Raw genomic sequence first — 56,678 nt, 5'->3', positions numbered from 1 at the left:
GTGAACGAGGCCTTGGGCTCCACGCCCAGGAACATGGGCGTGGCGGACTTGTGGCTGCCATTGAAAGCCAGGTTGTAGGTCAGGTGGTGGCCCGTCACCTGGAGCATCCAAAAGGCACTGGTGGAAGGCGCGCCCAGGAAGGTGATGTAGTACTGGCCCTCGCCATAGCTGCTGCCGCCGCCGATGCTGTTGAGGTAGTTGTCCGCCATCTGCATGCCGGTGAACAGGGTGTCACCTTTCGAGCCCAAGGCTGCCGTGATCAAGGCATGGGCGGCCGTCTTTTGAGCGGTGCTCAGCGTGCTCCAGGCAATGCCGTTGCGTGCCACCAAGGCGGCGGGCAGGTTCGACCAGGTCCGGGCCGTGTCCAGGCTCCAGGTCTTCTGAACGGTGGCCTGCTGGGAACTGCTGAGCCCGTTGTAGAAGGTCTGGGCGGCGGCCACCACGTCGGCTGTCATGGTGCCAGTCGAGGTTTGGGCCACTGAGAGCGTGGCTGCCGAACTGGTCGCGCTGCCCTTGCTGTTGGTGACCACGACGTCGTAGCTGCCGGCATTGCCCGCGGCCACCGAGGCGATGTTGAACGTGGACGCGTTGGCGCCGCTGATGTCGGCCCCATCCTTGCGCCACTGGAAATTCAAAGTGGCGGCGCCGTAGGCTGTGACACTGAAACTGACGCTGGCACCTGCCGATACCGACTGCGAAACCGGCTGCGACGCGATGGTGGGCGCGCTGGTGTAACTGCCCCGCGCGACCGTGGCCGCCACAGCGGTGGGGATGGCGCGCAATTGGAAGCCGCCAAGGGCCAACAGCACCGCGCCCGCGACTGGCATGAAGAACTTGCGTGTTTTCATCAAATGCTCTGTGATGTGTTCGTTGGGAGGGATGGACAGGCGCAGTTTTGCCGGCGCAGTTGTCGGCGGCATATGCACTTTGTGTCCACACCGACACACGGAACGAGCCTTGAGCACGTGAAGTGCTCTTCGGTGCTCATCACATCTGCCGCCGCCTTGGGACTTGGCGGCCGCGCAGCGTTTCAAACCCGGTCAGCCAGGGCGCCTGCGTGCCGACAAAGCGATGACGCACAAGGCCAGCCACATCAGGCCTTCGGCCACGCCAGCCAGCACGTCGGTGAAATAGTGAACACCCAGGTAAACGCGGCTCCAGCCCACAAGGGCGATCAGCAGCAAAGCCAGCATTCCCACGACGGCACGCGATGAGGCCTTGCCCAGGTGGGTCAGCGCCACCAAGGCCCCGAAGCCGTACATGAGGGTGGTGGACGAAGCATGCCCGCTTGGGAAGCTGAAGGTGGACAAGGTCAGCAGGGCATCGTCCATCACCGGCCGCGGACGCTCGAAAGCCCGCTTCATCAGCAAATTCAACAAGGCACCGCCCGGCACGATCATCCACAAGGGCAGCAGCCAATGGCGGTGGTTGCGCATCATCGCCAGGAGCACCGACAGGCCGGCGGTGTAGGCCGTGATGGCCATGACCGAATGCAGGTGGGTGATGGCCAGGAAGAAGCTGGTCCACGCCGGTGAGCGCATGCGCTGCGCCCATTCGCCGGCCTGGGCATCCAGCACGTTGAGATGGCCTTCGCTGGCAACCAGCATGGCCAGTGCCACGAAGCAGGGCGTGGCCAGCACCAGCAGCACGATCGCCGACGCTTGAAGCTTGCAAAACACCAGGCGGCTGGGCGGGCTCAGGCTTGCATCGAGGACCATGGTTTGCCGGACAGCGTTTTTGGTGTGGCACCAGTATAAGGACGCCCAACCACCAAAAGGGCTATGCTGAGCCCATGGCCATCTCGGTTTTTGATCTCTTCAAAGTGGGCATCGGGCCCTCCAGTTCGCACACCGTGGGCCCGATGCGGGCCGCGCGCCTGTTCGTGTCCAGGTTAGGCAGCGATGGGCGGCTGGCGCGCGCTACTCGCCTGACAGCTGAGCTGTTCGGCTCGCTGGGCGCGACGGGCAAAGGTCATGGCTCGGACAAGGCCGTGCTGCTGGGCCTGATGGGCCAGGAGCCGGACAAGGTGGACGTCGACGCCATCCCCGGGCTGTTGAGCCAGCAGCAACAAGAAGGCGCCCTGCTTTTGCTGGGCCGGCACCGGGTGGATTTCGATGCCCAGCAGGACCTGGTCTTTCACAAGCGGCAGAGCCTGCCTTTCCACCCCAACGGCCTGCGCTTTTCAGCCTTAGATGCGCAGGGCACGGTGATCTGGGCGCACGAGTACTACTCGGTGGGCGGCGGTTTCGTGGTGAGTGAAGAGGTCGCGGGCGATGGCCGCCAACACAAGCGCATCGCGCCGGATGCCACGGTGCTGCCTCACCCTTTTCACAGCGGCGCTGATTTATTGCGCCTGACCCGCGAGTTGGACTGCAGCATGGCCGAGGTGATGCGGCGCAACGAACACCACTGGCGCCCTGACGGCGAAACTCAGGAGGGTCTGATGCACTTGTGGTCGGTGATGCAGGCCTGCGTGGACCGAGGTTGCCACCGGCCTGGCGTGCTGCCCGGCGGCTTCAAAGTGGCCCGGCGCGCACCCGACTTGTTCACCAAGCTGTCGACATCGGCATCGCCCTCGGAGGACCCGCTGGCCGTGATGGACTGGGTGAACCTCTACGCCCTGGCCGTGAACGAGGAAAACGCCGCCGGGGGGCGGGTGGTGACCGCGCCCACCAACGGCGCGGCGGGCATCATCCCGGCCGTGCTGCATTACTACGTGCGCTTCGTTCCGGGCGCGAACGACGATGGCGTGAAGGATTTTTTGCTCACGGCCGCCGCCATCGGCATGCTCTACAAAGAGAACGCGTCCATCTCGGGCGCCGAGGTGGGTTGCCAGGGCGAGGTGGGCGTGGCGTGCTCCATGGCCGCCGCAGGCCTGTGCGCGGTGATGGGTGGCACACCCGAGCAAGTCGAGAACGCCGCCGAAATTGGCATGGAACACCACCTTGGCCTGACCTGCGACCCGGTCGGCGGCCTGGTTCAGATCCCCTGCATCGAGCGCAACGCCATCGCAGCGGTCAAGGCCATCAACGCAGCGCGGCTGGCCCTGCACGGCAATGGCTCGCACCGGGTCAGCCTGGACAAGGTGATCAAGACGATGCGCGACACCGGTGCCGACATGATGACGAAGTACAAAGAGACCGCGCGCGGCGGCCTGGCGGTCAACATCGTGGAATGCTGAGCGGCCGCGGGGATCAGCCTTTGACGATGGCCACGAGGGTGCGCGCGATCAAGCGGATGTCGGTCCACACCGAGGCCTGGTCCACATAGCGCAAGGCCAGCTCCAGCTTGTGGGGCAGGATCTCGTGGATGTAGGCATGCTCGGGATCGCTGGCGCGGGCCAGCACATTGCTCTCGTCGCGGTATTCGATCGAGGCGATGTCGGTGATGCCGGGGCGCACCGACAGCACCTTGTCGCGCACCGAGGCGGGGTAGTGCGCCACATAGCGCGGCACTTCGGGGCGCGGCCCGACCAGACTCATGCGGCCCAGCCACACGTCGATCAGTTGCGGCAGCTCATCGAGCTTGCTGGCACGCAGCGCGTGCCCGATGCGCGTGATGCGGCGGTCAAGGCCCACGGTGATCTGGGGGCCGGCCCCCTGCGGATCGTGCCGCATGGTGCGGAACTTGTGGATGCGGAACGGCTGGCCAAAGCGCCCCACCCTTTCCTGCCGGAAGAACACGGGGCCGGGTGAATCCAGCTTGATCGCCAACGCCACCAGCAGCAGGGCCGGGCTCAGCAGGAGCAGGCCCAGCGAGGCCAAGCCCCAATCGAACAACCTTTTGCTCACAGTGCCCCGAAGGCCTTGCGCACCGAGGTGACCACGCGCTCGACGTCGGCGTCCGTCATCTTGGTGTACAGCGGCAGGCTGACCATGCGCTCGTAAGCGCGCTGACTGTGCGGGAACTGCTCGGGCTGCAGCTTATAGCGATCTTTCCAGTAAGGGTGCAGGTGAAGGGGGATGTAGTGCACGCTCACGCCAATGCCATCGGCGAAGAGGCTGTCGATCAGTTGATCACGGTTGATCTGCGCGGCATCCGACAGGCGCACCACGTACAGGTGCCAGGCGTGCAGGTCGCCCGCGTTTTCAGGGCGCGGCGGCGCGATGATCGGCAAGTCAGCAAAGGCCTCGTCGTAGCGCTGGGCGATCTGCTCGCGGCGCACCTGGAAGCCCCGCACGCGCCTCAACTGGTGCAGGCCCAAGGCCGCCGCGATGTCGGTCAGGTTGTATTTGAAGCCCGGCGCCACGATCTCGTAATACCAACTGGGCACCTTGGCGGTGAAGCGGTCAAATGCATCGCGGCTGATGCCATGCAGGCGCATGACCTTGCAGCGGGCTGCAATGGCCTCGTCGCGCGTGACCAGCATGCCGCCTTCACCCGTGGTGATGGTCTTGTTGGCGTAGAAGCTGAACACCGTCACGTCGCTTTGCAAGGTGCCGATGGTCTGCTGCTTGAAGGTGGTGGGCAGCGCGTGGGCGGCGTCCTCGACCACCTTCAAGCCATGCTTGCGCGCGATCGCCATCACCCCGTCCATGTCCACCGACAGACCGGCGTAGTGCACCGGCATGATGGCCTTGGTCTTGGGCGTGATGGCCGCTTCAATCGCCTTGGGGTCGATGTTGAGCGTGGCTGGGTCGATGTCGACCAGCACCACGTCGGCACCCATGTAGCGCACCACCTCGGCGGTGGCGGTGAAGGTGTGGGTGGTGGTGATGACCTCGTCGCCGGGGCCGATGCCGATGGCCTCGAGTGCCAGGTGCAGGCCGGCCGTGGCCGAGTTGACTGCGATGGCTTGCAGCGAATCGTCGCCCAGGAACTGGACGAAGTCCTGCTCGAAACGGCGGGCCTTGGGGCCGGTGGTGACCCAGCCGGAGCGCAGGGTGTCGACCACTTCGGCGATCTCTTCTTCACCGATCTCGGGCAGGGCAAAAGGCAAAAAATCAGCTTGGCTCATGGGGTGTCCAATCGTCTTCCATCGGTTCGGTTTGTTCAGCGCGTGAGGCGGCCAAAAGCGGGGTCGGGGCGGCCGCGCACCAGGGCGTCGAACCAGCCCCGGATGGAGCCCAGGCCGTAGCCAACGTGGTAGGCCACGATGATGCGCGGCAGGTAACGCCCCAGCTCCTTGCCCTGGAGGCGGGCGATGGCCAGGCTGATCAAGAGCACGCCGACAGCGTAGGTGATGAACTGCAGGTTCAGCAAGGCCATCACGCCCAGTTTGACCCAACTCAATGCGAGCCATTCGGGCGATTCATGCGCCACCAGGCCCAAGTGGAGGACCAGCTCCAAGGCGATCGCCAAAACCAACAGCACCGCGAAGCTGGCCACGAACACGCCGGGGATCAAGTGGCGCAGCGCCGCAGCCCGCCCATGCTTCTTCATCACGAAAGGCTTCCAGTAGCCATATTGGCGGTACTGGCGAAACACGTCGGCCACGCTGGCGCGCGGAAAGTAAGTCGAGCGGATGCGGGCCGATTGCCAGATGCGCCCGCCGCCCTTGTGGATGCGCAGGTTGTGCTCATCGTCCTGGTTGCGCACCAGGGTTTCGTCAAAAGCACCGAAGCGCTCGAAAGTCTGGCGCGGCCAGGACCCCAGGTACACGGTGTCGACCTCGCCTTCGTAGGCCAGATCGCGCGAGAGGGCGCCGCCCGCCACCCAGCGTGACTGGAAAGCCGCCGCGATGGCGCGCTGCACGGTGCCTTGCGGGCCGGCGGCACCTTCGGCACGCCAGGGTCCGCCCACGTTGTCGGCGCCGGTGGCCTGCCAGGTGGCCAGGCATTGGGCGATGTAGTCGGGCGCGTAGACGGTGTGCACGTCCAGGCGCACGATGAACTCGCCACGCGCACGCTCGATGCAGCGGTTCAAGCCGCAAGACACGATGCGGCCTGGGTTGTCGAGCATGACGAAACGCGGGTCGCCCAGGCACCAGGCCGCCAGGCGCTCGCGTGTGCCATCTTCGCTCTGGCCATCGGCGATCAGCACTTCAAGCGCCCACCCTTCAGGCAAGACTTGCGCGGCCACGCTGCGGCAAAAGGCTTCGATGTGGTCGCGCTCATGGCGACAGGGCACGATCACCGAGACGATGCGCATGGCCATGCCTTTGCCTTCAACGCGACTGGTCCGCCGCGGTGCGTCTGGCGCCTTTGACCGCGGGCAGGAGCAGCTTCTCGTACAGGCGCCACATGGCGTCCATCTGGCCACGCCGTGAGGCTTCGCGCTCGATCAACTCGCGGTTGTGCGCGCCCATCTGGGCCAGGCGCTCGGGGTGGTCGTAAGCCGCCAGCAGTGCCTGCGCGACGGCATCGACATCGCGCACGGGCACGATCCAGCCGCCCCGCTCGGTGACCCACTGCCGGTTGGCGGGCAGGTCGGTGGCAATGATGGGCAGGCCGCACGCCATGGATTCGAGCACCGACACCGAGGTGGCATCGCTGGTAGGCACCGACACCGACACGCGGCTGCGTTGGATGGCTTCCACCATGGCCTGGTCACCCACCCGACCATGAAAGCGCACCTGCTGCAACAGCCGCAAGGCGGCCACGCGTTCTTGCAAGCCCGCTTCCATCGGCCCACCGCCCAGCAAATGCAGCAGGGCATGCGAGTGGGGTCGCAAGGTCAGGAATCGGGCGAAGGCCTCGATGACCAGGTCGATGTTGTAGTTGCGCTCCCACGACCGCAGACTGACCACCTCGAAGTCAGACGCAGGCGCGGCCGGTGTGAACTTGTCGGTGTCGGCGCCCCACAAGATCTGGTGCACGGGCGCGGTCGGGTCGTAGCCGGCGATCTCTTCGACCATGTCCATGGAATCGGCCGTGATGAGGTCGGCGCGGCGGAGTGACCAGCCGACCACCCAACGCATCAAACGGCTTTGCTTGGGCGTGACCAGGATGTCCGACCCCCAGGCGGTGAGCACCTTGGGGCAGCTCAACCCACAGGCGGCTGCCCACAGGCCATAGGACGTGACGTAGTGGCCATGGACCAGATCGGGCTTGAAGTCCTTGGCAAGCTGGCGCACCACGCGCCGCATCTCGGGCAAAGCGCGGAACCACGAGGCCTTGTCCGACCCAGGCCGGATCACGATGACCTGGCGCGCCCCTGGCACTTCACCCGGCTGGCGCGTGATGACGACGGCTTCGGCGCCCCGCTCGACCACGGCCGCGACCCAACGGCGGGTGTGCACGCTCGATGCATCGGCAAAAAACAGGATGCGCAAAGGCGGCTGGTGGGTCGCGCTCATGGGCGGTCTCCGCCCAAGGCGCGGCGCAGGTTGTCCTGTCCTGCCCACTGGGCGTAGATCGATTGCAATTCCGGGTGCCTTTGCAGCAAGGCGCCGTCAAGCTTGCGGCTGTCGCCGATCACCTCGGCCGGGCGGCCGGGCGCGCCCGCGCCCACAATGGCGAAATCGGGCACCTCACCTGACACGAAGCAGTAAGCCTGCACGATCACGCCCTTGCCAATGCGCGCGCCCGGCGCAATCACGCTGTGCGGGCCGATGAAGCTGTAGGCCCCGATGCGCGTGGGCCGGCGCACATACCCGGCCGGATTGGGGTTGTTCACATAGCGCCGTCCCATGATGCGCACCGATTTGTGGCTGGAGTGGCTGAGGATGGACACGTAATTGGTGACCTGGCAGCCTTCTTCGATCACCAGGCCATTGGAGCCGTCGATGCGGTTGAAATGGCCGATGAAGACGTGGTCACCCAGCACCAGGCCCTTGGCTTCTTCCACGGCGGCGTGGGTGCTGACGCGGGTGTGGGGGCAATAGACGCCATTGGCGTTGCGCCAGCCGTAGACGATGCGCGGGCCGGTGAAGGCCGAAAGCCACCGCGCCGCAAAGCGCTTGAGGTGCTGGAACAAAGGCATCATGGGAGGGCTGGTTGGCGCTGAGGGCGCGGGGAAAACCATATATTCTCGCTGGTTTCTCCCACCATTGGCCCGCGCGGCGCCCGCGCCCCCTCAGTTCAGTGGCTTGAACGCCTGGCTGGCGCTCACACCCAGTTCGCCGCGATCGCTCCGTTCAGCGCCGATTGGTAGTCGGCGGGCAAGGTGGTCTGGCCGGAAGCCGGCGGCGCAAAGGCGGCCATGGCATCGACCAGGCTCTGCACACGGCCGGCGGTCAAGGTCTTGCCATCGGCCAGGCGGATGCTTTCCACCTGGTTGGCGCCCGAGCCATACCAATTGTTGATGGTGAAGCTGTCCGCCGTCCCGATCACCGAGACCTCCAGGTTGCTGTTGACCTTGCGCAGCCAGACCTGGCTGGCGGCGGTGCCCGACAACACGTCCAGCCGGTCCACGCCGCCCGAATCGCTCAGCGTGTCGGCCCCCATGCTGCGGCCCCAGGTGTAGACGTCGTTGGAGGTGGTGGATGCGTCGATCAAGGTGTCGTTGCCGCCTGCGCCCGCCAGGGTGTCGTTGAAGGCCGAGCCGGTCAGGACATTGGCCAGGCCGTTGCCGGTCAGCGCCGCGCCACTGGTGGACAGCACCGACAAAGTGCCTTTCTCGACGTTGGCGCCCAGGGTGTAGCTGCCCAAGTTGCTGATGACCACGGTGTCGGTGCCTTCCCCGGCCAATTCGTTGACCTGATCGCCGCTGGTCTCGACGATGTAGGTGTCGTCGTCCTTGCCCCCGAACATGGCATCGACGCCCTCGCCGCCATTGAGGTAATCGTTGCCCTCATTGCCATACAGGGTGTCATTGCCCGAGCCGCCATACAGGGTGTCGAAGCCCACGCCGCCTTCCAGCGTGTCGGTGCCCCCGAAGTCCTGCAACCAGTCGTCGCCCTGGCCACCCACCAGGCGGTTGTTGCCCTTGTTGCCATACAAGGACATGCCTTCGTTGTGGGCGAAGGCGTTGGTGTTGGCCGAGCCGATCAGGTACAAGGCTTCGATCTGGCTGGAGGCTGTGTACGACACCCAGGAACGGACCTGGTCGTCGTCTCCGCCATTGGGCTGCTCGACGACGGTGTCCGCGCTGTTGTCGACCATGTAGGTGTCGTCGCCCTGCCCGCCGTCCATGAGGTCGACGCCCTCGTCGCCGACGAGGTAGTCGCTGCCCTCGCCACCATAAAGGCTGTCATTGCCCACGCCACCAGACAGGTAATCCAGGCCGGCACCACCCTCCAAGGAGTCGTCACCCTTGAACCCTTGCAGCCAGTCGTCGCCCTTGCCGCCGATCAGGCGGTTGTTGGCGTTGTTGCCATACAAGGACATGCCCAAGTCGTGGGCGAAGCCATCGATGGCGGCCCCACCGACCAGACTGAGGGCTTCGATGTGTTCGGGCGCAACATAAGTGACGAAGGAGCGCACCTCGTCCCCATCGCCATCTTCAGCGCGCTCGATCACGACATCCATTGCGTTGTCCACCAGGTACATGTCATTGCCCGCGCCGCCAGCGAGCGTGTCCGCACCGAGGCCGCCGTCCAGCAAGTCCTCGCCGAGGTCGCCGTACAGGTAGTCGTTGCCGTCAAAGCCCACCAACTGGTCGTTGCCCAGGCCGCCGTCGAGCATGTCGGCGCCAGGGGTGCCTTGCAAGAGGTCATCGCTGAGGCTGAGCTTGCGCTCAATGGCCAGCGCATCCCAGCTGTAGCCCTCGGCAAACCGGATCAGGGGGCGGCTGTCGGGCACCATGTTGAAGTAGTTGACCAGGCGCACGCTGTCGCTGCTGTCCTTGATGCGCAGGACCAGGTCTGTGCCCTCGGGGCTCGCGTCCACATCAGCCAGGCCGATGCCCGCGCCCAGTTGCAACTGGTCTCGCTGACCAGGCATCGGGCTCCACTCGGGCATGATCCGGTCTTGTCCGTCGCCACGGCCGAACACATAGGTGTCGGCGCCCGGGCCACCGTCCAGCACGTCGTTGCCAGCATCGCCGTACAACAGGTCGTCGCCTTCGTTGCCCTGGATAAAGTCATCACCCAGGCCGCCGTCCAGCACCTCGCCATTGGGGGTGCCCCACAGTTGGTCATGGCTGACATTGAGCTTGCGGTCAATCGCCTGCGCATCCCAGATGGCGCCATTGGCAAAGCGGATCACCACGCGGTTCTCCGGCATCTGCGCGAAGTAGCCGTCGATGCGAACAGCATCGCTGCTGCCCGTCAAGCTGAGGACCAGGTCGCTGTTTTGCGCACTCACGTCCACGTCGGCCAGACTGATGCCGGATCCCAGTTGCAACTGGTCTCGCTGACCTGGCAGATTGCCCCAGTCGGCCATCACCCGGTCCTGTCCGTCGCCACGGCCGAACACATAAGTGTCCGTGCCCGGGCCGCCATCCAGCACGTCGTTGCCGGCATCGCCATACAACAGGTCGTCGCCCTCATTGCCGTGGATGAAATCATCGCCCAGGCCGCCGTCCAGCACCTCGCCATCGGGGGTGCCCCACAGTTGGTCGTGGCTGAAGTTGATCTTGCGGTCAATGGCCTGCGCGTCCCAGCTGGCGCCGTCAGCAAAGCGGATCACCACGCGGTTCTGAGGTGCCTGCCCAAGGTAGTTGGCAATGCGCACACTGTCGGCGCTGCCTCGCAAGCTGAGGATGAGGTCGCTGCCGTCAACACTGACATCGACATCGGCGAGGCTGATGCCCGTACCCAGTTGCAACTGATCGTGCTGACCGGGGATGGTGCCCCAGTCGGGCATGATTCGGTCTTGGCCATCGCCACGGCCAAACACATAGGTGTCGGCACCCCAACCGCCATCCAGCGTGTCGTCGCCAGCGTCGCCGTACAACAGGTCGTCGCCCTCGTTGCCCATCAACAGGTCGTTGCCCAAGCCACCATCGAGAAAATCAGCATTGGCTGAGCCCTGCAAGACGTCATCATTGGGACTGAGCTTGCGGTCAAGGGCCATGACATCCCAGACGGCGCCGGAAGCAAATCGGACCAGCGGACGGCTTTCCGGGGCGGTGCCAAAGTAATTGACCAGGCGCACGCTGTCATTGCTGTCCTTGACCTGCAAGAGCAGATCGGCGTTGTCGGCCATGGCATCCACATCGGCCAAGCCAATGCCCGCGCCCAACACCAGTTGGTCGCGCTGGCCAGGCGCCCCGCCCCACTCGGGCATGATCCGGTCCTGACCGTCACCACGGCCGAACACAAAGGTGTCGGCGCCAAGGCCGCCGTCGAGAATGTCGTTACCGGCATCGCCGTACAGCAGGTCATCACCTTCCTTGCCCAGGATGAAGTCATCGCCCAGCCCACCGTCCAGCACGTCGCCATTGGGCGTGCCAAACAGCTGGTCATGGCTGACATTGAGCTTGCGGTCGATGGTTTGCGCATCCCAGCTGGCGCCATCCGCAAAGCGGATCAACACACGGTTTTCAGGTGGCTGTGCAAAGTAGTTGCTGATGCGCACGCTGTCGGTGCTGCCTTTCAAACTGAGCACCAGGTCGCCGTTCCACATGCCGACATCGACATCGGACAGGCCAATGTCGGCGCCCAAAACCAACTGATCGCGCTGGCCTGGCATGTAACTTTGATTGGGCATCACCCAGTCCTGGCCGTCACCCCGGCCGAACAGGTAGACGTCAGAACCTGGGCCGCCATCCAGCAGGTCATTGCCGGCATCGCCATACAGCAGGTCGTCACCCTCGTTGCCCTGGATGAAGTCATCGCCCAGGCCGCCGTCCAGCACGTCGCCATTGGGCGTGCCCCACAGCTGGTCATGGGTGAAATTGATCTTGCGGTCGATGGCCTGCGCATCCCAAATGGCGCCATCGGCAAAGCGGATCACCAGGCGGCTGTCCGGCGGCAGCCCGAAGTAGTCGGCAATGCGCACGCTGTCGGTGCTGCCCTTCAAGCTGAGCAACAGGTCAGGGCCCAAGGCGCTGACATCCACATCCGCCAAGCTGATGCCCGCACCCAGCAGCAGTTGGTCGCGGTGGCCTGGCGTGGACCCCCAGTCGGAAACCACTCGGTCCTGGCCATCACCCCGTCCAAACACCAAGGTGTCTTCGCCCGGCCCGCCGTCGAGGGTGTCGATGCCGGCGTCGCCGTACAGGGTGTCGTTGCCTTCCTGGCCGACCAGCAGGTCGTTGCCCAGGCCACCGTCCAGCAAATCGGCACCAGTCGTGCCGAACAATTGGTCCATGTTGGCGTTGATCTTTCGATCGATGGTGAGCACATCCCAGATGGCGCCGTCCGCGAAGCGGATGAGGGGGCGGTTGTCGGTGGGCTGACCAAAATAATTGACCAGCGTCACGCTGTCGCTGCTGCCTCTCAGGCTGAGCAGCAGGTCGTTGCCCTGAGCCGTGACATCCACATCGGCCAGGCCAATGCGTGCGCCCAGTTGCAACACATCGCGCTGAATTGAGCCTGAGCTCCACTCGGGCACCACGCGGTCTTGGCCATCGCCACGGTTGAAAACATAAGTGTCTGCCCCTGGGCCTCCGTCCAGCAGATCGTTGCCCGCTTCGCCCAGCAACACATCATCGCCTTCCTGGCCGATCACCAGATCGTTGCCGGCACCAGCGTGGATTTCATCCCCTGCGGACGTGCCAATGAGTTGCTCGTCCTGAGGCGTTCCGACAATGACTCCCATGCCCATGCTCCCTGCACAGCGGCCCGGCACCGGGCCTGTTTTTGAATGAATGATTTGAAGGCGCCTTTGCAAGCGCACCCCAAAAGCATACAAGCAAGCTGTTGCTTTTTCAGCGCTCGACGGCGCCCAGGTCCGGGCCAGCGCCCGACACAGGGCGAGCCACCGGCTGGAACTGCGCATTCAACTGGTAGGCCACCGGGAAGGCATTCAAGGTCGCGGCCACTGCCGTGCTGAACACGGTCTGGCCTGCGTCAATCACGGCGCTGCCCGCCACCGGCGACAAGGTCGTCAAAGCGACCGGAATACTGGCACCACTGAGCACATTGGCCTGTCCCAACAATTGCCCGCTCACAGGATGCCAAGGATCCGAATCGGCCCAACCGGCACTGATCCAGTTTTTGCCCAGGTTGACAATGCCGCCGCCCGTCCAGTAGGTGGTGTTCACATCCTGATTGGCCCGCAAGGCCTTGTAGGCGATGCCCGCGTCAAAGATGAACACGTTGTTCCAGACCTCGGCACGCTCCAGCGTGGTCGACAGCTGGAAGAGTTGCACAGTACCGCCGGTGCCCGTCAGGCGAACCGTGTTGCTGTAAAAGTAAAGCGTGCCGCGCCTGAAGTTGGGCTCGCCCCAATTTTTCTCGGGATCAGAGCCGAAATGGTCCCCACCGTAGTGGATGGCGCTGCCCGTGCCACCGCTCTTGACGATCTGGTTGCCATAGACCAAGGTGGCCCGGTAAGCGTCTTGCGTCAGAGCGAAAGTGGGGAAATCCTCGGCCTCCACCAAGTCGATGGCATGGGCGCCTTCCTCAATGCGGTTGTAGCGCACCACGGTGCCCACCGAGCGGTCTTTGATGGCATTGCCCAGCGCGCCCGCGCGCAAGGGGCCGTAGCGGTTGAACTCGTAAACGATGCCTGCGCTGGCCATGTAGGTGTTGTGCATGTGGACGTCGCCCACGATGCCATTGCCATAGATATAGTTGCCGGCCAGGCGGATGTCCTTGGTGATCGCGAAGTCGCCGTCCTCGGTGGACTTGCTGTACACGCCCTGGCTGCAATCGTGGATCACGTTGTCGGCAATCGTGATGTGGTGTCCCCGGTCGATCCAGATGCAGGCACCGAACTCGTCATAGGGCCGAACCACACCCTCCGCATCGGTGAAGGTGTTGCCGGGCGCAGCGCCCCGCACCTCCAGCCCATCGACCTGGATGTGGCTGGGATAATCGGTCCAGTCGTCCGTGCCCAGCCGTTTCACCACAATGACCGAACGGGTCTGGTGCACATACTTGGTCGAGGCGCTGTCGCCATAGTTCAGGCGTGATCGCGTCAGGGCGTTCTTGCCATCGATGATGGGGCGCTGGCCGGTTGAGCTTTTCACGCCGCACACACGCACGGGCGCTGAGGCCGTGCCGGATGCCGCGATGAGGAACTTGCCCAGGTAAGGCGTGCTGCGGTAGAAGATCCGCACCGTGTCACCCGGGCCCAGCGTTTCCCAGGGCACCTGTTCCAGCGTGGCGAACTGACCGGCGCCAGGCCCCACCTGGTAGTCACGCGCGCCGGGGACACCACTGGGCACACAGTCGGCCGTGGCCAGCATGGGCGAGGTGGACGGCAAGGCGCGGACGGCCAAAGCTTCGGCCGAATCCGGGGCAGGGCGCCCGGAAGGGGCCACCGGTGCCGGGTCTTGTGCCGCAGGGCTGGGGCTGGGATTGGAACTGCCGCCGCCGCAAGCTGCCATGAGCCCTGCCAAGCCGCCCGCCACCGCGCAAGCGCATAGGAAACGGTTCAAATTAAATTGCAGCAAGGCGGCCTCCCACGTGAATCCGAAAATCAGACCCTTTGATGCGACGGGAGTGTATAGGGACAACCAGTAGACGCCAACCGCCGAGACAGGGGGCTCACAGCCGCGTCAAAGCCGGGGCCCAAAGTGCCCTGACCGGCAAGCCGGCCTGCCGCAGAAACACCGCATAAGCCACCACGATGGCCACGATGTAGCCCGTGCTGGAGGACACGGCCGCGCCCAGTGCACCCATGCCAGGCACCAGGAACCAACCCAAGCCAAAGCTCACCGCCAAGGACAGCCCCGCGATGCCGCCCGACAAATGGGGGCGCCCCAGGTGGTTGGTGTAGAAGGCCGACAGGCTGGACGCCGCCGCGTAAGCCGCCACCCCGGGCAGCAATGCGGCCAATGGGGCGACCGATGCCGCGTACGCCGGCCCCATCACCTCGGGCAAGGCCCAAGTGGCCAGCACCAGCAAGATCGGTGCGGCCAACAACGTGGCCAGCACATTGATGCGCACCGCCTGCACCGTCATGCTGGAGGCCACGCGCACGTCCGGGTTGCCAATGCGCGAATACGCGGACACCGTGACCGATTGCGACAGCAGCCACAGCAGCTCGGCCACCGTGACGGCCACTGAATAGGTGCCCACAGCGCCGAGGCCATGAAAGCGCTCGACCAGGAACAAGGAGGCGCGGTAATTCAACAGGCTGATCACATTGGTGATGCCGATGGTGGCCACGAAGCGCCAGTCGTCCCACCAGACGGCGGGCGGTTCGTGGGTGGTGATGGACTCATCGCGCCGGTCGGCGTCGTTCAAGGCATAGATGGCCGTCAACACCGCCACCAATGACTTGCCACTGACCCAGGCCATCAATACCACCAACACGGTGGATGTGTGCCGTTCGGCGCCCTGGCTGAACCACCAGGCCACAGCCAGGCCACTGAGCACCGAGGCGGGGGCTGCCACTTGCGCGGCGTTCAAAGGCCACATGCGGCCCTGCCCCAACCACAAGCCCGTGGCCGTGGGCACCAGCAGCAGGAATGGCGCGGCCAGGGCCAGCAGCCACAACTGGGCATAAGGCATTTTGTCGGCCCACCACGACACCGCCAGCAGCACGCCAGAGGCCAGCAAACCCAGACCCAGCGCCGCCCGTAAAACGCTGCGCAACATGGACCGCGCGCGAACCGCCTGCCCGGCTTGCTGGCGCGACATCTGCCGGGCCAGCCACAAGCCCAGTCCCGAGAACAAGGTCAACAAGGCCGACTCGACCGCCACAAACAAGGCGAACGCGCCTTGCACCCGAGGGCCCTGGCGGGCCACCAACACGGTGATGCCCAGCCCCAGGCCCACGATCAGCAGCTTGGCCACCAGGTTGCCCAGCGCCGCCCGAGGCACACTGGCCCAGGCATTTTTCAAAGCCCTCAAAACTTGAATCGACATGGCTGGCATTGTCGCCCAGCCCACCGGCGGCCAGGGTTTCATACAATCGCCTATTCACCCAAGCCCTGACCCTATGACCACGCCCAACGCCCCCGCCGCCCCAGAAGCCAACCACGCCCAAGCTGCCGAGGCCCCCGTGGACACCAACAAACTGGTGGCCGAGCGCCGTGAAAAGCTGGCCGCCATCCGGGCTCAGGGCATCGCCTTCCCCAACGACTACAAGCCCACGCACCACGCCGCGCCCCTGCACGCCGCGCACGGCGCCACCGAAGGCCCCGAGCTGGAAGCGCAAGGCATCGCCGTCAAGCTGGCCGGCCGACTGATGCTCAAGCGCGTCATGGGCAAGGCCTGTTTTGGCACCTTGCAAGATGGCAGCGGCCGCATGCAGGCCTACATCACGCTCGACGCTGTCGGCGCCGAGGTGTTGAACGCCTTCAAGCACTGGGACCTGGGCGACATCCTGGGCGTGGAAGGCACGCTGTTCAAGACCAAGACCGGCGAGCTGTCGGTCAAGGCCAGCAGCATCCGCCTGCTGACCAAATCCCTGCGTCCCCTGCCGGACAAGTTCCACGGCATGACCGACCAGGAGATGAAGTACCGCCAGCGCTACGTCGACCTGATCATGGACGAGTCATCGCGCGCCCGCTTCAAGGCCCGCAGCAACGCCATCTCGGCCATCCGCCAGTTCATGGTCGACCAGGGCTTCCTGGAGGTCGAGACGCCCATGCTGCACCCCATCCCCGGCGGTGCCAACGCCAAGCCATTCACCACGCACCACAACGCGCTGGATCAGGAGATGTTCCTGCGCATCGCCCCTGAGCTGTATTTGAAGCGCCTGGTGGTGGGCGGTTTCGAGCGCGTGTTCGAGATCAACCGCAACTTCCGCAACGAGGGCGTGTCCGTGCGGCACAACCCCGAGTTCACGATGATGGAGTTCTACGCGGCCTACTGGGACCACCGCGACCTGATGGACTTCACCGAAGAGGTGCTGCGCCACGCCGCGCGCGCCGCCGCAGGGACCACGCAGCTGAGCTACGGCGGCCACCCGGTTGATCTGGAGGCGCCCTTTGCCCGCTTGAGCGTGCGCGATTCGCTGGTGGCCCACGCCGGCTTGACCTCGCAAGAGGCCGATGATGCGCAAGTGCTGCGCGCCAGGCTCAAGGCCCATGGCGAAGAAGCCCCGGCCCACCGCAGCCTGGCCGAACTGCAGTTCGCCATGTTCGAAGCCTTCGTCGAAGAAAAGCTCTGGCAACCCACCTTCATCATCGACTACCCCGTCGAGGTCTCGCCCCTGGCGCGCGCCTCGGACACCAACCCGGCCATCACCGAGCGCTTCGAGCTGTTCATCACCGGCCGCGAGTTCGGCAACGGCTTCAGTGAGTTGAACGACCCCGAAGAGCAGGCCGCCCGCTTCGCCGCGCAAGCCAGCGCCAAGGATGCCGGCGACGAGGAAGCCATGTACTTCGACGCCGACTACATCCGCGCGCTGGAACACGGCCTGCCGCCCACCGGCGGTTGCGGCATCGGCATCGACCGCCTGATCATGCTGCTGACCGACGCGGCCAACATCCGCGACATCATCCTCTTCCCCGCCCTGCGTCGCGAAGTCTGACGCACGACACGGCGTGATCCCCGCACGCGCCATCCCTTTCCCCTGGCGCTTGCCGGCGCCGCTGCTCAATGGTGCGAGCGTGGGGGTGAGCCTGGCGGTGATCACGGCCTTGGTGGCCAGCGTGGGCGGCATGCCCGCGGCGGTGGCGGCCTCATCGGGCGCGGCGGCAGCCAGCGTGGCCGACACCGTGTCCACCCCGCGTGCCAAAACGGCGCAGATGGTGCCGGCCGTGATCGGCAGCGTGCTGGTGGCGGCACTCGTTGCACTGACCCACGCGCACCTCTGGGCCTTGAGCGCCTGCGTGCTGCTCGTCAGCTTCACCGGCGTGATGTGGAACGCCTGGGGCAAGCGTGGCGGCCCGCAGACCTTCGCGATGGTGCTGTCCCTGGTCTTCCAGATGGCAGCCTACGCGGGCCACCCGATGAATGCGCAGGCCAGCTGGCAGCACCTGGCCTGGGTCACGGTGGGCGCGCTCAGCCTGGCCTTGTGGTCACACCTGAGTGCCATGGTGCTGGCCGGCCGCTACCGCACACTGGCCCTGGTCGACAGCCTGAACGCCCTGGCGCAACTGATGCGCACGCAAGCCGCCTGGACCACCCAGTTCGGACAGGCACCGAGCGGGCCCAAGACCACGTTGCTGCCCATGGTGCGCCAACAAGCCGCCATCGCCGACGTCTTCCAGAGCGCACGCGACCTGCTCTACAGCCAGGCCGCCAAGGCCCCACCAGGCAGCCGCACCTTGCGGCTCACCTCAGCGCTGTTCCACATTGTCAACCTGCGCGACGTGGTCCTGGCCTGCCAGCTCGACCTCGACAGCCTGCCGGCCGATGCCCACGCGCAACGCAGCCTGCAGGTGCTGGCCCAGACACTCGTTCACCAAGCGGATCACCTGGACGCCATGGCCTTGGCCTTGCGCAACAACACCCGGCTGCCCGGCCCCGAGCCCCTCTTGCAGACGCCCTGGCCAGAACACGATGCGCGACTGATCTCGCTGGGTCGGCGCGCCCTGCACATGGTCCATATCGGACAGGACATCGCAGGCAGCCTCGTCAAGACCAGCCAGCCCCTGCCCATGAACCCGGCCGTGCTGCTGACCTTGGTTTCACCCACCGACTGGACGCTGGCCCCTTTGCGCGCTCAATTGAACTGGCAATCGCCTGTGCTGCGTCATGCCCTGCGCGCCACCATCGCCATGGGTTGCGCCGACGCGCTGGCACATTGGCTGCCCTGGACCAGCCACCCGCACTGGCTGCTGATGACCGTGGCCGTGGTCATGCGCGGCAACCTTGAACAGACACTGGCCCGGCGCGATGCCCGCATCCTGGGCACCTTGGTGGGCTGTGTGCTGGCCTCGGCGCTGCTGTGGTTGAACCCGGCCGCGGCCTGGCTGTTCGCCGTGCTGGCGCTGTCGCTCAGCCTGGCCCATGGGTATGTGCAGCTCAATTACCGCGTCACCGCCGCGTCCGGCGCGCTGCTGGCGCTGCTGCAGGCTCACCTGTTCACGCCCAGCCACCAGCCCGCGTTGTTCGTGGCGGGCGAGCGCCTGGCCGACACCTTGATCGGCGCCGGCCTGGCCTGGGCCTTCAGCTACGTGCTGCCCTCGTGGGAACAAGGGCGCTTGCCCGCCCTGGTGCGCCGTCTGCTCACCGCCCAGGCCAAATACGCCCACCATGTGCTGCGCTGGCACCAAAGCCATGCCCAATCCCACCAGCGTGGCCACGCCCGCCGCGAGGTCTACGACGTGTTGTGGTTGCTGGCCCAGGCCCTGGAGCGCATGAAGAAAGAGCCCAAACGGGCGCGCGCCTGGGATGTCGAGCTGGAAACCGTGCTGATCCGCAGCCACCGCTTGATCAGCCACCTGGCGGGCATCAAGGGTTTGCTGACCATGCGGCAAGGCGAACTCGACCCGGCGTTGATTCAACCGGCCTTGCGGCACACCGAACAGAGGCTGGAATCACTGCTGAGCTTGCAGGCACCGCCCGACGGCTCACCAGCGACCACGCCCCATGCCTGCCCCCCCGAAGTCGTTCACGAGCTACCGCCCGCCAACGCAGCCCCCGGGCCATGGCTGACCCACCGTTTGTCGCAGGCCGAGGACGAGGCGCAGGCTTTGGCCCATGCCGCCAAAGCAATTGGCTAAGCCCGGCGCGATCCGCTACCATCACTTTTCCACCCACTCTTGATGCCACCGATGTCGCACAGCCCTTCCGCTTCCAGCGATGGCCCCATCGAAACACACCAAGGGGTGTGCAACCTCTGTGAGGCCATCTGCGGCCTGACCTTCCAGGTGCAGGGTGAGCGCATCGTCTCCATCAAAGGCAACGACGCCGATCCGTTCTCACGCGGCCACATCTGCCCCAAGGCCGTGGCCCTGAAAGACGTGCATGAAGACCCCGACCGCCTGCGCCGCCCGGTGCGCCGCGTGGGCCAGGGGGCCGATGCGCAATGGGTCGAGATCTCGTGGGACCAGGCCTTTGACCTGGTCGCGTGCAAGCTGGTGGAGGTGCGCCAGCAGCATGGCAACAACGCCGTGGGCATCTACCAGGGCAACCCCACCGTGCACAACTGGGGCAACATCACGCACGGACCCTTGTTCATGGGCCAACTCAAGACGCGCAACCGCTTCTCGGCCACCTCGGTTGATCAACTGCCGCACCACCTTACTTCGTACTGGTTGTACGGGCACCAGTTCCTGCTGCCCATACCCGACATCGACCGCACCCAGTACATGATCATGCTGGGCGGCAACCCGCTGGCCTCCAACGGCAGCATCATGACCGTGCCCGATGTGCGCAAGCGCCTGAAGGCCTTGCAGGCCCGCGGAGGCAAGCTGGTCGTCATCGACCCACGCCGCACCGAAACCGCCGCCATCGCCGATGAGCACCTGGCCATCAAACCCAGTGGCGACGCGGCCTTCCTGCTGGCCATGGTCCATGTGCTGCTGAACGAATCGCTGGCCAAGCCCCGTCATCTGCAAGGTTTGATCAAGGGCCTGGATGAGTTGAAACAAGCCGTGGCGGCCTTCACGCCCGAAGCCACGGCCGCCACCTCGGGCATCGACGCCGACACCACGCGGCGCCTCACGCGCGAGCTGGCGCAGGCCGAATCGGGCGTCTGCTATGGCCGCATGGGCGTGTCGACCCAGGTCAATGGGGTGGTCTGCCAATGGGCCATCCAGGTGATCAACATCCTGACTGGCAACCTGGACAAGGAAGGCGGCACCCTGGTCACCCACCCGGCCATTGACCTGGTCAAGACCGGCCTGATCGGCCCCGGCCATGTGGGCGCCTGGCGCAGCCGCGTGCGCAAGGCGCCGGAGTTTGGCGGCGAGCTGCCTGTGTCGGTGCTGGCCGAAGAAATCCTCACCCCCGGGCCGGGCCAGATCCGCGCCATGGTCACTTCTTGCGGCAACCCGGTGCTGTCCACCCCCAATGGCCAGCAACTGGACCAGGCCCTGTCGCAACTCGATTTCATGGTCTCGGTTGATTTCTACATCAACGAGACCACGCGCCACGCCGACGTCATCCTGCCACCCACCTGCTTTGTCGAGCACGACCACTACGACCTGATCTTCATGCACTTCGCGGTGCGCAACGTGGCCCGTTACAGCCCTGCCATCTTGCCCAAACCCGATGGCGCCCTGCACGATTGGGAGATCTACGCTGGCTTGGCGAAGCGCTATGCGCAACATGCCTGGGCCTTGGAGCGCGGCGGCACCATGCAGCGTCTGAAGGGCATGCTCACGCGCTCGGCCATGAGCCGGCTGCGGCCCGACCAATTGCTGACCCTGGGCTTGCGCAAAGGCGCTTACCCGCTGCGCATGAAGCAGTTGCGCGCCGCTCCGCAAGGCATCGACCTGGGCCCCTTGCGCCCTGGCCTGTCGCAAAGTCTGGCCAAAAAAGGACGCCACATTGCCTTGCTGCCCAAGGCGATCGCCGACGAGTTGCCCCAACTGGCCAACCGGATGTGCAACGATCGCGCCGACCCCAGCGCCCTGACCCTGATCGGCCGGCGAGATGTGCGCAGCAACAACTCCTGGATGCACAACAGCGAACGCCTGGTGTCCGGCAAAGCCCGCTGCGTGCTGTGGATGCACACCGACGATGCCGCCCAACGGGGCTTGAGCGAAGGCCAGACCGTGCAGATCACCTCGCGCGTGGGCCAGGTTGACGCCCCGGTTTTCATCACCCCGGACATCCGGCCCGGCGTGGTCAGCCTGCCGCACGGCTGGGGCCACGGCCGCCAGGGCGTCAAGCTGGGCGTGGCCTCGCAGCACGCTGGCGTCAGCCTGAACGACCTGACCGACGACCAGTTGACCGACCAGATCAGCGGCAACGCGGCCCTCAACAGCCTGCGCGTGCATGTGAAAGCAGCCTGATGGACCTGAGCCACCGCACCCCTGCCGATGAAATTGCCGCCACCGCGGCCCGCCTGGTGGTGGAAGAAGGCCTGGACTACGGTCCCGCCAAACGCCGCGCCGCCAAGCAACTGGGCCTGAGTAGCCGGGGCGATTTGCCCGACAACGACCTGATGGAGGCGGCCGTCTTCGAATACCTGGCCGTGTTCTGCGCCGAGACCCAGCCGGGCGAACTGCTCGCCCTGCGCCGCCTGGCTGCCCTCTGGATGGAACGCCTGCAAGAGTTCCGCCCCCACCTGAGCGGCGCCATCTGGCGCGGCACCGCCACCCGCCTGAACGACATCCACCTGCAGCTTTACTGCGACGATTCCAAGTCCGCCGAGATTGCCTTGCTCAACAAGGGCATGGACTACGATGTGGGCAGCGTGCCCGGCCCCCGAGGCGACCAGGTCGACTGCCTGAGCCTGACCGTGGATTGCCCCGAACTGGGCGAGCCCATCGGCCTGCACCTGACCATCCTGGATTACGACGACCTGCGCGGCGCCCTCAAAAGCGACGCCAAGGGCAAGACGGAGCGGGGCGACCTGCAAGCCCTGCGTGCCCTGCTAGACAACACGCCCTCACCATGACCGCTGATTCTCGACAAAACACCCGCCGCGCCCTCCTGGCCGGCGTCGGCCTGGCCGCGGCGGCCGGTGGCACCTGGTGGGCCTTGAAGCGCCAAACCTCCGTGTCCACCGGTGGTGCCGGCCAAACGCTCGCGGGCGACCCGGTGCCCGCCGATTTCTGGGCCCGCCAGTTCGACACCCCCAGCGGCCCGGCCCTGGCCTTGTCCAGCCTGCAAGGCCGCCCTTTGCTGATCAATTTCTGGGCCACGTGGTGTCCGCCTTGCGTCAAAGAGATGCCCGAGCTTGACCGCTTTCACCGCGAGTTCAGCGGCCAGGGCTGGAACGTGCTGGGCCTGGCGGTCGACAGCCCCACGCCGGTCAAAGGCTTCCTGGCCAAAAAACCGGTGGCATTCCAGATTGGCCTGGCCGGATTGGGGGGCACTGAATTGGCCCAGGAACTGGGTAATACTGCGGGCGGCCTGCCCTTCTCGGTGTTGATCGACGCCCAGGGCGGCATCCGCCAGCGCAGGATGGGCGCCACCAATTTTGACGAACTGGCCGCCTGGGCCAAAGCCTTCGTGGCCTGACGCTTTGGCAGAGGCAACCCGCCCCGATCAAGGGGGATCCAGGGTTTTGATGCCAATTGCGCGTAAAATACGTTTACTTTCATTTTCTTGACCGAAGGCTCACCCCCTAGGTCAACGACGCATGCAGATTCTTGTTCTCCATGGTCCCAATCTGAACCTGCTGGGCACACGTGAGCCGCAGGTCTACGGGACCACCACCCTGGAGCAGATCAACACAGGCTTGACCCAGCACGCCGCCGCTCGCGGGGCGTCGCTGTCGGCCTTTCAAAGCAACCATGAAGGGGCGCTGATCGACCGGGTGCACGCTGCACGCCAGGACGGCACCCGCTTCATCGTCATCAACCCCGGTGCCTACACCCACACCAGCATTGCCTTGCGTGATGCCCTGGCCGGCGTGGCCCTGCCTTTCATCGAAGTGCACCTGTCCAATGTGCACCGGCGCGAGCCCTTTCGCCAACACTCCTACTTTTCCGACATCGCCGAAGGCGTCATCGTCGGGCTGGGCGTGCTGGGCTACCAGTTGGCCGTTGACGCGGCCCTGGAACGCCTGACAAACGCCCCTCCTCGCGGCTGAGCAACAGCCCCGCACCCCCACATCCCTGAGCTTTTGCTCGACCGACTTGCTGGAGATCGCAGATCATGGACTTGCGCAAACTGAAAACCCTCATCGACCTCGTCTCGGAGTCCAACGTCTCTGAACTGGAAATCACCGAGGCTGATGGCAAAGTCCGCATCGTGAAAGCGGGCGCCGCCCCGGTGGTGATGATGCAGCAGCCCATGCAGGCACAGCAGCCTCAGCCGGTCGCCGCGGCACCCGCCGTGGCCGCCGCCCCGGTCGTGGCCGAAGTGCCGGAAGAAACCGGCCACGTTGTCAAGTCACCCATGGTGGGCACCTTCTACCGCTCGTCCAGCCCAGGCGCCAAGGCGTTTGCCGAAGTGGGCGACCAAGTCAAGGAAGGTCAGGCCATCTGCATCATCGAAGCCATGAAGATCATGAACGAGATCGAGACGGACGTCGCGGGCACCGTCACCAAGATCCTGGTTGAAAACGGCCAGCCGGTGGAATACGGCCAACCCTTGTTCGTCATCGAATAAGGCGGGTTCCCATGTTCAAGAAAATACTGATCGCCAACCGTGGCGAGATCGCACTGCGCATCCAGCGTGCGTGCCGCGAGATGGGCATCAAGTCGGTCGTGGTCTATTCTGAGGCCGACCGCGAAGCCAAGTACGTCAAGCTGGCCGACGAGGCCGTGTGCATCGGGCCCGCCCCCTCCGCGCAGAGCTACCTGCACATGCCCTCGATCATCTCGGCGGCCGAGGTGACCGATGCCGAAGCCATCCACCCCGGCTACGGCTTTCTGTCGGAGAACGCCGATTTCGCCGAGCGCGTCGAACAAAGTGGCTTCGTCTTCATCGGCCCCACGCCTGAATGCATCCGCATCATGGGCGACAAGGTCTCGGCCAAGCAGGCCATGATCAAGTCAGGCGTGCCTTGCGTGCCCGGCTCCGAAGGCGCCCTGCCCGACGACAACAAGGAAATCATCCGCATCGCGCGGGCCATCGGCTACCCCGTCATCATCAAGGCGGCGGGTGGTGGCGGTGGCCGCGGCATGCGCGTGGTCCACACCGAGGCGGCGCTCATCCACGCGGTGCAGACCACCAAGGCCGAAGCGGGCGCCGCCTTTGGCAACCCGGCGGTCTACATGGAAAAGTTCCTGGAGCACCCGCGCCACATCGAAATCCAGATCATGGCCGACCAGTTCAAGGCTGCGGTCTGGCTGGGCGAGCGTGATTGCTCGATGCAACGCCGCCATCAAAAGATCATTGAAGAGGCGCCGGCACCGGGCATCCCCCGCCGCGCCATCGAGAAGATCGGCGACCGTTGCGCCGCCGCCTGCCGCAAGATCGGCTACCGCGGCGCAGGCACCTTCGAGTTCCTTTACGAGAACGGCGAGTTCTACTTCATCGAGATGAACACGCGCGTGCAGGTCGAGCACCCCGTCACCGAATGGGTCAGCGGCATCGACATCGTGCAGATGCAGATCCGTGTGGCGGCCGGCGAAAAGCTGCCCTTCACGCAAAAGCAGATCACGCAGCGCGGCCACGCCATCGAGTGCCGCATCAACGCCGAAGACCCGGTCAAGTTCGTGCCCTCACCGGGCCGCATCACCACCTGGCACCCGCCCGGCGGACCTGGCGTGCGCGTCGATTCGCACATCTACGCGGGCTACTTCGTGCCGCCCAATTACGACTCGATGATCGGCAAGATCATCGTGCACGGCGACACCCGCGAGCAGGCCTTGGCCCGCATGCGCACGGCCTTGTCCGAGACCGTGATCGAAGGCATCCAGACCAACATCCCGCTGCACCGCGAGTTGATGGTCGACGCCAAGTTCGTTGAAGGCGGCACCGACATCCATTACCTTGAACACTGGATGGCGGCGCGCAAGCAGCGCTGATGATCCTTGTTCCGCGAAGAAGCAGCACACCATGCATGAACTCACCCTGCTGGCCGCCGAGGCCCAGGTCGACATCCTCAGCGACGCCCTGATCGAACTCGAAGCCCTGTCGGTGTCAGTGGAAGACTTTGACGCCGACACGGAGCGCGAAGAGGCCCTGTGGGGCGAGCCCGGCATGCCGGTGGAGCGCGAAGCCTGGGAGCGGTCGACCGTCAAGTCGCTGTTCCCCAACGAGGCGCAAGCGCTGGAAGCCGTGACCCTGATCCTGGCGCAAGACTGGGCCACCGACATCCACGTGCAAGGCATTCAAGAAGTGGAAGACCAGGACTGGGTGCGCCTGACGCAGTCGCAGTTCGCGCCCGTGCCCGTGACCGACGACTTCTGGATCGTACCCACGTGGCACGAGGTGCCCGCGCAAGCCAAGACCGTGATCCGCCTGGACCCGGGCCTGGCCTTTGGCACCGGCACCCATCCGACCACGCGCATGTGCCTGAAGTGGATTGCCCGCCATCCAGAGGCCCTGCAAGGCCAGCGTGTGCTGGACTATGGTTGCGGCTCGGGCATCTTGGCGATTGGCGCTGCATTGCATGGCGCCGCCGCGGTGGACGCGGTCGACATCGATCCCGCCGCCGTGGAGTCAACCCTGGCCAATGCCGAGGTCAACCTCAAGAACGTCGACGTCAAGCTCAACACCGGCCTGCCCGACCTGGTGGGCGAAGCGCAGGCGGCCTACCCCGTGGTGCTGGCCAACATCCTGGCCACGCCGTTGAAACTGCTGTCGCCGCTGCTGTCGGGCCACGTGGCACCAGGAGGCCACATCGTCATGGCCGGCATCCTGGCCCGGCAAGAGGCGGAGTTGAAAGAGGCGTACGCGGCCGTCGGCCTGCAACTGAGCGTGGCCGATGAAGACGATGGCTGGATCCTGATGACGGCCACCCGCAAATCCGGGGGAGCGTAGCTTCCGAAGCTAGGGTCTTCAGGGATGCGTGGTCTGTCCTGGTCCGCGATGATTGTTATATTCCACAACAATCAAGCGAGACCACCATGTCCCACCGTTTGCAACGCCTTGCCGCACTGTCTTTAGCTGCCCTGAGCATCGCCCTTGCCGCCCCCATGGGCGCGCAAGCGGCCACCACCGTGGCCAGCAAAGAGGCGCAGACCCGCTACCCGATCGTGCTCGTGCATGGCCTGATGGGCTTTGACAGCATCCTGGGCGTCGACTACTGGTACCAGATCACCGACGCACTGCGCAAATCGGGCGCAACCGTGTTGGTGGCGAAGGTGTCGGCCGTCAACGACAACGATGTGCGCGGCGAACAACTGCTGCAGCAACTCAAGTCCTGGCAGGCCGCCAAGGGCTACAGCAAATTCAACCTGATCGGCCACAGCCAGGGTGGCCCGACCGCCCGCTATGCGGCCGGCGTGGCGCCCGGCCTGGTCGCCAGCGTCACCTCCGTGGGCAGCCCGCACGTGATCGATACGTCGCTGCCGCCAGACGGCATCATGCAATTGCTGTCGACGCAGCCGGGCTTGTTCTCTTCGGCGGGCGCGCTCATCGACTGGCTGTCAGGCTCGGACAAGCTGCCGCAAGACCCGGCCGCCCTGGCGGCATGGGCGTCGGACACCGCCGCCTTCAACGCACGCTTTCCGGCCGGTGCGCCCACGCAGCCCTGCGGCCAAGGCCCCGAGCTGGCCAGCAACGGCATCCACTATTACTCGGCCACGGGCAACCAGGCCAAGACCAATGCCTGGGATCCGCTGGATGGCATCCTGAAAGAGACCACCGTGCCCAGCGATGGCCTGGTCACCGTCTGTGCCACGCATTGGGGCAAGGTCCTGCGTGACGACTATCCCTGGAACCACCTCGATGAGGTCAACCAGACCTTTGGCCTGATCGGCAAGGGTGCGCCAGACCCGGTGGCGTTCTACGTGCAGCAGGCCGCGCGCCTGAAGTTGAAGGGCCTCTGACCGCGCGGCGCCCTTCACAAGGGCTAACCGGGGGCGGAACAGCCCTCGGCTCGTGGCATCATCCAGCGCCATGAGCCTGGCCACCCGATGCACCCACTGCGGAACGATCTTCAAGGTCGTGCAAGACCAATTGAAGGTCTCCGAAGGCTGGGTGCGTTGCGGCCGCTGCAACGAGGTCTTCAACGCCTTGCCCGGCCTGTTCGACCTGGACCGCGACCCGCCTCCCCAACGGCCCGCCTCCGCACCACCGCGCCCGCCCGAGCCACCCGCTGCGTTCACGCCATCAACGCCTGATCCGGTGCCCGACACGCAGGATTCGACCTGGCCCAGCACCTCGCCCGCGCCGCACATCGAGCAGAACGATTTCGCGCTGGATGACAACATCGCGCCGCATGCGGCGATCGACGATCTGCTGTCGGCCACGGATTTCGAGCTGGACACCTCGGTGGCCATGCCCGGACAGCCCGAGCCGCCGCCCCGGTCGTTCGAATCCTATGCGCAGCAAGCTGAAGCGCCCAGCCCGCCTGAGTTCCTGCCGAGCAACCTGCCGGTCACCGACGAATCGGATGCGCTCGATTCCCGCTACCTGATGCCCTCGGAGACAGAGCGACCCCAGCGTCGCCGTCGCCGCCGTGGCCCCGATTTCGCGGATGCAGAGTTCCCCACCGATGCACTGGGCGAGATCCAGGATGACTGGGCTTCCGACTTCGGCCCTTCGTCCACGCCCTACATGGACGAGCCTGCCCCAGCCCCCGTGGCACCGCCAGTGGCCGCCCCGCCTTCGGCCGTCATCGCGGCAAAGCTTGGTGCCCCCAGCGAAGACGACGCGCCGCCCTCCCGCCTGGGAGAAGACTTCGTGCCCGAACAGGCCCTCAAGCCACCCAGCCAGCGCAAAGGCCGCCCTGGCACCCGCGGCCGCGACCCGGCCGCCAAAACCCCCGAGTTCTTGCGCCGTGCACAGCGCCGCGCGTTCTGGCGGCATCCCGCCACCCGCACCGTCCTGTCGCTGATCAGCCTGGCCTTGGTCGCCACGCTGGCCTTGCAGGCCGCCCACCAGTTCCGCAACACATTGGCCGCCCACTACCCCGAAGCGCGGCCTTACCTGGCCCAGTGGTGCGAGGCCATGGACTGCAAGATCGAAGCGCCCCTGGGCATCGACAGCCTGCAGGTGGAAAGTGCAACCCTGGTGCGCACCAGCTCCGAAGGGCCCGACACCTACCGCCTGGTGGTGGTGGTGCACAACCGCGCCTCCATCGGCCTGGCCTGGCCTGATATCGACCTGACCTTGACCGACACCAATGGCGCTATCGTGGCCCGCCGGGCGTTCTCACCGCGCGATGCCCAATGGGTCGACAGCGCCGATGCCAAAGCCGATCCCGAGGTGGCCGCCGGCCCCCTGCCCGTGGCGGCCCCGGCTGACCGCAGCACCACTTTGCAATGGCGCCTCCAGGCGCCTAACCTGAAACTGGCGGGCTACACCGCCGAGCTCTTTTACCCCTGAGGATTTTCAAACATGTCCGTTCTGATCTGCGGCTCGCTGGCCTTTGACACCATCAGCACCTTCGACGGCCGCTTCGCGCAGCAAATCCTGCCCGACCAGCTGCACATCCTGAACGTGTCGTTCCTGGTGCCCACGCTCAAGCGCGAGTTCGGCGGCGTGGCCGGCAACATCGCCTATGGCCTGCAGCAGTTGGGCGGCAAGCCCTTGGTCATGGCCGCGCTCGGCGTCGATGGCGCCCCCTACCGCGACCGCATGCAGCAATGGGGCATCAGCCTGGAGCACGTGCTGACCGTGACCGACAGCCACACCGCCCAGGCCATCATCATCACCGACAAGGACAACAACCAGATCACGGCTTTCCACCCTGGCGCCATGCAATACGCCGCGCAACTGAAGATCAAGCCCGATCCCAAGGTGCAACTGGCGATCATCGGCCCCGATGGCCGCGACGCCATGATCCAGCACGCCGAGCAACTGGCCGCCGCCAAGATCCCCTTCGTGTTCGACCCAGGCCAGGGCCTGCCGATGTTCGATGGCGACGACCTGAAGCGCTTCGTGAGCCAGGCCAGTTGGGTGGCCGTCAACGACTACGAAGGCAAGATGCTGGCCGACCGCACCGGCCAAAGCCTGGCCGACATCTCCAAGTCACACCTCAAGGGCCTGATCGAGACCTTGGGCGCCGAGGGCTGCAACGTCTACATCCAGGGCGAAAAGACCCACGTGGCGGGCGTCAAGGCTGCTGCCGTGGTCGACCCCACCGGCTGTGGCGATGCCTTCCGTGGCGGCCTGCTGTACGGCCTGTCCAATGGCTGGGACCTGGTCAAGTCGGTGGGCCTGGCCAACCGCATGGGCGCGCTCAAGATCGCTGTCTCGGGCCCGCAGAACTACACGGTCGACCGCGCCGCCTTGCTGGCCGGCTGATCCGCCCGGGCGGCATCGCCGCCGCCTTGCTGCCAAGAGGGCGCTCGCCAATGAAGCGCCCCTTCATCCATTCAGAGGAATCACCATGCCTTGCCTTCCAAACCGCCGCGCCCTCAGCGTGGTGGCGGCGCTCGCGTCGGCTTTGAGCGTGCTCAGCGCCTGCTCTCCAACCCGGGCCGCCAACCAGCAGACCGACGCCCTGCGCCTGGCCACCTGGAACATGGAATGGCTGCTCACGCCCGGCGACCGCGCCGAGCTGGGCAGTCGCTGCCTGCGCCAACAACCCCGGAGTGACGAACGCGCCTTGCCCTGCACTCCCGGCAAGGCCCAGCCACCCACGCGCAGCGCGGCCGACTTCGACGCCTTGGCCCGCACCGCCACGCAACTGCATGAGGTGCTGCGGGCCGATGCCGTGGCCTTGCAAGAGGTGGACGGCGCCACCGCGGCTCGGCAAGTCTTCCGCCAAGGCTGGAAGCTGGACTGCTTCGTCGACCGGGCCCACCCGCAAAAAGTGGGCTTTGCCATCCGCGAAGGCACGCCCTACCGCTGCAATGGCGACTTGAGCGCTTTGGACATCGACGGCAGTACCCGGGCTGGCGCCGATGTGACGCTCTACCCTGGCACCACCCGCGAAGTGCGCCTGCTGTCCGTGCACCTGAAAAGCGGCTGCTTCGACGGCAAACTGGACCGCCAATTTGCCCCCTGCCAACGCCTGCGCCAACAAGTGCCCGTGCTGGAGCGCTGGGTGGACGAGCGGGTGCGAGAAGGCAAGGCCTTCGCCATCCTGGGCGATTTCAACCGCCACCTGGACAAGGACTCGCGCTACCCCGCCGGGCCGGACGAGTCACAGCCGCTTAATGTGTTCAATGCCTTGAGCGACAACGACCCCACGGGCGCCGTGCTGGTGCGCGCCACCGAGGGCGCCGACAGCATCCCCTGCAGTGCCGATGACCGGCACACACGCTACATCGATGACATCCTGGTCAGCGAGTCACTGGCCAGGCGCGCGTCGCAAAAGCAGTTTGCGCGGGTACCGTTTGCCACTGAAGATCAGGGGCGTTTGCTTTCGGATCACTGTCCGGTGGTCTACAGCTTGACCGGCCTTGGTCGTTGAGCGCTTGAGTTTGCGCGCTTTGTTGGGGCAGCGCGGGGCGGGGTCTGGGGCGGCATCCGTCGGAGCTTCAGGTGGGTGGTCCCGCTCTGAGCGGGACTGCCTTGCGAAGCGCAGGGTTGAGGTGGGGCCGTGGAACTCACTGCGCGGACGGCCAGTCAGATATTGATGCGCGCTGCGCGCGCCCACCCCAACCCCGCACTTCGCAAGCACCCCCAGGCGCCCCGCCGGATGCCGCCCCAGCCCCTTTTCGCCCCGCTGGTGGTGCGGCACGGCCCCTGGTGACATGCCACCGTCGTGGTGTTTCGCCACACCGTTCGCGCACCACCTCGCGCCAAACTACCAGCGAGGCGATCAGGGATGAGCCGGTGGCTGGCAGGGCGACGTCGGGGGCGTCGAGGACGCACAGGGGCGAGGTGGGCACGCGCAGCGTGCTTTGTAAACTGACTTGCTGTGGTTGTTTGAACGGAGCGGACGAAGTCCGCGCAGTGAGTTCCACAGCACCACCTCGACCCGAGCACCGCAGAGCAGTCCGCCGCGTAGCGGTGGACCGCCACCATCGGAGCCCTGCCAGCCACTGGCGACTCCCAGCCTCGCGTTCCCCGACAAAGCGCTTGAATCAGGCCTTGCCCTGGCTCGCCACCGCAGCCGCCGCCTTGGCAATCGACTCCGCATCGCCCAGGTAGTAATGCTTGATCGGCTTCAGATCCGCATCCAGCTCATACACCAGCGGGATGCCGTTGGGAATGTTCAGGCCCACGATCTCGTCATCGCCGATGTTGTCCAGGTACTTGACCAGGGCACGGATGCTGTTGCCGTGGGCCGCCACGACGATGCGCTTGCCCGCCTTGATGGCCGGGGCCATGGCCTCGTTCCAGAAAGGCAGCACGCGGGCCACGGTGTCCTTCAGGCATTCGGTCAGCGGGATTTGCTCGGGCTTGAGCTTGCTGTACCGGATATCCTGGCGTTGGCCGCGCGGGTCGTTGGCGTCCAGCGCAGGCGGCGGCGTGTCATAGCTGCGGCGCCACACCAGCACCTGTTCGTCGCCATATTGCTTGGCGGTCTCGGCCTTGTTCAAGCCTTGCAGGCCGCCATAGTGGCGCTCGTTCAGTCGCCAGCTGTTGACCACGGGCAACCAGGGACGGTCCATCTCGTCCAGCGTGTGCCACAGGGTGTGGATGGCGCGCTTGAGCACCGAGGTGTAGGCCACGTCGAATTCGTAGCCTTCGGCCTTGAGGAGGCGGCCGGCCTGTTTGGCCTGTTCGACGCCCGTGGGGGTCAGGTCCACATCGGTCCAGCCGGTGAATCGGTTTTCGAGGTTCCAGGTGGATTCGCCATGGCGAATCAGCACAAGCTTGTACATGGCTTCAAGTCCGGTCGCGTAAAGGGAGTCGGAGATTATAAAATCCCACGTTTGCCATCCACACGAAAGATTTTCCATGAGCTATCTGCTTGAGAACTGGTACTGGCTTGTCGCAGCCTTGGCCTCCGGGGGCCTGCTGTTGTGGCCCCAGATCAAGGGCGGTGCCAATGGTGGCCTGACCCCGGCCAATGCGGTGCAGCTCATCAACCGCGAAAAAGCGCAGGTGATCGACGTGAGCGACACCGCCGAATTCGCCGCCGGCCACGTCGTGGGCGCCAAGAACATCCCCCTGGACACCCTGGCCGACAAAGTGAAAGGCCTGCCTGGCAACAAAACCACCCCCTTGGTGGTGGTGTGCGCCACGGGCGCGCGCAGCGCCAAGGCCGTGGCCCAGCTCAAGACCATGGGCTACGAAAAAGCCCAGGTGTTGGCCGGCGGCCTGAAAGCCTGGCGCGAAGCCAACCTGCCGGTCGACAAAGCGGCCTGATGCCACACCGGGGTGCCCGCCGGGTGCCCCCACACAGGAGACGGTCATGCCAAGCGCAGGACAATGTCTCCTGGATTGAACTTCAACAGAGCCGCGCCATGCAAGCCGTCAAGATGTACACCACCCAGGTCTGCCCCTACTGCATCCGGGCCAAGATGCTGCTCAAACAGCGTGGTGTCGAGAACATCGAAGAAATCCGCGTTGACCAGGACCCGGTGCAGCGCCAGCACATGATGCAGATCACCGGCCAGCGCACCGTGCCTCAAATCTTCATCGGCGACACCCATGTGGGCGGCTGCGACGACCTGATCGCCCTGGACCACCGCGGCGGCTTGATGCCCTTGCTGGGCGCCTGAAACGCCCCCAGCAAGTCACACAACACAGCGTTTACTTCAAGACGCTGCGGGGCACCAAGGGCAACACCAGGCTGGAAGGCCGGCTGGGGTCGTTGTAGATGGTGCTCACGTTGCCATTGGCCTTGAGCTGCTGCGGCGTGGGCCAGATGCCCTGCGCCTGGTTGCTGGCGCTGATGGCGATGCGCAGCTTGTGGCCCTTGCGGATCAGTGCGGCGGCGGGGAAAACCTCCACCGGCACCAGCATGGCCTGGCCGGGCACCACGGCCTGCTTGGCGGCCATGGTGAACGGGTGCCACGGCTGGACCATCACGCCATTGATGTAGCGCGAGCGGCTGGTGTCGACCGCGCGGTGGCTGGCGGACTGCAGGCCGGTCGAGATGGGCGTGGCATTGCCCCACACATCCACGTCATCGATGCGAACCGCCACGGCCGCTTCGGTGTTCGTGGCCGACATCCAGATGTCCGCCTGCATGGGGCCATTGATGTACATGTCTTCGGTCAGTGGCGCGGTCTGGTAGATCAGCGCCTTTTGCTCTTTTTCGACGGTGTTGCTGTTGGTGTAGCAAAGCTTGGGCAGCAAGCCACCCATGCCCAGCGACCATTGCACGTAGCTGGATGAGCAATCGCTGCCATCGTTCAGGGTCACCTTGGCCTGCACGGTCTTGCCGGTGTCGCTCACGTTGTAGGTGATCGCGGCGCCTTGGGGCTCGGCGATGGTGTGGCTGGCCTCAGGCAGCAAGGGCGCCTGGGTGGTCAACTTCATGTTGCCGCGCAGGTAGTAGCGCTGCGGCGTGGCCTGGGGGTGCGGCCAGTCGGTGGTGCTGGCAAAACGCTTGCCAAGAATGCCGTAGCCCTCAACGTACTGGGTGACGTTGGGCAGCGAGGCCGCACCCACGTTCATGCCGCGCAGGTATTGGTCAAACCACTGCAGCATCAGGAACTTGGTGGCCGGTGCGCCATTGGCCGTGCTGTTGTTCTCGTCGTTCTGAGCACTCATGACCGCCTGGAGGTGCGCGCCCGGCACGATCAGCAGCTTGGTGGTGACCTTGCTCTTCAGTTGCTCGTACAGCAGGGGCTCGTCGCGCTGGAAGATGTCGTTCGAGCCACCCACGATGAAGGTGGGCACCTTGATGGCAGCGGCCTTTTCCAAAGGCGAACGGGTCGACCAGAAATCGCCGTCGTCGGTGGCGTAGCCGGTCAGGCCAGCCAGGGAGTTGTTGACCGTGGGCAGGTACCAGCTGTCGATGGCGGCGATGTGTTCCTGGTTGGCGGCTTCGATCTGCGTGGCGAAGGTGGGGTGCAGGCTCTTGGCGATGTCGTTCTGCACGCTCAGCGCCTGCGTCAGGGGCAGCCACAGGCTGATGAACTGGGCATTGAGCAGACCGCCCACGCCCACCGTGCCTCGGTAGGCATCACCCATGGGCACCTGGGCAAACACAGCCTTCACCGCAGGGTTTTGCTGCTCGGCGGTCAGCAAACTCGTGATGCCCAGGTAGGACGTGCCCGCCAGGCCCAGGTTGCCGTTGAACCAAGGCTGCTTGGTCACCCACTCGACCGCTTCGCCATAGGCGGCCTGCTCCGCCGCGCCCAGCAAGGCACCTTGGCCGTCCGACATGCCGGAGCCCAGCACATCCACGGCCACCGAGATGTAGCCGCGCTTGATCATGAACTCGTCTTTGCCGCCCACCAGCAGCGTGTTGCCGGTCACGGCAAAGCCGCCCAGCAGTTGGCCCACGTCAATGCGGTAGGCGGTTTGCGTCAACACGGCCGGGAACGCGCCGGGCACTGGCACGCCATTGCCATCGGCCGGCACCGAGACGAGCACGGCCAGCTTCTGGCCATTCTTCATCGTGATGAATTGCAAGGGCAAGGTCACGGCCTTGGCGTACTCTTCAGCGCGCGAGTAATCCTTCCAGGTGCCAGCGGCGTTGGCCGTGACCGCGGGGTTGGGCTGGCTGAGGCTGCCACGCGTGCCCAAGGTGGTCGTGGTGGCGGCCAGGGCGCTCGTGACCCCGGCGGTGAGAAGTACGGCGGCCAGACTGCTGAGTGCGAAGGCGCGCACGCCCTGGTTGGATCGTTGCATGGTGGAGGTCTCCTGTTTGGATCCAGCAAGCCTAGGGTCCACCAGCAGCGCGGGCATTGTCCGAATCGGCCACTTATTAACCATCAGCAGCCCGTTCTAGGGAAAGCACCGACCGTGATTTGTGCATTGCTGCATGGAAAACCCCCAGACTGCTGCCTACCTTGCCAGCACCCTGTGCCTCATGCGACTTTCCCCGCTCAATTTGAAAATACTGGCCTACGTCCTCGACGTGGAAGGCTTCAACTCCGGTGCCGCCCTGCGGCGGTGTGGCATCGAATCAGCCGACGATCTGCAAGAGGAAGGTGCTTGGGTGCCTTTGGAACTGTTTGACCGCCTGATGGCTGCCGTGATCGAGGAAACCGGCGACACCGCCTTCGGCCTGGTGGCGGGCAAGAGTATCGCGCTGATGCGCTATGGCGTGCTCACACCGCTGGTGCTGGCCACGCCCAGCTTGCGGCAGATACTCGATGACATCCGCCGCTTTGCCGTGCTGGCCCTGGATCGGTCTGAAATCGAGTTGGCGGAAAGCGGGGCCACTGCCCGCCTGTTGGTGCAGCCCGCGGTTCAAAACGGCTTGAGCGGCCACTTCCGCTTGGAGCAGGTGGCCACCAGCTCGATTCAGATGCTGCGTTTCGCGGGCGCCAGCCACGCTGACATCCACCACGTCACTTTTCCGCACACGCCCGCGCCCGAGCATGAACACCGCTATGCAGCCACCTTTGGCCAACGCATGAGCTTTGGTCAAAAGGAATGTGCGATCACCTTCAACGCCGCTTTGCTGGACACGAAGCTGCCCACCCACGACCCCGTCGCCTACATGGCGGCCAGAACACGAGCCGACTCGCAACTGGCCGCTATGAAGGCGGGCTCGGACATGGCGGACACGGTGCGCGCCTGGTTGCTGAGCGCGTTTCCAAAGCAGCCCACCGTGGCGGAAACGGCCGAGCACCTGGGCATGAGCGAGCGCAGCTTTCGCAGGCACCTGAGCACGCTGGACACGACCCACGCCGATCTCTCCCAGGAGTGCCAGCGCCTGACGGCCGAACGCCTGCTGGCCGAGGGCAAGCTGCCCCTCAAGCAGATTGCCGAAGCCTTGGGCTTTTCATCGGTGCACAGTTTTCACCGCGCCTTCAGAAGGTGGTCGGGCCTGACACCATCGGAATGGCGCGAAAGCCGCGGCGCCAAGGCGCAGTCTTAACCGGGCACCCCGTGCCGCAGGCGTTTGACGTCGCGCTGCGGCGGTGCGCCAAACAGGCGGCTGTAATCGCGGCTGAACTGCGAGGCGCTTTCATAGCCCACGCGCGCGGCGGTGGTGCCTGCGTCCAGCGCCTGGTCCAACATCAGGTGCCGGGCCTCTTGCAAGCGCAATTGCTTTTGGTATTGCAAAGGGCTCATGCCTGTGAGGCCGCGGAAATGCTGCCGGAAGGTTGACGGACTCATGTGGGCCGTGGCCGCGAGCTCGTCCATCCGCACATCGTGGCGGAAGTTCTGCTTCAGCCAGGCCATGGCCCGCGCAATCTGGTGACTGGGCGAGCCCGCCGCCAACAGGTGCCGCAGGTAAAGGCCATGCGGCCCAGTCAGCAAGCGCACCATGATCTCTTGCTGGATGAGCGGCGCGAGGTGCGGCATGTGCTGCGGCTCGTTCACCAACTGGACCAACCTGGTCACGGCCTCGAGCATGGGGGCTGGCAAGGTGCTCAGCGAGATCGCGCGAGGTGCCGGCTCCCGGGACAAAGGGGTCAGATCCATCTCGGAGGCCAACTGCAACAGCGCTCTCGCATCCAGCGTCAGCAACAGGCCCAGGTAAGGCTGGGCCAGGCTGGCGTGGGTCACGTGGGCCACCACGGGCAGGTCCACCGTGGTCAACAAGGACTGGCCCGGGCCGTAGGCAAACACCTGGTCGCCAAAAGCCACTTGTTTGCTGCCCTGCGCCGGGATGGCCAAACCCAAGGCGTAGAAACAGGCCAGGGGTTCGGTTTTCACACTGCTGCGGTAGACCGACAACGACGCGATGCCGGTGGGGTGACTGCCATCGGTTTGGGCAATCTGGCCCAGCGCATGGGCCAGGGCTTCAACGGTCATGACCAGCCTTTCAGGAACGTTGTATTTATGCGGTTCTTTCTGACAGCGCACTGTACAGCCGCCCCCTTGGGGGGCGCCCCGCCTTGGCGAAGACTCGTTGAAAAAGGCAACACAAGCACCAAAAACGGCAAGCCCATGCCGGGTCAGGCATGCACACTGAGCCACCTTAAGGAGAGAGGACCCCATGAGCACGCTCAACGTCAACGGCCAGACACACAAGGTCGACACCGACCCTGGCACCCCCATCCTCTGGGCCCTGCGCGACACGCTGGGCATGACCGGCACCAAGTTCGGTTGTGGCGCGGCCTTGTGTGGCGCCTGCACCGTGCACCTGGATGGCGAGGCGGTCCGCTCGTGCATCACCCCCATCTCTGCCGCCGAGGGCAAGAAGATCATCACCATCGAGGCCACGACCGATGGCCGCGACCGCGTGGGCTCGGCCGTGCACGCGGCCTGGGTCAAGCACGATGTGGCGCAGTGCGGCTACTGCCAGAGTGGTCAGATCATGAGCGCCACCGCCTTCCTCAAATCCTTGGCCCCTGGCAAGCAGCCCACGCCCGCCGAGATCGATGCGGCCATGGCCGGCAACATCTGCCGCTGTGGCACCTATGCCCGCATCCGCGCCGCGGTGGCCGACGCCGCCCGCACCCTGGCTTGAAGGAGCTGCCGCCATGTTGAACCACCTCGATCACCCAGACATGCCCCGTGCCCTGCAGCACATGCTGGCCCGCAGCCAACCCAACGCCCACGCGGCCACCATGCCGCGCCGCAGCTTCCTGAAGCTGGCGGGCGTGAGTGGCCTGGCGCTGGGTGCTTTTCCCCACCTGGCCTTGGCCCAAGGGGCCAGCGCAGACAGCGCCCTCAAGCCCACCCAACAGCCCTCGGCCTTTGTGCAGATCGCGCCCAATGGCGAGGTCACCGTCACCATCAACCGGCTGGAGTTTGGGCAAGGCGTGCAAACGGCCCTGCCCATGATCCTGGCTGAAGAACTCGATGCCGACTGGAGCCTGGTGCGCAGCCGCCATGGCAGCAGTGACCCGGCCTATGTCGACCCGATGTGGGGCATCCACCTGACCGGTGGCTCCAACTCCATCAAGCACAGCTTCACGCAATACCGCGAGCTGGGTGCGCGAGCGCGGGCCATGCTGCTCAGCGCTGCCGCCACGCGCTGGCATGTGGACGTGGCCACCCTGCGCACGCAATCGGGCACCGTGATCGGCCCCGGCGGGCTCAAGCTGGGCTATGGCGAGTTGGCCGAGGCCGCCATGGCCCTGCCCGTGCCCGAGAAGGTCGTGCTGAAAGACCCCAAGGACTTCCGCCTCATCGGCCAACCCACCAACCGCCTGGACGCCAAGGCCAAGAGCAGTGGCCGCCAGGATTTTGGCATCGACACGCACCTGCCTGGCCAACTGACGGCCGTGGTGGCGCACCCGCCCGTGTTCGGCGCCCGCATCGCTTCGCTGGACGACAGCGCCGCCCGGGCCATCAAAGGCGTGAAGGCCGTGTTGCGCGTGCCGCTGGACCGGGGCGCCGAAGGCGTGGCCGTGGTGGCCGATGGCTATTGGCCCGCCAAGCTGGGGCGCGATGCGCTCAAGGTGCAGTGGGACAGCGCCAAGTTGGAAAAGGTCGACAGCGAGAAACAGCTGGCCCAGTACCGCGAGCTGGCCAAGCAGCCCGGCCCGCGCCAGTTTGACGCGGACATGGCGCCCTTGGCCACCGCGCCCAAGCGCATCGATGCGGAGTTCATCTTCCCCTACCTGGCGCACGCGCCCATGGAGCCTTTGAACTGCACGGTGCAGTTGTCCGAGGGCAAAGCGGATTTGTGGATTGGCACCCAGTTCCCCGGCGTGGATGGTGCCGCCGCGGCGCGCGTGCTGGGCCTCAAGCCCGAGCAAGTAAGCATGCACGTGCAGATGGCCGGCGGTGGCTTTGGCCGACGCGCCGTGGGCAGCAGCGACTACGTGGTAGAGGCTTGCGAGATCGCCAAGGCGGCCCGTGGTGCCGGGTTGAACGTGCCCGTGCGCATGGTCTGGAGCCGCGAAGACGACATCAAGGGCGGCTACTACCGCCCCATGCACCTGCACCGCGCCCGCATCGGCTTCGATGCGCGCGGCCGAGTGCTGGCCTGGGACCACGTCCTGGTCGGCCAGTCCATCACCGCAGGCACGCCCTTTGAAGGCGGCATGGTCAAGAACGGCATCGACGCCACCGCCGTTGAAGGCATGCGCGATCCCTATGCCCTGCCCATGCGCCTGACGGTTCACCACCCCAAGGTCAACGTGCCGGTGCTGTGGTGGCGCAGCGTGGGCTCCACGCACACGGCCTTCGTGATGGAGACCCTGATCGACGAGATCGCCCGGGCCACCAAACAAGACCCGGTGGCCTACCGCCTGGCGCTCTTCGGCGACAAGCACCCGCGCCACCGCGCCGCCTTGCAACTGGCCGTGGACAAGAGCGGCTATGGCAAGAAGCGCTTGCCCGCGGGCCGCGCCTGGGGCGTGGCGGTGCACGAGTCTTTTGAGTCCGTGGTGGCCTACGTGGTCGAGGCCTCGGCCAAGAAGGGCACCCCTGTGCTGCACCGCGTGACAGCGGGCGTGCACTGCAATCTGGTCGTGAACCCGCGCACCGTGGAAGCGCAAGTGCAAGGCGCCGCGCTGATGGGCTTGTCCATGTGCCTGCCAGGCGCCGCCATCACCCTGAAGGATGGCGAGGTGCAGCAAAGCAACTTTGGCGACTTCGCGGTGCCCCGCATCACCGACATGCCCGAGGTGGCCGTGCACACCGTGCCCAGCGCCGATCCGCCCACCGGCATGGGCGAACCGGGCCTGCCCCCCTTGGCACCGGCCTTCGCCAACGCCATTGCCAAGCTCACTGGCAAGCCGGTACGCCAATTGCCCTTCAACCTGGCTTGATCCACACCTGAAGGAAGCCCACCCATGGAAGACCTCGACACCCTGGTCTTGCAGACCGCGCTCCGTTGGCACACCGCCGACCTGCCGGTGGTGCTGGTCACCGTGGCGCGCACCTGGGGTTCTTCGCCCAGGCCGCCCGGCTCGCTCATGGCCATCAATGGCCGGGGTGAGGTCGTGGGCTCCGTCTCGGGGGGGTGCATTGAAGACGACCTGATTCACCGCATCCGCGAAGGCGGCGTGCAAGCGGCCTGTGCCACCGAGGCCCCCGCCGTGCTGCGCTATGGCATCTCGGCCGATGAAGCCCACCGCTTCGGCCTGCCCTGCGGCGGCACGGTCGAGCTGGTGCTGGAACGGGTGGCCGCGCACAGCCGCCTGGAGGCGCTGCTGCAGGCCTGCCAGCAACGCCAGGGCACCGAGCGCGTGCTCGACCTGCGCACGGGCCATGTCACCTTGCACCCGGTGCAACGGGATGGCCGGCGCGATGGCGTGCCCCGGCTCACCGACACCCAGCTCACCACCTGCCTGGGCCCCCAGAACCGCCTGATCGTGATCGGTGCCGGCGACCTGTCGCGCTTCTTGTGCCAGATGGCCTTGAGCCTGGGCTTCGAGGTGATCGTGTGCGACCCGCGCGAAGAGCACCGCGCCAACTGGGGCCTGGCTGGCGTCGAGATCAGCCACGAGATGCCCGATGACCTGATCCTGCGGCTGCGCCCGGACGCGCGCACCGCCGTGGTCGCGCTCACGCACGACCCCAAGCTGGACGACCTGGCCCTGATCGATGCCCTGCAGTCCGAGGCCTTCTACGTGGGCGCCATTGGCTCGCGCCGCAACAGCACGCTGCGCCGCGAGCGCCTGCGCGAGCATTTCGAGGTGCCGGAGTCGGCGCTGGAAACCTTGCACGGCCCCGCTGGCCTGTACATCGGCAGCAAGACGCCGGCCGAGATCGCCCTGTCGATCATGGCCGAGGTGGTGGCCGTGAAAAACGGCATCCACCGCCCGGTGCCCGCGCCCGTGGCCGTGGGCAAGCACTTGCACAACGCCGCCTTGACGGCACCCAGTTGCCTGGCCTGAGATGAGCACACCCGCCGTGCCCCTGGCGGCCACCATCCTGGCCGCAGGGCTGGGCAGCCGGCTTGGCCACCGCCCCAAATCGGCGCTGCTGGTGGGCGGCACCAGCGTGCTGGAAAGGCTGGTGGGCGCATTGCGAGGTGCAGGGCTTCAAGCCATGAGCGTGGTCATCGGGCCTTACGCCGAGACCTTGCTGCCCATCATCCACCGCTGCGCTGCCCGGCCCCTGCAACAAGGCCAGGCCATCAGCACCTTGGTGGACTCACAACGGCTGGCCTTGCAGACCCACCTGGACCAAGGCGATGGCAGCGACCTGTTGATCGTGCTGGCCGACTTGCCTTGCTTGAACCACACGCACATCCTGCCCCTGCTGAAGGCCTGGCAGCAGCGCGACGCCCAAATCCATGCGCAAATGCCCCTCGTCAACGGCGTGCGCGGCCACCCGCTGATCCTCACCGCCCATGCCGCGCGGCAGGTGCTGGCCACGCCCCCTCACCTGGGCATCCGCGACTGGCTGGCGCGGCATCCCGAGCTGGTGCAAACGGTGGCCACCAGCGAGCAAGCCCATGTGCGAGACCTGGACACGCCCAATGATCTGGCGGCCCTGCAGGCCGACTGCCAACCCCTGCCCGTGTGCTGGCCTGCGCCCTGGGATCGGGCGGACTCACCAAGCCGGGTTTGAGGCCGCGTCAAAACGGTCCACCAGAAAATCCAGAAAGACGCGCACCTTGGCCGACAGGTGATGCCGCTGGGGATAGATGGCGTGGATGTCGGCCATCTCGCCCACCCAGGGCGCCAGGATGCGAGACAGGCGGCCACTGCGCAGGTAGGCGGCCACGTCCCACTCGGACCGCAGCACGATGCCATGGCCGGCCAACGCCCAATCCACGGCCACCTCGCCATGGTTGGTGCTCAAGGGGCCGCGCACCTTCACCATCACCTTGCTCTGCCCATCGGTGAGTTGCCAGTTGTTGAAGGTGGCCGTGTTTTCGCGGATGACGATACAGCGGTGCTGGGCCAGCGCCTGCGGCTCGGCGGGTGTGCCGAACTCGGTCAGGTAATGCGGTGAGGCGCACAGCCAGCGCCGGTTGCTGGCCACGCGCCGCGCCAGCACCCGGGCATCGGGCGGCGTGCCGAACTGGATGCCCACATCGATCGCGTGCTCGGTCAGGTCCAGGGGGTGGTCCGTCAAGGTCAGGATCACCTCCACCTGCGGACAGCGCAAGGCGAAGTCCGAGATGGCTGGTGCCAGGTGGCGCCGCCCGAACCCGAAGGTGGCGTTGACCCGCAGCACGCCTTTGGGGGTCTGGCGGTCGGCCAGGAGCGATTCTTCCAACCCTTCCAGATCGCGCAGGATCTGCTCGCCTTCTTGCAGGTAGCGCTGGCCTTCGGCAGTGAGGCTGAGGCGGCGCGTGGTGCGGTTGAGCAGCTTCAAGCCCAGGCGTTTTTCAAGGGCGGCCAGCCGGCGGCTGACGTTGGGCGGCGTGATGCCCATGTCCTGCGCGGCCGCGGCCAGGCTGGGCTGGCGCGCCAACGCCACGAAAAAGGCCAGGTCAGAGACAGTGTTCATTCGTGCGTCTGCCGCAATGATGAAGTGCGATCAAGTCGATTGTATGAATCTTTTCGCATCAATAACATGCAAGGCATGCTGGACCCTGCCCACCTGCTCATGGCTTTGTTGATCGGCGCCAGCCTCGGCTTCGTGGGCGGCGTCTTCGGCATCGGCGGGGGCATCGTCGCCGTGCCTTTGCTGGTGCTGGGCTTTGGCCTGGACCAGCCCATTGCGCAGGGCACGGCCCTGGTGCTGATGGCGCCCAATCTGCTGGTGGGCTGGTGGCGCTACCACCAGCGTCACCCCATGGGCTGGCGGGCCATCGCCGCCATTGCCCTGTCGGCCGCGCTGACCACCTGGCTGATCGCCCACATGGCCACGCGGATGGATCCGCAGGTGTTGCGGGCAATCTTCAGCGTCTTCATGGTGCTGCTGGCCTTGCGCTTGCTGCGCACCGCCCAGCAGCCCCAAACCCCGCAAGCTGAGCGCCGCCTGGACCTGCGCGTGCTGCCATTGGTCGGCCTGGTGGGCGGTTGCAGCATGGGGCCGCTCGGCATCGGCGGCGGCCTCATGGCCGGGCCCCTGCTGTCTGGTTGGCTGGGCCAGCGCCAGACCACGGCGCAGGGCCTGTCCCTGGCCTTGGTGGCCCCCAGCTCGGTCGTGGCTCTGGCCACCTACGCGAGCGCCCACCAAGTCGATTGGGCCTGGGGCGTGCCCCTGGCGCTCGGAGGCGTGCTGACCGTGTCGGCCGGCGTGGCGCTGGCGCACCGCCTGCCCGAAAAGCCCATGCGGTGGTCGTTCGCGGTCATCCTGATGGCCACCGCGCTGTGGCTGGCCGTGGGCCCGCAGGCTGCGGCGCGGTGAGCAAGCCTGGCTTAGAACACGCCCAGCGCCAACCCCGCCGCCATCGCTTCGCCCAAGACCCGACAGCGTTCCAGCTCTTCATTGCCAAGGTGCTTGGCCGCCAGGATGGCCGCCATGGTTTGCGCCCGCGTGCACACGATCAAGGGCTCGGCGATGGGCTTGAGCCGCCAACCCGTGGCGATGCGCTCGATCTGCCGGGCGGCATTGTGCCCATCGCTGCCGGCACAGACCAGGCTGGCGTACGGCCGGCCACCCACGTGGTCCAGCACGGCGTAATAGCTGCGGTCAAAGAAATCCTTGAGCTGCCCGCTCATGGCCGCGAGGTTCTCGGGCGTGGCAAAGATGAGGCCGTCTGCCGCGAGCACATCGTCAGGCCCCGCCTCGCTGGCATGCCGCAATTGCACCTCAACGCCCGTTTGCGCGGCCGCCCCCGAGCACGCCGCTTCGGCCATCTGGCGCGTGCCACCGGTCATCGAGTGGTAGACGATCAACAGGGACTTGGGCTGGCTCATGCGGTCAGCATAGACCAGCGCCGGCCATGGCGAGCCGATACACTGCCCGACGGCGACATGCGAGAGAACGCACATGAAAACTTACGACATCGAAATACAACGCTTGAAATCAGCGAAGCACTACAACGGCCTGATCGAAATCGGTGTCGATGCCCTGGTGCAGGCCCGGCCCGCGCGCGACGAGCACACCGGCACCACCTGCCTGTCCCTGCCCGTGGACGACGCACGCACTTTGCTGATCCTGCTCAAGCAGCAGATCACCGAACTGGACAAATTGCAGCCGCGCAGCCGGCGCTCGGGGCGGTGCTGAGCATCCTTTGAAAACCCGGCCAAGGTGAGCCCGGCCGCCGCGTGACGATCTGTTTGTCGGACTGAGCCTACGCGGTGGGTGGGCACCGGCTGGTGGCGCCCGCGCCCGGCCCTCGACACCATGGAGGCTTCAACAGCCGTCCATGAAAGCGCCGAGCATGCCCACCAGCAACGCCGTTGCCGCAGCAGCCGATCACCTGCCCTGGTCCCTGACCGCACCCTTGTTCGTGGTGCTGAACAGTGGCTCCGGCCACGTGGAGGCCCAAGAGCGTGTGGACACCGTCAAGCGTGTGTTCCAGGCAGCGGGCCGGCGGCACGAGTTGCTGGAAGTGAGCGACCCCAAGAAACTGCCTCAGGCCATTTCACGGGCCATCGAGCTGGCAAAGCAGCACCACGGCGCCGTGGTCGCGGCCGGTGGCGACGGCACCATCAATGCGGTGGTGCAACAGGTGCTGCCCACGGGCCTGCCGCTGGGCATCCTGCCTCAGGGCACCTTCAACTACTTTGGCCGCCACCATGGCGTGTCGTCAGACATTGAAGAAGCCGCCAGCTCCTTGTTGACGGCCCAGCTCAAGCCGGTGCAAGTGGGCCTGATCAACGAGCAGGCCTTCATCGTCAATGCCAGCATGGGCCTGTACCCCACTTTGCTGCAAGACCGCGAGGTGTTCAAACAGCGCTTCGGGCGCAGTCGGGTCGTCGCCCTGTTCGCGAGCCTGGCCACCATGCTGAGAGACCACCGGGATTGGGTCATCAAACTGACCTTGGACGACACCACCCACACCATCGTCACCCCCACCTTGTTCGTGGGCAATAACCCGCTGCAGATGGCGCAGATCGGCATCCCCGAAGCGCCCGCCCTGCAAGAGGGGCAGCTCGTGGCCATTGCGGTCAAGCCGGTGGGCAAGCTGGCCATGCTGGGTTTGCTCTTGCGCGGCGCCTTGGGCCAACTGGGTGACGCCGACAAGGTGTCCAGCTTCGCGTTCACCAGTTTGACCGTGTCACCCCGGCGCCCTCACCGCCCCAAGCGCCTGAAAGTGGCCACCGATGGCGAGGTGATCTGGATGGACGCGCCCCTGCACTTTCGGCCTTCACCCCAACCCTTGCAACTGCTGGTGCCCACGTGAGTGTCCTGCTGCAGATCTCGGACCCGCATTTCGGGACTGAGCAAGCGCCCGTGATGGCCGCCTTGTTGAGGCTGGCCCGGGCGCAGCAGCCCGACATCGTGGTCTGGTCGGGCGACATCACCCAGCGGGCCCGGCGCTCGCAGTTCGCCGCGGCGCGCCGCTTTGCCGATGAGATCAAGGCCCCTCACCGCCTGGTCATTCCTGGCAACCACGACATCCCCTTGTTCAACCTGGCCGCCCGGTTGCTGGCGCCTTACGGCAACTTCCGCCGCGCATTCGGCCACGAACTGGAGCCGTGCATTTCAACCTCGCAGTGGCTGGTGATCGGGGTCAACACCACGCGGCCCTGGCGCCACAAGGATGGTGCGGTGTCGGCCAAGCAGATCGAGCGGGTGAGCACCCGCCTGAGCTCGGCGGCGCCTGGCCAGACCAAGGTGGTGGTGGTGCACCAACCGCTGTGCGTGACGCTGGACAAGGACCGCAAGAACCTGTTGAACGGACACGAAGCCGCTTTGTCGCAATGGGGCCAAGCGGGTGTCGACCTGATTCTGGGTGGCCACATCCACCTGCCTTATGTGGTCGCTCAACAAGCCATGTGCGGCCGCGCGATGCATGCCTTCCGGGTGGTGCAGGCGGGCACGGCTTTGTCATCCCGGGTGCGGGGCGGGCAGGCCAACTCGGTCAACCTGATCAGGCACCCGGGCGTGCCAGGGCAGTCAGCGGTGGTCGAGCGCTGGGATTGCCACGTGGGGCAAGCGGACTTCACTCAGGTTGCTTGAGCGGCCACGGCCACTTGGTATCACTGGCCTTGTTGAAGGCGCCTCAACAGGTCGGCGGTGGGATACCCATCTTCCGGCAGGCCAACACTGCGCTGAAACGCCCGCAAGGCCTTGCGTGTGGCCGGGCCCATCTGGCCATCGGGCGCGCCGCTGTCAAAGCCGCGTTGGTTCAAGGCCGTTTGCAAGGCGATCATGTCGCCCCGGCTCAAAGCGCGAAGGTCCACAGGCCACGGGGCCTGCACACCCGGCCCGCCACCGATGCGTTGCGCCAGCAGGCACACGGTGAGCGCATAGCTGGTCGAGTTGTTGTAGCGCAGGATGGTGCGGTAGTTGCGCCCCACGATGAAAGCCGGACCCCGCGCGCCTGCAGGCAAGAGGATGGAGGCGTCGGCCAGCGTTGGCCATGGCGCATCACCCATGGCCTTCACGCCTTCAGCGGCCCATTGCGCCGAGCTTTGCAGCACCGAAGGGTCGGCACGGGCGGGGTCAAACCCCGCGGGCAATTGGACCTCCAGGCCCCATGGCTCATCAGCCCGCCAGCCCGACTTGGCCAGGTAGTTGGCGGTGGACGCCAGCACATCGGCCATGCTGCCCCAGATGTCGCGGCGCCCGTCGCCATCGGCATCCACGGCGTAAGCCAGGTAAGACGAAGGCATGAACTGCGTCTGCCCCATGGCCCCGGCCCATGAGCCGATCATGCGGGCCCGGTCGATGTCGCCTTGCTGAAGGATCTTGAGTGCCGCCAGCAACTCGCCCCGCGCCCAGGCCTCGCGCCGGCCCTCGAAGCCCAGCGTGGCCAAGGCATCAATGACCGGCACATCACCATAGTTGGTGCCATAGTTGCTTTCAATGCCCCACACGGCCATCAGGATGGGGCCGGGTACCCCATGGCGCGTGGTGGCGGCCTCGGTCTCCAGCCGCAACTCCTGCAGCTTTTGCTGGCCCATGGCCACGCGCTGCGGCGACACCACGGCATCCAGGTAGTCCCACAAGGTGCGGGTGAACTCAGGCTGGGCGCGGTCCGCTTCGACCGCCCGCTGCCGAAGCTGCACCCCATCCAGCGCGCTGTTCAGCGTAACCTCGTCAATGCCCGCCGCGCGTGCGGTTTCGCGGAAGTTGGACACCCATTGCGCGAACCGCTGTTCGACCGGCACGTCGTTGTTCAAGGGCGTGGAAGGCCCCGAGGCGCAGCCAGACAGGACGGCCAGCGCCAGCATGGCTGACCTGAGGTGATAAGTTCGGGATGGCATGAGAACTCCAGAATACATGCCAGTCTACTGAACCATGACGCCCCTATGGACTCCCTGATCGCCGCGGCAGCGCGGGCCCTCGCAGCGGGTGATGCGCTCGGTGCCCTCAAACGCGTGGCCCTGCGCGACGATCCGCCAGCGCTGGCCTTGCGCGGCATCGCCATGGCGCAACTGGGCGAACACCGCCGCGCCCGCGAACTGCTGCGGCTTGCCGCCCGGGGCTTTGGTGCCAAGGAGGAACTGGCACGTGCGCGTTGTGTCGTGGCCGAAGCCGAAGTGGCCTTGGCCATGCGTGATCTCAGCGGCCCGCCCAATGCGTTGCGCGCCCTGTCAGCGGCCACCACCACCTTGGCGGCACGTGCCGACCACGCCAATGCGCTGCAAGCCCGATTGATCACCGTGCGTCGGCTGTTGTTGCTCGGCCAACTCGACAAGGCCAAGGACGCCCTGAGCCAGATCAATGCGCAGGGCATGCCGCCGGCGCTGGCCGCAGTGGCTTTCTTGGCCCAGGCCGAATTGGCGCTGCGCTTACTGGACATCGCGCCGGCCCAAGCCGCACTGGTCCGCGCCCGGGACGCGGCTGCGCACGCGGGCGTGCCCGCCTTGCAAGCGGAAGTGGCCGAAGCCCAGACCGCCTTGGAACGCCCTGCCGCCCGGCGCTTGCGGCACGATTGCGAACAACCGCTGCGCCTGGCCGAGGTGGCGGCCTTGATCGACTCGAATGCCCTGATCCTGGACGCCTGCCGCCGTGGGCTTCGCGCAGGCCAGGCCTGGTTGCCGCTGACAGGCCGGCCGGTGCTGTTCGCCCTGGCGCGCTTGCTCGCCGAGGCTTGGCCGGTCGACGTTGACCGCGCCACCTTGATCGCCCACGCGTTTCGCACTCGCCACCCAGATGAGACGCACCGGGCCCGCCTGCGGGTGGAGATGGGCCGCCTGCGCGCTTCGTTGGCCGGGCTGGCAGGCATCCAGGCCACCGCCAAGGGCTTCATCCTCCAACCCTGTGATGAGCGCCCCGTTGTGGTCCTGGCGCCGCCCATCGACGGCGAGCAAGCTTCTTTGGTGGCACTGCTTTCCGACGGCGCCGCCTGGTCCACTTCTGCCCTGGCACTGGCCTTGGGCGCCAGCCAACGCACCGTGCAGCGCGCGCTCGCCGAGCTGGAGACCGCCGGGCAAGCGCGGGCCATCGGGCAGGCTCGCGCACGCCGCTGGTTGTCGCCGCCACTGGCCGGATTCACGACAATCTTGTTACTCCCTGCCGCGCTGTCGCTTGAGTAGAGTGGCCTCCATCGCGCTGCTTTCTTCAAGCGCACCACCAGGAGCCCCAAGATGACCACCAAGACCACCCAGCCCGCGGCCACTGAAGCCCAGATCGTGCGCGAGTACGGCCCTTTCGCCGCCAGTGAACGCATCCATGGCGTCACGCACGACGGCCAGCGCGTGTGGGCCGCCACCGGCGACAAGCTGCTCGCCTTCGATCCTGAGAGCGGCGAACCCACGCGCAGCCTGGAGCTCGCCTGCGATGCCGGCACCGCCTTCGACGGCACACACCTCTATCAAATCGCCGAGACCCGCATCGACAAGATCGACCCGGCCACAGGCCAGATCGTGGCCTCCATCCCCGCCCCCGGCAGTGGCAGTGACTCGGGCCTGACCTGGGCCGAAGGCAGCTTGTGGGTGGGGCAATACCGCGATCGCAAGATCCACCAGGTTGACCCGCACACCGGCAAGGTCCTGCGCACCATCGGGTCCAACCGCTTTGTCACCGGCGTGACCTGGGTGGACGGCGACCTGTGGCACGGCACCTGGGAAGGTGACGAAAGCGAGCTGCGCCGCATCAACCCGCAGAGCGGCGCGGTGCTGGAGCGGCTGGCGATGCCCAGTGGCACGGGGGTCAGCGGGCTGGAGTCTGATGGGGCGGGGTTGTTTTATTGCGGCGGTGGGCCAAGCGGCAAAGTGCGCGCTGTGCGGCGGCCCCAAAGAGCGGCGGCAAGCAACGGATCGTGATCAGGCTACTTGGCGAATGCGCCAGTGCACCACTGCTGTTCGCATGGCACACCATCGTGGTTGCCATCCATTTCAGCGCCTGGCAGTGGTTGATGAACCAGGTCGCCTCTTTGCAAGAAGTCATTTGCGAGCAGTGGGTTCGACCATCGCAGCGAAACTCGCTGGCAGCGGCCTCCTTGTCCCCCAGCGGCATGGGCTGGTCTGGTGCGGGCGCCGCAACAGCCGGCATGCGCTCAAGCTCTGCGCGGTGCGAGTAGCCCTTGTACTGCTTGATGCCATACGCGCCCAGCGCCATGAACAGCACCATGGCGATGGCCTTGCCTGCCAGACCCTGGCCACCACCGGCGCCGGGGCGAGTGGGCCGCTTGGGCAGCCCCTTTTGGATGCCCACGGCCTGTCGAACCACCCGCACCGCTTGTGGTTTCCCACCGTTGCCCACGCCTACCTCGTAGAAGAGGGCCTCTCCAGCGGTGGGCCGTGACCCATCACGGGGGAACGCGCTGATGTGGACGAATAACTCGCGGCCGCCTTGGCTGGGCGCGATGAAGCCAAAGCCCCTGTCGTCATGCCAAGTGCGAAGAATCCCTGAGTGCTGGCTTGCCAAGTTCACTGCACCATCACTGCCTTGGGCTTGCGATTCACGTTCTTCTCCCCTTGCATTACGTTTGATTCTCGATCCTGGAGCATAGGTCCGTCAGGACCATGAAAATGGACAGCGGCGAACTTTCGCTCGGGTGCAAAACGGTCGAATGGAAAGGCATCCTCGTGCGGTGTCTGCCACCATGCTGGCCGATAGAATAGGTCGGTCTGGCATTGCCCTCTTGCGCACGTGAACCAACCCATGCAAACGAAAAACCGTCGGTCGTACAACGGCATGACAGCCGACGAACGTCAGAAGCAACGGCGGGAAAGGTTCATCGCGGCTGGCATCAAGGTATTTGGACGCAAGGGCGTCAGCGGCGCCACCGTTCGCGAACTTTGTGCTGAGGCGGGTTTCACCGACAGGTACTACTACGCGTTGTTTTCGGATTTGGACAACTTGTTCGCGGCGACGTATGAAGCGGTCACTGCGGAACTGGTCAAGGATCTCTACGCCGCGATGCATTTGTCGGACAAGCCCATCGCGCAATTGGCCCAGGATGGCTTGCAGAGCTTTTATCGCTTCTTGCAAGCGGATCCTGACCGAGCCAGGATACTGCTGGTGGAGGCCCAAATTTATTACTACTCTGGCAAGCTTCATTTCGCCATCACCGACGAGCCTTATCTGGCGATCCTGGGGCCTGTTCTGAGCCGTCGCTATCCGGGCATCGACTCATCGGGCATCGATGTCATTTACACGATCAAGACGCTGCTCGGAATGGTCATTTCGTCGGCCGCCATCTGGTGTCTTGAAGGCATGAAGATGCCGATCGATGAAGCAGTGAACAACCAATTGTTCGTGTGGCATGGCCTGGATGTCTGGCTGCGGGGCGTCGCCGAACGCGCCAGACATTCTCATCTGTCGGACGGTAAAGACCCGCTTGACGCGGGCCTTGTCCCTACAGGAGCGAATCAAAGAAAGAATTGAGCAGGTTATCGAACAGCGACACGCCTGTTGGGGACTGAATCACCTTCGCTTTTTCGTAAGACCTGATGGGCGCTCCTGAACCGTTGATCAGGTTGTCAACGATGACGCCGACGCTCTTGTGCTTGGATTCCGCGATGGCCGTACCGCCGAATGTCACGGTGGTCAGGCAATGCGCACCCATGAGGTCACGCTCATACGGCATGTACCAGCCGATGTTGCCGGCTCCTTTCACGACGTTGACCAAGGTGTTGAGTTCGAGATCCCACTTCGCCAGCAACTGCTCCTTGCGTTCCTTCTCGTCTGCGATGGCGCCCAACTCTGGATGGAAGTCGTCGTAGGAGAAGCCTGAGAAAATGGCGTCGCGCTGAAATGCCACCAGAGAGAACCGGTCATTGGGATAGATTTTGGCGATCTCCGGGACGAAGCTGCCGAGGTTGTTCGCGTCGCCTTTCCCCGGGTAGCGCGCCATCAATTCCGTGACGATGCCTTTGGGCGTGTCATAACCCCAAACCTTTCTGATTTTGTTGTGCAGGGGGACGGAAGGGTATTGCGCCGGGTCGCCATCGGCGGGCGCCCACATCAGCGGCCCGGAATCGGCCAGCAAGGCCGACTGTTTGGGCTTGATCTGGTCCCGCAGCGTGGGATAGGCGGCTTGCGAGCCCACGCCACCAGCAGAGAAGCCGGTGACCAGCAATTTGTCCGGACGCGGCATGTTTGCCCCCACCCAGGCTGATACGCCTTTGGCATTGAGGTACCCCCGGTGATATTGCACGCGGGGCGCATCGGGATTCGAGTCGGCATACACCTGTGTCGAATTGCCTGTATGCACATCGCCTGTGCAATACGGGACGTAGACGATATTCCAGCTCTGTGTCTCGACGGATTGCAGCGGATGTATCCGAGCCGAGAATGGCGTGATCAATCCCAGAAACGAGAGATTGATTTTACCAAGAGGGCTGTCTGCGGCATTGGGTTGGCTTGGTGTCAGTCTTGTCATGTAGTCTGCCGCGATGCCGTTTGGGTTGCTGGCTGACTTGGCAAGTCCTTTTTTGCCCAGGCAGGAATCCTGTGCCCAGCACGCTCCACCGCCCTCGAACAAGATCACCGTATTCGTGGTGAATGGCGTCTTGTTCACGAAGAAGCGATAGGGGCTGCCGTCCCCGCAGGAGGCGCCCGAGGAAGCAGGCAATTCCACCGATTCCCATTTGAAGTACGCGGCATTGGCGGCGCCGCAGCAGATGGACGCAGTGGCCAGCAGAAATTTAAAAACATGGCTCTTCATGGTTGCCCTTTAAAGTCAAAAGTTGATTTTTGTTATTGTGAAGACAATCATCTTCAACATGCGCATTGTTTTCACGCTTGCGTTTAGTACATTTGTGTTGTATGTGACGATTCTCATCGTCAAAGTTATATCGACGACTTGCGGCAAGGCCAAGGGCCTGATGCTGCGCAGTGGCACGGTGGTCGTCTCAATAAGGCCCATGCACCTCTCCCTGAGGAAGCGCAACCGTGACCCATCACGCCAGAGACGTCCACGGCCACGGCCCCGAACGGGCACACTGCCAGCTCCACCGCGCACATCCCGCACCATGGACCTCACCGCCCTTCCCCTCTTTCCCCTGCACACCGTCCTCTTCCCCGGTGGCCTGCTTCCCTTGCAGATCTTCGAGGTTCGTTACCTTGACCTCATGAAGCGCTGCGAGCAAAGCGGTGCCCCCTTCGGCGTGGTCTGCCTGCAAAGCGGCCATGAAGTGCGGCGTGCCCCGCGCCCAGGCGAAGCTGAAGGCGCCAGCAGCGGCACCGAGACCCTGGCCCACATCGGCACCCTCGCCAGGCTTGAGCACATCGAGCATCCCCAGCCCGGCCTGATGCTGGTGCAAGCTCGTGGCACCCAGCGCTTCAAACTCGACAGCACCCATCTCTTGCCCCACGGCCTGTGGACAGGCGCCATCCAATTGCTGCCGGATGACGCCCCCACGGCGGTACCCGCTGAACTGGCCGTGCTCAGCCAGCGCCTGCAAGATGCGTTCACCGCCATGGCGGCCCGCGAAGGCGAGCAGACGCTGCCCGCACCGCCCGGCGACCCACGCTGGCAAGATGCCGGCTGGTTGTCCAACCGCTGGGCCGAATGCCTGCCTTTGCCAGTGGCCGAACGCCAACGGCTGATGAGTCTGGACAACCCGCTGTGGCGCCTGGAAATGGTGGCCGAATGGCTGGACCGCCTGAGCCAGAACGCGGGCACCTGATCGAGGCACATTGCCCCCATGCCGACGCAAGGCTATCATCTTCTTCCCATAAGCAGAGGAGGAAAACATGGCCAGTACCGACGTCCCCCTGTACCGCTCATTGCTGGGCGAGGCCGCCAAGCTCAAGATCCGCGACGGCGTCCCTGATGAGGGCATGCTCGACCTGCGATGGATCGACTCCCCGTAAGGCACGCCATATTCCGACGAGATCCTCATCGTCAAGGATGACAAGAAGAAGACCAACCCCAAGGGCACCGTGAGTGGCTATCACTATCAGTTGACGGCACGCACCCGGATGACGGTCCTGACCTTCAAGGGCTACCTTGACAACATGGCCCGAGCGGCTGTCGTGCTGCAGATCGACCAAGCCAAAACAGTGAAGTGAGGAACAAAATGCCCGAGATCTCCATCAACACGATGATCGTGGCCATCCAGGCCGTGGCAGCGCAAGTGAAAGAGTTGCGCGTCACTGTCGACAGTGACGACGCTCAACCCGAAGACATGCAACTGCTGGAAGAATGGACCGAGGCGGCCGAAGACCTGGAGCGGGCCTATGACACCTCGGCCCTCACCGTGATCAACCTGCCACCGTACGACAGCCTGGTCGGCCGTTGAGCGTGACAGATCAAGGTTGCACGGTCTTGGCAATCGTCAGCGAGGCCTCGGGCGACCACCCACCACCCAACGCACGCGCGAGGTTCACCGCCGCCAGCAAACGCTGTGTGCGGATCTGCGCGGCCGCGCGGTCGGCGGCCAGGCTGCTGCGCTGGGCATCGGTCACGTCCAGGTAGCTGGACACACCCCGCTCGTAGCGGGCACGCGCCACCTCGTAGGCCCGCGCGGCGGCCTGCTGGGCTTGGGCTTGGGCATCGGCCTGCAATTGGCGCTGCTGCGAGTCGGAGAGCGCATCCTCGACCTCGCGCAAGGCCGTCAGCAATTTGCCGCGATGGGTGGCCAGGGCCTGCGCATAGCGGGCCTGTGAGGCGGCCAGATTAGCCTGGTTGTGCCCACCATCAAAGATGGGCAATGACAGCGCCAGCGGGCCGACGCTGAACTGCTGCGAGCCATCGTTGGTCAACTCGCGAAGCTTCTGGGACGCGAAGCCGTAGTTGCCCGTCAGGCTCACCGAGGGGTAGAAGGCGCTTTCTGCCACGCCCACCTGGGCATTGAGCGAACGCAAGGCGGCCACGCTGGACGACAGGTCAGGCCGCTGGGCCAGCAAACTGGCAGGCAGGCCCACGGGAATGGCGGGGGGCAAGGGCAAGGCGCTCTTGGCCTCGCTGCCCAGGCTGGCGATCAGGGGCTCGCTGGGCGAGGCGCCGACCAGCACGGCCAGGCCGTGCTCCAGTGTCTGGCGCTGGCGGCGGGCCTCGTGCAGATCGGCCTCGGCATTGGCGCGCTCGATGCGGGCACGTGACAAGTCCAGCTCGTTCGACAGGCCGGTGTCAAACCGGGCGTTGATCAGTTGCTCGGACTCGCGCCGTGTGCTGAGCGCGCTTTCCAGGATCGCGATCTCGGCATCCGCGCCGCGCAACTGGAAATAGCCCATGGCCACCTGGTGGGTCAGCATCAGCAGCACGCCATCGCGGTCGTAGCGGGCGGCCAAGGCCTGCGCATCGGCCGACTCGACCGCGCGGCGCACGCGGCCCCACAGGTCCAGCTCATAGGACAGCGAAGCGCCCAAGGTGAAGTTGCTGCCTTTGATGGCATGCCGGCCCAGCATGATGGCCTGCGAGGTGTTCTCGGACGAGCGCGAATACGCGGTTGATGTGCTCACCCCCACCTTCACACCATCATCGGCATTCGCCACACCCAGCAGGGCCTGCGCTTCCAGCATGCGCTGGCCGGCCGCTTGCACATTGGGGCTGTCGCGCAAGGCTCGGCGCTCCAGGGCGTCCAGCGTCGCGTCGCCAAACAAGGTCCAGCTGTCGAGCGGCATTTGCGCGCTGTCGGGCCCCTTGCCATCGACATGGCGGTAGCTGGCCACGGGCTCGAACCTGGGCGCGGCAAAGTCAGGACCCACCGTGGTGCAGGCGCTCAGCAAGGCCACGGCAGAGAAGGCGGCGGCAGCGGTCACGCCACGGCTCAAGGGCTTGATGAACAACATGTTTTCTCCAGCGTCTTTCATCATCAATGGGCACCGGCGCCGCCGCTCGAAGGCGACTTCACCTTGTCGGCGAACCACAGCACGCCGATGCAGGCGAACAGCACGCCCGCCATCATCAGGAAGCCATCGTTGTAGGCCATCACATAGCTCTCTCTGCGCACAATGCGGTCGATCACCGCAATGGCCTGGTCGGCGGCCCGCGCGGGGTCGATGCCACTGGCGATGAAGCCTTGCGTCAGCTGGTCCAGACGCGACCGCGTGGCCTCGGACAGCATGGACACCGACTCGCCGACCACCGCCGAATGGAAGTGCTGGCGGTTGGTGAGCATGGTGGCCAGCATGGCGATGCCGATGGAGCCACCCAGGTTGCGCGTCATGTTGAACAGGCTGGAGGCCGAAGGCATGTCCTTGGGCGAGATGCCCGACATCGCGAAGTTCGACAGCGTCAGCATGATGAAGGGCTGGCCCAGCGCGCGCACCACTTGCGAGGCCAGCAACTGGTCGTAGCCCACCGAGGCATCCATGAAGCCGTTCATCAGGCACGAAGTGCCGAACAGCGCCAGACCGATGGTGCACATCACCCGGTTGTCCACGCGAGAAGACATGATGGCGGCCACGGGCATGATGAACAATTGCGGCAAGCCCGCCCACATGATCACTTCACCGATCTGCATGGGCGTGTAGCCCGCGATCTGGCCCAGGTACAAAGGCAGCAGGAACGAAGATCCGTACAAGGCCATGCCCGTGACCGCGGCCAACAAGGCCGACACGAAGAAGTTGCGGCGCAGGTAAAGGCGCAGGTTCACGAAAGGCTCATCGCGCAGCAAGCTGGTGGCCACCCAACCGACCAGGCCCACGATGGCCAAGGTGGCGAAGGTGCGGATGAAGTTGGAGTCGAACCAGTCCTTGGAGTTGCCCTCTTCCAGAAAGATGGTCAGGCTGCCCAGGCCCACGGCCATGAAGGCGATGCCGACCCAATCGGCGGTGGCCAGCAGCGACCAGTTGCGGCCTTCCTTGTCCAGGCCCCACAGGATGCCAAAGATCAGCAAGATGCCGGGCACCCAGTTGATGTAGAAGATCGATGGCCAGCCGTACAGTTCCGACAGGTAGCCGCCCAGCGTGGGGCCCAGCGTGGGCGCGA

General features: G+C 65.4%; 50 protein-coding genes and 2 pseudogenes (2 of these 52 cut by a window edge). 32 read left to right on the top strand and 20 right to left on the bottom strand.

What is annotated here, in order from left to right; all coding sequences use genetic code 11:
- Positions 1–848, bottom strand: the 5' portion of a protein-coding gene (locus LQ232_RS11895; protein WP_230180528.1) for a DUF3500 domain-containing protein. The gene continues 511 nt to the left of window position 1, outside the view; 848 of the gene's 1,359 nt are visible here — the first part of the coding sequence; the start codon lies at positions 846–848; the stop codon falls past the left edge of the window.
- A gap of 192 nt (positions 849–1,040) precedes the next feature.
- Positions 1,041–1,718 carry a phosphatase PAP2 family protein gene (locus tag LQ232_RS11890; protein ID WP_230180527.1) on the bottom strand — a complete coding sequence of 226 codons (678 nt, stop codon included), beginning with the start codon at positions 1,716–1,718 and terminating at the stop codon, positions 1,041–1,043.
- A gap of 74 nt (positions 1,719–1,792) precedes the next feature.
- On the opposite strand from LQ232_RS11890, the gene LQ232_RS11885 reads away from it, so the two are divergent.
- Positions 1,793–3,181 carry an L-serine ammonia-lyase gene (locus LQ232_RS11885; RefSeq protein ID WP_230180526.1) on the top strand — a complete coding sequence of 463 codons (1,389 nt, stop codon included), beginning with the start codon at positions 1,793–1,795 and terminating at the stop codon, positions 3,179–3,181.
- A 13-nt stretch (positions 3,182–3,194) separates the two neighbouring features.
- Here the strand turns inward: LQ232_RS11885 and LQ232_RS11880 are convergent, their stop codons facing one another.
- The 8 genes from LQ232_RS11880 to LQ232_RS11845 form a co-directional block, all read right to left on the bottom strand.
- The gene (locus LQ232_RS11880) at positions 3,195–3,791 is read right to left on the bottom strand and encodes a sugar transferase (protein WP_230180525.1); all 597 of its coding nucleotides are present in this window, start codon (positions 3,789–3,791) and stop codon (positions 3,195–3,197) included.
- Complete coding sequence (locus tag LQ232_RS11875; RefSeq protein WP_230180524.1) at positions 3,788–4,957, bottom strand: DegT/DnrJ/EryC1/StrS aminotransferase family protein; 1,170 nt, start codon at positions 4,955–4,957, stop codon at positions 3,788–3,790. Before LQ232_RS11875 ends, LQ232_RS11880 begins: the two co-directional genes overlap by 4 nt.
- A gap of 35 nt (positions 4,958–4,992) precedes the next feature.
- Positions 4,993–6,090 carry a glycosyltransferase family 2 protein gene (locus LQ232_RS11870; RefSeq protein ID WP_230180719.1) on the bottom strand — a complete coding sequence of 366 codons (1,098 nt, stop codon included), beginning with the start codon at positions 6,088–6,090 and terminating at the stop codon, positions 4,993–4,995.
- Positions 6,091–6,106: 16 nt separating this feature from the next.
- Positions 6,107–7,237 carry a glycosyltransferase family 4 protein gene (locus LQ232_RS11865; protein WP_230180523.1) on the bottom strand — a complete coding sequence of 377 codons (1,131 nt, stop codon included), beginning with the start codon at positions 7,235–7,237 and terminating at the stop codon, positions 6,107–6,109.
- Positions 7,234–7,866, bottom strand: a complete 633-nt coding sequence (locus tag LQ232_RS11860) for an acyltransferase (protein ID WP_230180522.1) — start codon at positions 7,864–7,866, stop codon at positions 7,234–7,236. Before LQ232_RS11860 ends, LQ232_RS11865 begins: the two co-directional genes overlap by 4 nt.
- A 122-nt stretch (positions 7,867–7,988) precedes the next feature.
- A complete protein-coding gene (locus LQ232_RS11855; RefSeq protein ID WP_230180521.1) occupies positions 7,989–12,527 on the bottom strand; it encodes a calcium-binding protein in 4,539 nt (1,512 codons plus the stop codon).
- Positions 12,528–12,636: 109 nt separating this feature from the next.
- Entirely contained in the window at positions 12,637–14,262 is a 1,626-nt protein-coding gene (locus tag LQ232_RS11850; protein WP_230180520.1) for a hypothetical protein, read from the bottom strand.
- A gap of 160 nt (positions 14,263–14,422) precedes the next feature.
- Positions 14,423–15,748, bottom strand: coding sequence for a teichoic acid transporter (locus LQ232_RS11845; RefSeq protein ID WP_230180519.1), 1,326 nt, complete (start codon positions 15,746–15,748; stop codon positions 14,423–14,425).
- Positions 15,749–15,821: 73 nt separating this feature from the next.
- On the opposite strand from LQ232_RS11845, the gene lysS reads away from it, so the two are divergent.
- From lysS to LQ232_RS11780, 13 genes are all read left to right on the top strand, one after another.
- Complete coding sequence (gene lysS, locus LQ232_RS11840) at positions 15,822–17,360, top strand: lysine--tRNA ligase (protein WP_230180518.1); 1,539 nt, start codon at positions 15,822–15,824, stop codon at positions 17,358–17,360.
- Positions 17,361–17,373: 13 nt separating this feature from the next.
- Complete coding sequence (locus tag LQ232_RS11835) at positions 17,374–19,500, top strand: FUSC family protein (RefSeq protein WP_230180517.1); 2,127 nt, start codon at positions 17,374–17,376, stop codon at positions 19,498–19,500.
- A gap of 51 nt (positions 19,501–19,551) precedes the next feature.
- Complete coding sequence (locus LQ232_RS11830; protein ID WP_230180516.1) at positions 19,552–21,738, top strand: molybdopterin-dependent oxidoreductase; 2,187 nt, start codon at positions 19,552–19,554, stop codon at positions 21,736–21,738.
- Complete coding sequence (locus LQ232_RS11825; RefSeq protein WP_230180515.1) at positions 21,738–22,346, top strand: hypothetical protein; 609 nt, start codon at positions 21,738–21,740, stop codon at positions 22,344–22,346. The genes LQ232_RS11830 and LQ232_RS11825 overlap by 1 nt, the downstream gene beginning before the upstream one ends.
- Positions 22,343–22,912 carry a TlpA disulfide reductase family protein gene (locus LQ232_RS11820; RefSeq protein ID WP_230180514.1) on the top strand — a complete coding sequence of 190 codons (570 nt, stop codon included), beginning with the start codon at positions 22,343–22,345 and terminating at the stop codon, positions 22,910–22,912. The genes LQ232_RS11825 and LQ232_RS11820 overlap by 4 nt, the downstream gene beginning before the upstream one ends.
- A 121-nt stretch (positions 22,913–23,033) precedes the next feature.
- Positions 23,034–23,486: a type II 3-dehydroquinate dehydratase gene (gene aroQ / locus LQ232_RS11815; RefSeq protein WP_230180513.1), complete on the top strand. Its 453-nt coding sequence runs from the start codon at positions 23,034–23,036 to the stop codon at positions 23,484–23,486.
- Between the two features lie 65 nt (positions 23,487–23,551).
- Entirely contained in the window at positions 23,552–24,007 is a 456-nt protein-coding gene (accB, locus tag LQ232_RS11810; protein WP_230180512.1) for an acetyl-CoA carboxylase biotin carboxyl carrier protein, read from the top strand.
- Between the two features lie 11 nt (positions 24,008–24,018).
- Positions 24,019–25,371 carry an acetyl-CoA carboxylase biotin carboxylase subunit gene (gene accC / locus LQ232_RS11805; RefSeq protein ID WP_230180511.1) on the top strand — a complete coding sequence of 451 codons (1,353 nt, stop codon included), beginning with the start codon at positions 24,019–24,021 and terminating at the stop codon, positions 25,369–25,371.
- Positions 25,372–25,402: 31 nt separating this feature from the next.
- A complete protein-coding gene (gene prmA, locus LQ232_RS11800) occupies positions 25,403–26,329 on the top strand; it encodes a 50S ribosomal protein L11 methyltransferase (protein WP_230180510.1) in 927 nt (308 codons plus the stop codon).
- Between the two features lie 86 nt (positions 26,330–26,415).
- Positions 26,416–27,339, top strand: a complete 924-nt coding sequence (locus LQ232_RS11795) for a triacylglycerol lipase (protein WP_230180509.1) — start codon at positions 26,416–26,418, stop codon at positions 27,337–27,339.
- Positions 27,340–27,409: 70 nt separating this feature from the next.
- A complete protein-coding gene (locus LQ232_RS11790; RefSeq protein WP_230180508.1) occupies positions 27,410–28,840 on the top strand; it encodes a zinc-ribbon and DUF3426 domain-containing protein in 1,431 nt (476 codons plus the stop codon).
- A gap of 12 nt (positions 28,841–28,852) precedes the next feature.
- Positions 28,853–29,761, top strand: a complete 909-nt coding sequence (locus tag LQ232_RS11785) for a carbohydrate kinase family protein (protein ID WP_230180507.1) — start codon at positions 28,853–28,855, stop codon at positions 29,759–29,761.
- Positions 29,762–29,846: 85 nt separating this feature from the next.
- A complete protein-coding gene (locus LQ232_RS11780; protein WP_230180506.1) occupies positions 29,847–30,875 on the top strand; it encodes an endonuclease/exonuclease/phosphatase family protein in 1,029 nt (342 codons plus the stop codon).
- Between the two features lie 616 nt (positions 30,876–31,491).
- Here LQ232_RS11780 and gpmA read toward each other — a convergent pair.
- Entirely contained in the window at positions 31,492–32,235 is a 744-nt protein-coding gene (gene gpmA, locus LQ232_RS11775; RefSeq protein WP_230180505.1) for a 2,3-diphosphoglycerate-dependent phosphoglycerate mutase, read from the bottom strand.
- Positions 32,236–32,311: 76 nt separating this feature from the next.
- On the opposite strand from gpmA, the gene LQ232_RS11770 reads away from it, so the two are divergent.
- On the top strand, positions 32,312–32,722 hold the full coding sequence (locus tag LQ232_RS11770; RefSeq protein ID WP_230180504.1) for a rhodanese-like domain-containing protein: 411 nt from the start codon (positions 32,312–32,314) through the stop codon (positions 32,720–32,722).
- 98 nt (positions 32,723–32,820) lie between these two features.
- Positions 32,821–33,078, top strand: coding sequence for a glutaredoxin 3 (gene grxC / locus LQ232_RS11765; RefSeq protein ID WP_230180503.1), 258 nt, complete (start codon positions 32,821–32,823; stop codon positions 33,076–33,078).
- A 31-nt stretch (positions 33,079–33,109) separates the two neighbouring features.
- Here grxC and LQ232_RS11760 read toward each other — a convergent pair whose 3' ends face one another.
- On the bottom strand, positions 33,110–35,161 hold the full coding sequence (locus tag LQ232_RS11760) for a CocE/NonD family hydrolase (RefSeq protein ID WP_230180502.1): 2,052 nt from the start codon (positions 35,159–35,161) through the stop codon (positions 33,110–33,112).
- A gap of 181 nt (positions 35,162–35,342) precedes the next feature.
- Between LQ232_RS11760 and LQ232_RS11755 the strand changes: the two genes are divergently transcribed.
- On the top strand, positions 35,343–36,359 hold the full coding sequence (locus LQ232_RS11755) for an AraC family transcriptional regulator (RefSeq protein WP_230180501.1): 1,017 nt from the start codon (positions 35,343–35,345) through the stop codon (positions 36,357–36,359).
- On the opposite strand, the gene LQ232_RS11750 is transcribed toward LQ232_RS11755, so the two are convergent.
- Positions 36,356–37,243 (bottom strand): AraC family transcriptional regulator, encoded by an 888-nt coding sequence (locus LQ232_RS11750; RefSeq protein WP_230180500.1) that lies wholly within the window; start codon positions 37,241–37,243, stop codon positions 36,356–36,358. The two genes, LQ232_RS11755 and LQ232_RS11750, sit on opposite strands and share 4 nt — an antisense overlap.
- Before the next feature lie 184 nt (positions 37,244–37,427).
- Here LQ232_RS11750 and LQ232_RS11745 point away from each other — a divergent pair, with 184 nt between their 5' ends.
- The 4 genes from LQ232_RS11745 to LQ232_RS11730 are packed head-to-tail and all read left to right on the top strand — an operon-like array spanning position 37,428 to position 41,905.
- Positions 37,428–37,901: a (2Fe-2S)-binding protein gene (locus tag LQ232_RS11745; protein ID WP_230180499.1), complete on the top strand. Its 474-nt coding sequence runs from the start codon at positions 37,428–37,430 to the stop codon at positions 37,899–37,901.
- A gap of 13 nt (positions 37,902–37,914) precedes the next feature.
- The gene (locus LQ232_RS11740) at positions 37,915–40,155 is read left to right on the top strand and encodes a xanthine dehydrogenase family protein molybdopterin-binding subunit (protein ID WP_230180498.1); all 2,241 of its coding nucleotides are present in this window, start codon (positions 37,915–37,917) and stop codon (positions 40,153–40,155) included.
- Positions 40,156–40,179: 24 nt separating this feature from the next.
- Complete coding sequence (locus LQ232_RS11735; RefSeq protein ID WP_230180497.1) at positions 40,180–41,226, top strand: XdhC family protein; 1,047 nt, start codon at positions 40,180–40,182, stop codon at positions 41,224–41,226.
- A 1-nt stretch (position 41,227) separates the two neighbouring features.
- A complete protein-coding gene (locus tag LQ232_RS11730) occupies positions 41,228–41,905 on the top strand; it encodes an NTP transferase domain-containing protein (protein WP_230180496.1) in 678 nt (225 codons plus the stop codon).
- On the opposite strand, the gene LQ232_RS11725 is transcribed toward LQ232_RS11730, so the two are convergent.
- Positions 41,888–42,793, bottom strand: a complete 906-nt coding sequence (locus LQ232_RS11725; protein WP_230180495.1) for a LysR family transcriptional regulator — start codon at positions 42,791–42,793, stop codon at positions 41,888–41,890. The genes LQ232_RS11730 and LQ232_RS11725 overlap by 18 nt on opposite strands.
- A 66-nt stretch (positions 42,794–42,859) precedes the next feature.
- On the opposite strand from LQ232_RS11725, the gene LQ232_RS11720 reads away from it, so the two are divergent.
- Positions 42,860–43,639, top strand: coding sequence for a sulfite exporter TauE/SafE family protein (locus LQ232_RS11720; protein WP_230180494.1), 780 nt, complete (start codon positions 42,860–42,862; stop codon positions 43,637–43,639).
- Between the two features lie 11 nt (positions 43,640–43,650).
- On the opposite strand, the gene LQ232_RS11715 is transcribed toward LQ232_RS11720, so the two are convergent.
- A complete protein-coding gene (locus tag LQ232_RS11715; RefSeq protein WP_230180493.1) occupies positions 43,651–44,151 on the bottom strand; it encodes a flavodoxin family protein in 501 nt (166 codons plus the stop codon).
- Between the two features lie 73 nt (positions 44,152–44,224).
- On the opposite strand from LQ232_RS11715, the gene LQ232_RS11710 reads away from it, so the two are divergent.
- The 3 genes from LQ232_RS11710 (at position 44,225) to LQ232_RS11700 (ending at position 46,363) form a co-directional block, all read left to right on the top strand.
- Positions 44,225–44,461: a hypothetical protein gene (locus tag LQ232_RS11710; protein WP_230180492.1), complete on the top strand. Its 237-nt coding sequence runs from the start codon at positions 44,225–44,227 to the stop codon at positions 44,459–44,461.
- A 157-nt stretch (positions 44,462–44,618) separates the two neighbouring features.
- Complete coding sequence (locus LQ232_RS11705) at positions 44,619–45,584, top strand: diacylglycerol kinase family protein (protein WP_230180491.1); 966 nt, start codon at positions 44,619–44,621, stop codon at positions 45,582–45,584.
- Positions 45,581–46,363, top strand: a complete 783-nt coding sequence (locus tag LQ232_RS11700; RefSeq protein WP_230180490.1) for a metallophosphoesterase — start codon at positions 45,581–45,583, stop codon at positions 46,361–46,363. Before LQ232_RS11705 ends, LQ232_RS11700 begins: the two co-directional genes overlap by 4 nt.
- Before the next feature lie 20 nt (positions 46,364–46,383).
- Here the strand turns inward: LQ232_RS11700 and LQ232_RS11695 are convergent, their stop codons facing one another.
- Complete coding sequence (locus tag LQ232_RS11695; RefSeq protein WP_230180489.1) at positions 46,384–47,613, bottom strand: lytic murein transglycosylase; 1,230 nt, start codon at positions 47,611–47,613, stop codon at positions 46,384–46,386.
- Between the two features lie 45 nt (positions 47,614–47,658).
- Here LQ232_RS11695 and LQ232_RS11690 point away from each other — a divergent pair, with 45 nt between their 5' ends.
- From LQ232_RS11690 to LQ232_RS11680, 3 genes are read left to right on the top strand one after another with little or no spacing between them, the layout of a single operon-like run.
- Positions 47,659–48,888, top strand: coding sequence for a helix-turn-helix domain-containing protein (locus tag LQ232_RS11690; RefSeq protein ID WP_230180488.1), 1,230 nt, complete (start codon positions 47,659–47,661; stop codon positions 48,886–48,888).
- Positions 48,889–48,939: 51 nt separating this feature from the next.
- Positions 48,940–49,617 carry a hypothetical protein gene (locus LQ232_RS11685; RefSeq protein WP_230180487.1) on the top strand — a complete coding sequence of 226 codons (678 nt, stop codon included), beginning with the start codon at positions 48,940–48,942 and terminating at the stop codon, positions 49,615–49,617.
- On the top strand, positions 49,614–49,874 hold the full coding sequence (locus LQ232_RS11680) for a hypothetical protein (RefSeq protein ID WP_230180732.1): 261 nt from the start codon (positions 49,614–49,616) through the stop codon (positions 49,872–49,874). Before LQ232_RS11685 ends, LQ232_RS11680 begins: the two co-directional genes overlap by 4 nt.
- 152 nt (positions 49,875–50,026) lie before the next feature.
- On the opposite strand, the pseudogene LQ232_RS11675 reads toward LQ232_RS11680, so the two are convergent.
- Positions 50,027–50,227: pseudogene (locus tag LQ232_RS11675) on the bottom strand (cold shock domain-containing protein); the annotation flags it as partial.
- A 231-nt stretch (positions 50,228–50,458) separates the two neighbouring features.
- On the opposite strand from LQ232_RS11675, the gene LQ232_RS11670 reads away from it, so the two are divergent.
- Positions 50,459–51,184 carry a TetR/AcrR family transcriptional regulator gene (locus LQ232_RS11670; RefSeq protein ID WP_230180486.1) on the top strand — a complete coding sequence of 242 codons (726 nt, stop codon included), beginning with the start codon at positions 50,459–50,461 and terminating at the stop codon, positions 51,182–51,184.
- Here LQ232_RS11670 and LQ232_RS11665 read toward each other — a convergent pair.
- Complete coding sequence (locus tag LQ232_RS11665) at positions 51,156–52,466, bottom strand: pectinacetylesterase family protein (RefSeq protein WP_230180485.1); 1,311 nt, start codon at positions 52,464–52,466, stop codon at positions 51,156–51,158. The two genes, LQ232_RS11670 and LQ232_RS11665, sit on opposite strands and share 29 nt — an antisense overlap.
- A gap of 307 nt (positions 52,467–52,773) precedes the next feature.
- Here LQ232_RS11665 and LQ232_RS11660 point away from each other — a divergent pair, with 307 nt between their 5' ends.
- The 3 genes and pseudogenes from LQ232_RS11660 (at position 52,774) to LQ232_RS11650 (ending at position 54,045) form a co-directional block, all read left to right on the top strand.
- Positions 52,774–53,430, top strand: a complete 657-nt coding sequence (locus LQ232_RS11660; protein ID WP_230180484.1) for an LON peptidase substrate-binding domain-containing protein — start codon at positions 52,774–52,776, stop codon at positions 53,428–53,430.
- Between the two features lie 199 nt (positions 53,431–53,629).
- A pseudogene (locus tag LQ232_RS11655) lies at positions 53,630–53,815 on the top strand (hypothetical protein); the annotation flags it as partial.
- Between the two features lie 8 nt (positions 53,816–53,823).
- Positions 53,824–54,045 carry a hypothetical protein gene (locus LQ232_RS11650; RefSeq protein WP_230180483.1) on the top strand — a complete coding sequence of 74 codons (222 nt, stop codon included), beginning with the start codon at positions 53,824–53,826 and terminating at the stop codon, positions 54,043–54,045.
- A gap of 10 nt (positions 54,046–54,055) precedes the next feature.
- On the opposite strand, the gene LQ232_RS11645 is transcribed toward LQ232_RS11650, so the two are convergent.
- A complete protein-coding gene (locus tag LQ232_RS11645; RefSeq protein WP_230180482.1) occupies positions 54,056–55,537 on the bottom strand; it encodes an efflux transporter outer membrane subunit in 1,482 nt (493 codons plus the stop codon).
- A 23-nt stretch (positions 55,538–55,560) separates the two neighbouring features.
- Positions 55,561–56,678, bottom strand: the 3' portion of a protein-coding gene (locus LQ232_RS11640; protein WP_230180481.1) for a DHA2 family efflux MFS transporter permease subunit. It continues 487 nt past the right edge of the window; the window shows 1,118 of its 1,605 coding nt (coding positions 488–1,605); the start codon falls outside the window, past its right edge; it ends in the stop codon at positions 55,561–55,563.

Source organism: Aquabacterium sp. CECT 9606, assembly GCF_918741295.1.
In the GTDB taxonomy this organism is placed as follows: Bacteria; Pseudomonadota; Gammaproteobacteria; order Burkholderiales; family Burkholderiaceae_C; genus Aquabacterium.
Note: the sequence above shows the minus strand (reverse complement) of the source record. Positions and strands in the feature narration are given on the sequence as shown.

Coding starts and splice junctions, on each gene's coding strand:
- LQ232_RS11890 (WP_230180527.1), bottom strand. CDS start 1,718: ATGGTCCTCGATGCAAGCCTGAGCCCGCCCAGCCGCCTGGTGTTTTGC.
- LQ232_RS11885 (WP_230180526.1), top strand. CDS start 1,793: ATGGCCATCTCGGTTTTTGATCTCTTCAAAGTGGGCATCGGGCCCTCC.
- LQ232_RS11875 (WP_230180524.1), bottom strand. CDS start 4,957: ATGAGCCAAGCTGATTTTTTGCCTTTTGCCCTGCCCGAGATCGGTGAA.
- LQ232_RS11870 (WP_230180719.1), bottom strand. CDS start 6,090: ATGCGCATCGTCTCGGTGATCGTGCCCTGTCGCCATGAGCGCGACCAC.
- LQ232_RS11865 (WP_230180523.1), bottom strand. CDS start 7,237: ATGAGCGCGACCCACCAGCCGCCTTTGCGCATCCTGTTTTTTGCCGAT.
- LQ232_RS11860 (WP_230180522.1), bottom strand. CDS start 7,866: ATGATGCCTTTGTTCCAGCACCTCAAGCGCTTTGCGGCGCGGTGGCTT.
- LQ232_RS11855 (WP_230180521.1), bottom strand. CDS start 12,527: ATGGGAGTCATTGTCGGAACGCCTCAGGACGAGCAACTCATTGGCACG.
- LQ232_RS11850 (WP_230180520.1), bottom strand. CDS start 14,262: ATGGCAGCTTGCGGCGGCGGCAGTTCCAATCCCAGCCCCAGCCCTGCG.
- LQ232_RS11845 (WP_230180519.1), bottom strand. CDS start 15,748: ATGTCGATTCAAGTTTTGAGGGCTTTGAAAAATGCCTGGGCCAGTGTG.
- lysS (WP_230180518.1), top strand. CDS start 15,822: ATGACCACGCCCAACGCCCCCGCCGCCCCAGAAGCCAACCACGCCCAA.
- LQ232_RS11830 (WP_230180516.1), top strand. CDS start 19,552: ATGTCGCACAGCCCTTCCGCTTCCAGCGATGGCCCCATCGAAACACAC.
- LQ232_RS11825 (WP_230180515.1), top strand. CDS start 21,738: ATGGACCTGAGCCACCGCACCCCTGCCGATGAAATTGCCGCCACCGCG.
- LQ232_RS11820 (WP_230180514.1), top strand. CDS start 22,343: ATGACCGCTGATTCTCGACAAAACACCCGCCGCGCCCTCCTGGCCGGC.
- aroQ (WP_230180513.1), top strand. CDS start 23,034: ATGCAGATTCTTGTTCTCCATGGTCCCAATCTGAACCTGCTGGGCACA.
- accB (WP_230180512.1), top strand. CDS start 23,552: ATGGACTTGCGCAAACTGAAAACCCTCATCGACCTCGTCTCGGAGTCC.
- accC (WP_230180511.1), top strand. CDS start 24,019: ATGTTCAAGAAAATACTGATCGCCAACCGTGGCGAGATCGCACTGCGC.
- prmA (WP_230180510.1), top strand. CDS start 25,403: ATGCATGAACTCACCCTGCTGGCCGCCGAGGCCCAGGTCGACATCCTC.
- LQ232_RS11795 (WP_230180509.1), top strand. CDS start 26,416: ATGTCCCACCGTTTGCAACGCCTTGCCGCACTGTCTTTAGCTGCCCTG.
- LQ232_RS11790 (WP_230180508.1), top strand. CDS start 27,410: ATGAGCCTGGCCACCCGATGCACCCACTGCGGAACGATCTTCAAGGTC.
- LQ232_RS11785 (WP_230180507.1), top strand. CDS start 28,853: ATGTCCGTTCTGATCTGCGGCTCGCTGGCCTTTGACACCATCAGCACC.
- LQ232_RS11780 (WP_230180506.1), top strand. CDS start 29,847: ATGCCTTGCCTTCCAAACCGCCGCGCCCTCAGCGTGGTGGCGGCGCTC.
- gpmA (WP_230180505.1), bottom strand. CDS start 32,235: ATGTACAAGCTTGTGCTGATTCGCCATGGCGAATCCACCTGGAACCTC.
- LQ232_RS11770 (WP_230180504.1), top strand. CDS start 32,312: ATGAGCTATCTGCTTGAGAACTGGTACTGGCTTGTCGCAGCCTTGGCC.
- grxC (WP_230180503.1), top strand. CDS start 32,821: ATGCAAGCCGTCAAGATGTACACCACCCAGGTCTGCCCCTACTGCATC.
- LQ232_RS11760 (WP_230180502.1), bottom strand. CDS start 35,161: ATGCAACGATCCAACCAGGGCGTGCGCGCCTTCGCACTCAGCAGTCTG.
- LQ232_RS11755 (WP_230180501.1), top strand. CDS start 35,343: ATGCGACTTTCCCCGCTCAATTTGAAAATACTGGCCTACGTCCTCGAC.
- LQ232_RS11750 (WP_230180500.1), bottom strand. CDS start 37,243: ATGACCGTTGAAGCCCTGGCCCATGCGCTGGGCCAGATTGCCCAAACC.
- LQ232_RS11745 (WP_230180499.1), top strand. CDS start 37,428: ATGAGCACGCTCAACGTCAACGGCCAGACACACAAGGTCGACACCGAC.
- LQ232_RS11740 (WP_230180498.1), top strand. CDS start 37,915: ATGTTGAACCACCTCGATCACCCAGACATGCCCCGTGCCCTGCAGCAC.
- LQ232_RS11735 (WP_230180497.1), top strand. CDS start 40,180: ATGGAAGACCTCGACACCCTGGTCTTGCAGACCGCGCTCCGTTGGCAC.
- LQ232_RS11730 (WP_230180496.1), top strand. CDS start 41,228: ATGAGCACACCCGCCGTGCCCCTGGCGGCCACCATCCTGGCCGCAGGG.
- LQ232_RS11725 (WP_230180495.1), bottom strand. CDS start 42,793: ATGAACACTGTCTCTGACCTGGCCTTTTTCGTGGCGTTGGCGCGCCAG.
- LQ232_RS11720 (WP_230180494.1), top strand. CDS start 42,860: ATGCAAGGCATGCTGGACCCTGCCCACCTGCTCATGGCTTTGTTGATC.
- LQ232_RS11715 (WP_230180493.1), bottom strand. CDS start 44,151: ATGAGCCAGCCCAAGTCCCTGTTGATCGTCTACCACTCGATGACCGGT.
- LQ232_RS11710 (WP_230180492.1), top strand. CDS start 44,225: ATGAAAACTTACGACATCGAAATACAACGCTTGAAATCAGCGAAGCAC.
- LQ232_RS11705 (WP_230180491.1), top strand. CDS start 44,619: ATGCCCACCAGCAACGCCGTTGCCGCAGCAGCCGATCACCTGCCCTGG.
- LQ232_RS11695 (WP_230180489.1), bottom strand. CDS start 47,613: ATGCCATCCCGAACTTATCACCTCAGGTCAGCCATGCTGGCGCTGGCC.
- LQ232_RS11690 (WP_230180488.1), top strand. CDS start 47,659: ATGGACTCCCTGATCGCCGCGGCAGCGCGGGCCCTCGCAGCGGGTGAT.
- LQ232_RS11685 (WP_230180487.1), top strand. CDS start 48,940: ATGACCACCAAGACCACCCAGCCCGCGGCCACTGAAGCCCAGATCGTG.
- LQ232_RS11670 (WP_230180486.1), top strand. CDS start 50,459: ATGCAAACGAAAAACCGTCGGTCGTACAACGGCATGACAGCCGACGAA.
- LQ232_RS11665 (WP_230180485.1), bottom strand. CDS start 52,466: ATGAAGAGCCATGTTTTTAAATTTCTGCTGGCCACTGCGTCCATCTGC.
- LQ232_RS11660 (WP_230180484.1), top strand. CDS start 52,774: ATGGACCTCACCGCCCTTCCCCTCTTTCCCCTGCACACCGTCCTCTTC.
- LQ232_RS11650 (WP_230180483.1), top strand. CDS start 53,824: ATGCCCGAGATCTCCATCAACACGATGATCGTGGCCATCCAGGCCGTG.
- LQ232_RS11645 (WP_230180482.1), bottom strand. CDS start 55,537: ATGTTGTTCATCAAGCCCTTGAGCCGTGGCGTGACCGCTGCCGCCGCC.